This is a genomic window from Promicromonospora sp. NPDC059942, from assembly GCF_042731755.1.
GTDB lineage: Bacteria > Actinomycetota > Actinomycetes > Actinomycetales > Cellulomonadaceae > Promicromonospora.
This window is the reverse complement of the sequence record NZ_JBHWLR010000032.1, coordinates 1-43,008: the sequence shown is the minus strand read 5'-3', so window position 1 is coordinate 43,008 and position 43,008 is coordinate 1. Positions and strand designations below refer to the sequence as shown.

The 43,008-nt window shown below is 34.7% G+C and carries 63 protein-coding genes; 4 read left to right on the top strand and 59 right to left on the bottom strand.

The features are described 5' to 3' along the window. Positions 1-359 precede the first annotated feature (359 nt). The 58 genes from ACFV9Q_RS27925 to ACFV9Q_RS27640 all read right to left on the bottom strand — a co-directional run bounded on the left by ACFV9Q_RS27925 (position 360) and on the right by ACFV9Q_RS27640 (position 39,335). Positions 360-2,084: an N-acetylmuramoyl-L-alanine amidase gene (locus tag ACFV9Q_RS27925; RefSeq protein WP_377237104.1), complete on the bottom strand. Its 1,725-nt coding sequence runs from the start codon at positions 2,082-2,084 to the stop codon at positions 360-362. A gap of 12 nt (positions 2,085-2,096) precedes the next feature. After that, complete coding sequence (locus tag ACFV9Q_RS27920; RefSeq protein WP_064582294.1) at positions 2,097-2,384, bottom strand: phage holin; 288 nt, start codon at positions 2,382-2,384, stop codon at positions 2,097-2,099. A gap of 60 nt (positions 2,385-2,444) precedes the next feature. Further along, complete coding sequence (locus tag ACFV9Q_RS27915) at positions 2,445-2,591, bottom strand: XkdX family protein (RefSeq protein WP_070500386.1); 147 nt, start codon at positions 2,589-2,591, stop codon at positions 2,445-2,447. Continuing rightward, positions 2,584-2,937: a hypothetical protein gene (locus tag ACFV9Q_RS27910; protein WP_070500384.1), complete on the bottom strand. Its 354-nt coding sequence runs from the start codon at positions 2,935-2,937 to the stop codon at positions 2,584-2,586. Before ACFV9Q_RS27910 ends, ACFV9Q_RS27915 begins: the two co-directional genes overlap by 8 nt. 11 nt (positions 2,938-2,948) lie before the next feature. Then, a complete protein-coding gene (locus ACFV9Q_RS27905) occupies positions 2,949-3,848 on the bottom strand; it encodes a BppU family phage baseplate upper protein (protein ID WP_377237103.1) in 900 nt (299 codons plus the stop codon). Positions 3,849-3,900: 52 nt separating this feature from the next. Further along, a complete protein-coding gene (locus ACFV9Q_RS27900) occupies positions 3,901-5,811 on the bottom strand; it encodes a glucosaminidase domain-containing protein (protein ID WP_377237102.1) in 1,911 nt (636 codons plus the stop codon). Positions 5,812-5,949: 138 nt separating this feature from the next. Continuing rightward, positions 5,950-6,249 carry a DUF2951 family protein gene (locus ACFV9Q_RS27895; RefSeq protein WP_001830303.1) on the bottom strand — a complete coding sequence of 100 codons (300 nt, stop codon included), beginning with the start codon at positions 6,247-6,249 and terminating at the stop codon, positions 5,950-5,952. A gap of 36 nt (positions 6,250-6,285) precedes the next feature. Beyond that, a complete protein-coding gene (locus ACFV9Q_RS27890; protein WP_001830255.1) occupies positions 6,286-6,426 on the bottom strand; it encodes an XkdX family protein in 141 nt (46 codons plus the stop codon). 1 nt (position 6,427) lies between these two features. Further along, the gene (locus ACFV9Q_RS27885) at positions 6,428-6,787 is read right to left on the bottom strand and encodes a hypothetical protein (protein ID WP_002439241.1); all 360 of its coding nucleotides are present in this window, start codon (positions 6,785-6,787) and stop codon (positions 6,428-6,430) included. Beyond that, entirely contained in the window at positions 6,771-8,303 is a 1,533-nt protein-coding gene (locus ACFV9Q_RS27880) for a BppU family phage baseplate upper protein (RefSeq protein WP_001830265.1), read from the bottom strand. Before ACFV9Q_RS27880 ends, ACFV9Q_RS27885 begins: the two co-directional genes overlap by 17 nt. Further along, entirely contained in the window at positions 8,303-10,969 is a 2,667-nt protein-coding gene (locus tag ACFV9Q_RS27875) for a peptidase G2 autoproteolytic cleavage domain-containing protein (protein WP_001830294.1), read from the bottom strand. Before ACFV9Q_RS27875 ends, ACFV9Q_RS27880 begins: the two co-directional genes overlap by 1 nt. Before the next feature lie 14 nt (positions 10,970-10,983). Beyond that, the gene (locus ACFV9Q_RS27870) at positions 10,984-12,840 is read right to left on the bottom strand and encodes an SGNH/GDSL hydrolase family protein (RefSeq protein WP_001830292.1); all 1,857 of its coding nucleotides are present in this window, start codon (positions 12,838-12,840) and stop codon (positions 10,984-10,986) included. Between the two features lie 13 nt (positions 12,841-12,853). Continuing rightward, positions 12,854-13,792, bottom strand: a complete 939-nt coding sequence (locus ACFV9Q_RS27865) for a phage tail domain-containing protein (protein WP_237629880.1) — start codon at positions 13,790-13,792, stop codon at positions 12,854-12,856. Positions 13,793-13,807: 15 nt separating this feature from the next. Beyond that, on the bottom strand, positions 13,808-16,912 hold the full coding sequence (locus tag ACFV9Q_RS27860) for a terminase (RefSeq protein ID WP_099840929.1): 3,105 nt from the start codon (positions 16,910-16,912) through the stop codon (positions 13,808-13,810). 2 nt (positions 16,913-16,914) lie between these two features. Beyond that, on the bottom strand, positions 16,915-17,217 hold the full coding sequence (locus ACFV9Q_RS27855) for a hypothetical protein (RefSeq protein ID WP_001830305.1): 303 nt from the start codon (positions 17,215-17,217) through the stop codon (positions 16,915-16,917). A 62-nt stretch (positions 17,218-17,279) separates the two neighbouring features. Then, entirely contained in the window at positions 17,280-17,774 is a 495-nt protein-coding gene (locus tag ACFV9Q_RS27850; RefSeq protein ID WP_002470856.1) for a tail assembly chaperone, read from the bottom strand. Positions 17,775-17,836: 62 nt separating this feature from the next. Next, entirely contained in the window at positions 17,837-18,376 is a 540-nt protein-coding gene (locus tag ACFV9Q_RS27845) for a tail protein (RefSeq protein WP_002456898.1), read from the bottom strand. Further along, positions 18,363-18,800, bottom strand: coding sequence for a DUF3168 domain-containing protein (locus ACFV9Q_RS27840; protein ID WP_377237101.1), 438 nt, complete (start codon positions 18,798-18,800; stop codon positions 18,363-18,365). The genes ACFV9Q_RS27845 and ACFV9Q_RS27840 overlap by 14 nt, the downstream gene beginning before the upstream one ends. 12 nt (positions 18,801-18,812) lie before the next feature. Beyond that, the gene (locus tag ACFV9Q_RS27835; RefSeq protein ID WP_001830232.1) at positions 18,813-19,226 is read right to left on the bottom strand and encodes an HK97-gp10 family putative phage morphogenesis protein; all 414 of its coding nucleotides are present in this window, start codon (positions 19,224-19,226) and stop codon (positions 18,813-18,815) included. Further along, complete coding sequence (locus tag ACFV9Q_RS27830) at positions 19,219-19,548, bottom strand: phage head closure protein (protein WP_377237100.1); 330 nt, start codon at positions 19,546-19,548, stop codon at positions 19,219-19,221. Before ACFV9Q_RS27830 ends, ACFV9Q_RS27835 begins: the two co-directional genes overlap by 8 nt. After that, the gene (locus ACFV9Q_RS27825; protein WP_001830262.1) at positions 19,541-19,855 is read right to left on the bottom strand and encodes a phage head-tail connector protein; all 315 of its coding nucleotides are present in this window, start codon (positions 19,853-19,855) and stop codon (positions 19,541-19,543) included. The genes ACFV9Q_RS27830 and ACFV9Q_RS27825 overlap by 8 nt, the downstream gene beginning before the upstream one ends. Continuing rightward, positions 19,855-20,145: a Rho termination factor N-terminal domain-containing protein gene (locus tag ACFV9Q_RS27820; protein ID WP_002456895.1), complete on the bottom strand. Its 291-nt coding sequence runs from the start codon at positions 20,143-20,145 to the stop codon at positions 19,855-19,857. The genes ACFV9Q_RS27825 and ACFV9Q_RS27820 overlap by 1 nt, the downstream gene beginning before the upstream one ends. Positions 20,146-20,161: 16 nt before the next feature. After that, positions 20,162-20,992, bottom strand: a complete 831-nt coding sequence (locus ACFV9Q_RS27815; RefSeq protein ID WP_002456894.1) for a N4-gp56 family major capsid protein — start codon at positions 20,990-20,992, stop codon at positions 20,162-20,164. Positions 20,993-21,009: 17 nt separating this feature from the next. Further along, positions 21,010-21,606 carry a phage scaffolding protein gene (locus tag ACFV9Q_RS27810; protein WP_103433368.1) on the bottom strand — a complete coding sequence of 199 codons (597 nt, stop codon included), beginning with the start codon at positions 21,604-21,606 and terminating at the stop codon, positions 21,010-21,012. A gap of 114 nt (positions 21,607-21,720) precedes the next feature. After that, a complete protein-coding gene (locus tag ACFV9Q_RS27805) occupies positions 21,721-21,915 on the bottom strand; it encodes a hypothetical protein (RefSeq protein ID WP_365161642.1) in 195 nt (64 codons plus the stop codon). Between the two features lie 14 nt (positions 21,916-21,929). Then, entirely contained in the window at positions 21,930-22,883 is a 954-nt protein-coding gene (locus ACFV9Q_RS27800; RefSeq protein WP_377237099.1) for a phage head morphogenesis protein, read from the bottom strand. Beyond that, positions 22,840-24,276, bottom strand: a complete 1,437-nt coding sequence (locus ACFV9Q_RS27795) for a phage portal protein (RefSeq protein WP_316584432.1) — start codon at positions 24,274-24,276, stop codon at positions 22,840-22,842. Before ACFV9Q_RS27795 ends, ACFV9Q_RS27800 begins: the two co-directional genes overlap by 44 nt. 5 nt (positions 24,277-24,281) lie before the next feature. Beyond that, complete coding sequence (locus ACFV9Q_RS27790) at positions 24,282-25,547, bottom strand: PBSX family phage terminase large subunit (protein ID WP_099837160.1); 1,266 nt, start codon at positions 25,545-25,547, stop codon at positions 24,282-24,284. Further along, a complete protein-coding gene (locus tag ACFV9Q_RS27785) occupies positions 25,531-25,965 on the bottom strand; it encodes a terminase small subunit (RefSeq protein ID WP_237615256.1) in 435 nt (144 codons plus the stop codon). The genes ACFV9Q_RS27790 and ACFV9Q_RS27785 overlap by 17 nt, the downstream gene beginning before the upstream one ends. Positions 25,966-26,419: 454 nt before the next feature. After that, on the bottom strand, positions 26,420-26,836 hold the full coding sequence (locus ACFV9Q_RS27780; protein ID WP_001830279.1) for a hypothetical protein: 417 nt from the start codon (positions 26,834-26,836) through the stop codon (positions 26,420-26,422). Between the two features lie 17 nt (positions 26,837-26,853). After that, positions 26,854-27,015, bottom strand: coding sequence for a hypothetical protein (locus ACFV9Q_RS27775; RefSeq protein WP_230372884.1), 162 nt, complete (start codon positions 27,013-27,015; stop codon positions 26,854-26,856). Between the two features lie 181 nt (positions 27,016-27,196). Further along, on the bottom strand, positions 27,197-27,619 hold the full coding sequence (locus tag ACFV9Q_RS27770) for a hypothetical protein (RefSeq protein ID WP_239682476.1): 423 nt from the start codon (positions 27,617-27,619) through the stop codon (positions 27,197-27,199). Then, entirely contained in the window at positions 27,597-27,767 is a 171-nt protein-coding gene (gene rinB, locus ACFV9Q_RS27765; RefSeq protein ID WP_049391351.1) for a transcriptional activator RinB, read from the bottom strand. Before rinB ends, ACFV9Q_RS27770 begins: the two co-directional genes overlap by 23 nt. Continuing rightward, positions 27,760-28,089, bottom strand: coding sequence for a hypothetical protein (locus ACFV9Q_RS27760; protein WP_377237098.1), 330 nt, complete (start codon positions 28,087-28,089; stop codon positions 27,760-27,762). The genes rinB and ACFV9Q_RS27760 overlap by 8 nt, the downstream gene beginning before the upstream one ends. 6 nt (positions 28,090-28,095) lie before the next feature. Next, complete coding sequence (locus ACFV9Q_RS27755) at positions 28,096-28,305, bottom strand: DUF1381 domain-containing protein (protein WP_237619498.1); 210 nt, start codon at positions 28,303-28,305, stop codon at positions 28,096-28,098. 36 nt (positions 28,306-28,341) lie between these two features. Continuing rightward, complete coding sequence (locus tag ACFV9Q_RS27750) at positions 28,342-28,857, bottom strand: dUTP pyrophosphatase (protein WP_049391354.1); 516 nt, start codon at positions 28,855-28,857, stop codon at positions 28,342-28,344. Then, positions 28,835-29,029 (bottom strand): DUF1024 family protein, encoded by a 195-nt coding sequence (locus ACFV9Q_RS27745; protein WP_049391355.1) that lies wholly within the window; start codon positions 29,027-29,029, stop codon positions 28,835-28,837. Before ACFV9Q_RS27745 ends, ACFV9Q_RS27750 begins: the two co-directional genes overlap by 23 nt. After that, the gene (locus tag ACFV9Q_RS27740; RefSeq protein WP_049391356.1) at positions 29,019-29,267 is read right to left on the bottom strand and encodes a hypothetical protein; all 249 of its coding nucleotides are present in this window, start codon (positions 29,265-29,267) and stop codon (positions 29,019-29,021) included. The genes ACFV9Q_RS27745 and ACFV9Q_RS27740 overlap by 11 nt, the downstream gene beginning before the upstream one ends. Then, the gene (locus ACFV9Q_RS27735) at positions 29,257-29,505 is read right to left on the bottom strand and encodes a hypothetical protein (protein ID WP_049391357.1); all 249 of its coding nucleotides are present in this window, start codon (positions 29,503-29,505) and stop codon (positions 29,257-29,259) included. Before ACFV9Q_RS27735 ends, ACFV9Q_RS27740 begins: the two co-directional genes overlap by 11 nt. Further along, positions 29,506-29,862 (bottom strand): thermonuclease family protein, encoded by a 357-nt coding sequence (locus ACFV9Q_RS27730; RefSeq protein ID WP_377237097.1) that lies wholly within the window; start codon positions 29,860-29,862, stop codon positions 29,506-29,508. It abuts the gene before it with no gap. Positions 29,863-29,892: 30 nt separating this feature from the next. Beyond that, entirely contained in the window at positions 29,893-30,156 is a 264-nt protein-coding gene (locus tag ACFV9Q_RS27725; RefSeq protein ID WP_195212703.1) for a hypothetical protein, read from the bottom strand. 170 nt (positions 30,157-30,326) lie between these two features. Continuing rightward, a complete protein-coding gene (locus ACFV9Q_RS27720) occupies positions 30,327-30,941 on the bottom strand; it encodes an HNH endonuclease signature motif containing protein (RefSeq protein WP_049391359.1) in 615 nt (204 codons plus the stop codon). 5 nt (positions 30,942-30,946) lie between these two features. After that, positions 30,947-31,177, bottom strand: coding sequence for a hypothetical protein (locus ACFV9Q_RS27715; RefSeq protein WP_049371709.1), 231 nt, complete (start codon positions 31,175-31,177; stop codon positions 30,947-30,949). A 4-nt stretch (positions 31,178-31,181) separates the two neighbouring features. After that, positions 31,182-31,625 (bottom strand): DUF3310 domain-containing protein, encoded by a 444-nt coding sequence (locus tag ACFV9Q_RS27710; RefSeq protein ID WP_049391360.1) that lies wholly within the window; start codon positions 31,623-31,625, stop codon positions 31,182-31,184. Continuing rightward, complete coding sequence (locus tag ACFV9Q_RS27705; protein ID WP_049391361.1) at positions 31,622-32,035, bottom strand: SA1788 family PVL leukocidin-associated protein; 414 nt, start codon at positions 32,033-32,035, stop codon at positions 31,622-31,624. The genes ACFV9Q_RS27710 and ACFV9Q_RS27705 overlap by 4 nt, the downstream gene beginning before the upstream one ends. Continuing rightward, a complete protein-coding gene (locus ACFV9Q_RS27700; RefSeq protein ID WP_049391362.1) occupies positions 32,036-32,227 on the bottom strand; it encodes a hypothetical protein in 192 nt (63 codons plus the stop codon). Beyond that, positions 32,228-32,635: a RusA family crossover junction endodeoxyribonuclease gene (locus tag ACFV9Q_RS27695; protein ID WP_049391363.1), complete on the bottom strand. Its 408-nt coding sequence runs from the start codon at positions 32,633-32,635 to the stop codon at positions 32,228-32,230. Positions 32,636-32,644: 9 nt separating this feature from the next. Further along, positions 32,645-32,890, bottom strand: coding sequence for a hypothetical protein (locus ACFV9Q_RS27690; RefSeq protein WP_325973237.1), 246 nt, complete (start codon positions 32,888-32,890; stop codon positions 32,645-32,647). A gap of 154 nt (positions 32,891-33,044) precedes the next feature. Continuing rightward, positions 33,045-33,815 (bottom strand): ATP-binding protein, encoded by a 771-nt coding sequence (locus tag ACFV9Q_RS27685; RefSeq protein WP_377237096.1) that lies wholly within the window; start codon positions 33,813-33,815, stop codon positions 33,045-33,047. Between the two features lie 12 nt (positions 33,816-33,827). Continuing rightward, positions 33,828-34,619 carry a conserved phage C-terminal domain-containing protein gene (locus ACFV9Q_RS27680; RefSeq protein ID WP_377237095.1) on the bottom strand — a complete coding sequence of 264 codons (792 nt, stop codon included), beginning with the start codon at positions 34,617-34,619 and terminating at the stop codon, positions 33,828-33,830. Continuing rightward, positions 34,612-35,391: a hypothetical protein gene (locus ACFV9Q_RS27675; protein WP_377237094.1), complete on the bottom strand. Its 780-nt coding sequence runs from the start codon at positions 35,389-35,391 to the stop codon at positions 34,612-34,614. The genes ACFV9Q_RS27680 and ACFV9Q_RS27675 overlap by 8 nt, the downstream gene beginning before the upstream one ends. Continuing rightward, positions 35,388-35,597, bottom strand: coding sequence for a helix-turn-helix domain-containing protein (locus ACFV9Q_RS27670; protein ID WP_024937179.1), 210 nt, complete (start codon positions 35,595-35,597; stop codon positions 35,388-35,390). The genes ACFV9Q_RS27675 and ACFV9Q_RS27670 overlap by 4 nt, the downstream gene beginning before the upstream one ends. After that, entirely contained in the window at positions 35,594-36,265 is a 672-nt protein-coding gene (locus tag ACFV9Q_RS27665) for a putative HNHc nuclease (protein ID WP_237618544.1), read from the bottom strand. Before ACFV9Q_RS27665 ends, ACFV9Q_RS27670 begins: the two co-directional genes overlap by 4 nt. A 14-nt stretch (positions 36,266-36,279) precedes the next feature. Next, positions 36,280-36,804 carry a DUF669 domain-containing protein gene (locus tag ACFV9Q_RS27660; RefSeq protein WP_237618545.1) on the bottom strand — a complete coding sequence of 175 codons (525 nt, stop codon included), beginning with the start codon at positions 36,802-36,804 and terminating at the stop codon, positions 36,280-36,282. Positions 36,805-36,832: 28 nt separating this feature from the next. Then, positions 36,833-37,612 (bottom strand): ATP-binding protein, encoded by a 780-nt coding sequence (locus ACFV9Q_RS27655; RefSeq protein ID WP_162188960.1) that lies wholly within the window; start codon positions 37,610-37,612, stop codon positions 36,833-36,835. Then, a complete protein-coding gene (locus ACFV9Q_RS27650; protein WP_377237093.1) occupies positions 37,605-37,829 on the bottom strand; it encodes a DUF2483 family protein in 225 nt (74 codons plus the stop codon). The genes ACFV9Q_RS27655 and ACFV9Q_RS27650 overlap by 8 nt, the downstream gene beginning before the upstream one ends. A gap of 543 nt (positions 37,830-38,372) precedes the next feature. Next, complete coding sequence (locus ACFV9Q_RS27645; RefSeq protein WP_001830281.1) at positions 38,373-38,582, bottom strand: hypothetical protein; 210 nt, start codon at positions 38,580-38,582, stop codon at positions 38,373-38,375. A 12-nt stretch (positions 38,583-38,594) separates the two neighbouring features. Further along, positions 38,595-39,335: a BRO family protein gene (locus ACFV9Q_RS27640; protein WP_064582244.1), complete on the bottom strand. Its 741-nt coding sequence runs from the start codon at positions 39,333-39,335 to the stop codon at positions 38,595-38,597. A 49-nt stretch (positions 39,336-39,384) separates the two neighbouring features. On the opposite strand from ACFV9Q_RS27640, the gene ACFV9Q_RS27635 reads away from it, so the two are divergent. Next, a complete protein-coding gene (locus tag ACFV9Q_RS27635) occupies positions 39,385-39,681 on the top strand; it encodes a hypothetical protein (protein ID WP_064582242.1) in 297 nt (98 codons plus the stop codon). 149 nt (positions 39,682-39,830) lie between these two features. Here the strand turns inward: ACFV9Q_RS27635 and ACFV9Q_RS27630 are convergent, their stop codons facing one another. Next, positions 39,831-40,046 (bottom strand): transcriptional regulator, encoded by a 216-nt coding sequence (locus ACFV9Q_RS27630; RefSeq protein ID WP_064582240.1) that lies wholly within the window; start codon positions 40,044-40,046, stop codon positions 39,831-39,833. A 196-nt stretch (positions 40,047-40,242) separates the two neighbouring features. Here ACFV9Q_RS27630 and ACFV9Q_RS27625 point away from each other — a divergent pair, with 196 nt between their 5' ends. The 3 genes from ACFV9Q_RS27625 to ACFV9Q_RS27615 are packed head-to-tail and all read left to right on the top strand — an operon-like array spanning position 40,243 to position 42,941. Beyond that, positions 40,243-40,854: a LexA family transcriptional regulator gene (locus ACFV9Q_RS27625; RefSeq protein ID WP_002468741.1), complete on the top strand. Its 612-nt coding sequence runs from the start codon at positions 40,243-40,245 to the stop codon at positions 40,852-40,854. Positions 40,855-40,909: 55 nt separating this feature from the next. After that, positions 40,910-41,833: a DUF5067 domain-containing protein gene (locus ACFV9Q_RS27620; protein ID WP_064582238.1), complete on the top strand. Its 924-nt coding sequence runs from the start codon at positions 40,910-40,912 to the stop codon at positions 41,831-41,833. 58 nt (positions 41,834-41,891) lie between these two features. Beyond that, complete coding sequence (locus tag ACFV9Q_RS27615; RefSeq protein WP_064582236.1) at positions 41,892-42,941, top strand: site-specific integrase; 1,050 nt, start codon at positions 41,892-41,894, stop codon at positions 42,939-42,941. The last annotated feature ends 67 nt before the right edge of the window (positions 42,942-43,008 follow it).

The following is a 43,008-nucleotide window of genomic DNA, read 5'->3' as shown; positions in this document are numbered from 1 at the left end:
CCAACGTGTCAGAGAAATATTCTCTTGACACTTATTTGACACTTACTCTCTCGAAAGCCCGTCATATCAACGGTATAGTACGGAAACGGAGGGATAAAAATAAATTTCTAAATAAAACTAAATAGCCATAAATACAGTGTTTTCAAAGATTTATTTTCTAAATAGAACTAAAAAATTATAACTATTTTGACACGTATTTGACACGTGTACACAAAAAACAACCACGCTCATAAAGAACGTGGTTTAGAATATAGTATTCGTTTGAAATCAGGAACAAAGATTATTATACAATAAAAAAGAGGGTAGCCATAGTGACTACCCTTGTATAATGACGTGGTACCAGTATTATACCACGTAATTTAATATACTTTTGTAATTCTTAGTCTTTCGTGCCAAACCCAATAATTATCACTAGGACCGTGTACACGACACCAACCGTCGATAATCTCGTAAACATAGAATAATTGACCTTTACTATATGTTGTATTAGTCATATTCCACGAATAATTACCTTTACCGCCATGTCTATTAAGTATCGTTGCACCAAGGCTATCTGCACGTGCTGCAAAGTACTTTTTGCGTTGCCAAACTAATTTTTCAGGTGGTATTTGACCTATAGCAAGCTTATTTTTAGATTTATTTGCTATTTTTTTCATTTCTTTTGTTTGCTTACTTGCTTTTTTACCATCTCTTGTTTCGTTGTGCTTATATTCTTTAGTGATGATTAAACTCTCATGCCATACCCAGTAATTGCTACTTTCTGAATAAACACGTGCCCAACCTTCACGCACTTCATATACGTAAAATGGACTATAACCTGCTTTGTATACTAGATTAGTTTTCTTCATATATCCATTTTTAACATCTTTGCAGATAGTTACACCTGAACTGTCTGCTTTTGCAATATAATGAGGTGTTTTACTCCATACTAGGTTTTTAGGTACTCGTTTACCATTATATTTATTTGTAGCCTTGCGAGTTGTAACTGTTTTGATTTTGTTTACATCATAATCTTCATCAACAAATGATGGCACAATGTAATGCGTTGTTCCATAAAAATTATCAACACGTAGTTTTGCAGGTGTATCTGCGTTACCATCAAAGTTTTGTTCTAATACAGTTTGTGTGTTAGTTCCTCCACTATTATCCCAAACTAAATAGATGTGACCGTATCTTTGGTATATACCATACGTACATACACCAATTGCTCCAACTGGTGGTACATAATCCGGTGTATTTTTGACAATCTTCCAACCTTTAGGGTATATGTTGAGGATACTATCTTTCGCATTACCCCACATTCTAACTTTACCATTAGTTATGTGATATACGTAATCAACTGCTAAGTCCATACATTGATATGCCCAACGATTATCAAAGTCAACAAACTTACCTTTCAAGCTATACATATAGTTGATTGCACTTTGGTAATCTTTTGTTGATGGCTTAGACTTAGGTTTTTCTTTATTTTTACCTTTGTTTCCGGCTTTCTTCTTGCTAACTTTAGGAACTTTAACTCCATCAATATGTTTAGCTACGTAACCGTCAAAAACACTTGTATTACGACCTAAACCACAAGCTTCTAGTAAGTTACCTGGATCTTGTTTATCATACTGTATGTCTTGATGGCCTGGCATTTCATTTTTATAGTTAATTTTCCAAAATTTAGTGAGATAAGCCATGATACGTGCTGCATTATCTAACGACTTTAAGCTGCGTTTCTTATCTGAGAAGTAACATGCTTCTACACCAAATGCTGCATAGTCAGCATCAGCATTATACCACTGATTATCTATAGTGGTATTCAACATGACGTGCCATGCTACCTCTGTAACTGGAATACATATAATTGCTTCTTGATCATCAACAAAAATATGTGCACTTGCTACCATGCTCCAAGCAATATTATACGTATTTTTATAATAATTCACATTATCTTGTGCAGTAGTATTTGGATTCCCAGTATCATGAATAACTGCAAAACTAGGCTTTCCATTTTTAGTGTGTAATGCTTCTCCGTTCCGACGTGTTCCGATAGGCAACAAATCATAACGCACTGGTACTCCATTCCATGTTTCTGCCATTCTATAGGCCTCCTATTCTTTATTAGGTTTCTTATATTCTTGAGCCATTAAACTATCGGATAAACCAGCACTTGTACCGTCTACTGCCGACATATATAGACTTACTAGCACACCAATTACAGCAATTGGATTACTAATAAATTTTAATAAAGCTTCTCCAACAGAACCCCAAGTAGTTAATGAATGCCAATCAATTCCTAAATAAACAAGAATAGGCATAAATGCACCTACAATTAATTGAATAATAGCTATAGGATTATTAAATCTTACATGCCAATTTATTCCTAAGAAATTTCTCATACATATGTCTCCTTTTAGATAAATTAAAAAGCCAACGCAAAACGTCGGCTGTCAATTATTCTATACATTCACTTTTTCTGGATCATATTCAACACCCGTTAATTCTAAATATTCTTCGGGAGTTACAAATCCTCTTTTTACAAATAAAGCAAATTGTTCATTTGTATAAAAACCCATTTTGTAATATTTAACTCCGATATCATGCATTAGCATTTCCTCCTAACAATTGCATAGTTAAATCAGATATATCTTTTCTTACATCGCTTAATTCTTCTTGTGTTCTGATTAATTCAAGAGATAATTCTGCTATAATATCATCTTTTTCATCGTATTTATTTGTTAAACCTTCACTTTCGTTTTTCGGTTGTGAGTTTTCCCAATTTTCTTTAGTATTACCAATCCATTGTTTACCATCAAAATGACAAGGAGTATATATTCCTTCTGGAGGTTCTATATCAGTCCATTGTCCTTTAGGATATTCCATTTCTCCATTGTGATTTTCAATAACTAAATATGGTGTGCCATCATAAAAATAAATTTGCTTTGTCTTCATATTCCCGCCTCCTATAAAACGACTATTCCTTCGATGTAATAAGCGCCATAAGGCATTGCTTCACTTTTAGGGTCAAATGTTATTTCTAAATCTCCACTTTGAGTTATAGTCACGTTGTAGATGATTAATTGAGATGAATTAACGCCCGCTTTTGTATATTGTTTATAATCTTTCACCTTATCCGAGATGTTTTTCGGGAGTTTCGCAAAAATCATTTCTTTACTGTTAATGGAACTTACTGCACCTTTTATAAATAGCATTTCTGTATCATTAATAGAGATTAATTTATACATTGGCTTGTTAAGTGTCCCAGCTTGTGTAATTCCGTTCACAAGAGGAAGTTTTTGCCAGCCTGTGTCAGTACCTTTAGCCTTTAATTTGAATGTATCAGCATTTTCTTCCATATATACTTTCAAATCGTTCTCTAACTTATCTTTGAAATCATCATCTAATAATCCTATAGCATTCTCTTTCATAACGTTTCTAACTAAATCTTGTAATGAATCTACATGTATTTCTTTTCCAATCGGTCCAGTCATTCCACTATCTGTGATAGTGAAATAAAAGTTAGCGACGTGAACACTATCCTTTTCATTAGCTAAGAATAATTTCGCGTCTACTTTCCCTGCGTGTTTAATGACATTGTCAGACACCTTATATTGAATGACGCCGTATTCAGGTAAAATGATCTCTAACGGTTCATTAGTGAATATAGAACCGTCTGAACTAAACAAATCTAAACGAGGAGTCATATCAGTTTTGTTAAAATCTAACACTTCGTTGTTATCTCTGATAGTGATTCTTATATAAGCTGATCCGTCATCTTCTGTATAAAAATTAGCGCCAATAAAACCGTTCTCAGCTGTACTAACATTTATATTAGTAGCAACATCTGTAAGTTTTTGTAACATATACACACCTCTTTCAATTATTAAAGGCTACCCACCGTCAGTGAGTAGCCTTTTATCTATATTTATCTCTGATATAATACATACCTTTTAATCCTACTTTTTTGTATAAACTGTTTATTGTTGTTGCTTGGAAATTACACCACTCAATCGCAGTAGCATATTGCATACGACCGGGGTTTTTAGGGTTCCAACGCATTCGGTACAAAGTGTTCTTACCTTGATTAAAGAATTGTTTTCTAACGAACTTAGCCCCACCTATAATACCATTACGTGGACTCGTCCAACCTTGTCTTCTAGCGTAAGCTATGGAAGCATTAGGGTTATTGTCATATGCTGCAATACCAAAGTAATTGTAAATACCATAACGTCCACTGGCAAAGTTACTACGGCCATATCCACTTTCTAAGAATGCGTGAGCAATTAAGTATATTTCATTTACGTTGTATTTCTTACAACCGTCTGCGAAAGCTTTACCTTGACCGGATAAAGTACCTTTACCTTTAAGTATCTTATTCAACTTACTTACTGGTATACCTTGATACTTACCTAAATCCAACATCTGATACCTTTGTACTGAACTATTCCATATAGTGTTAGGGTTCATATACTTACTTGTTTGTGACCTAGAAGCATTTCCCCAACCCCAACTATAAGATTTTTGAGGCTTGCCATGAGCCATTTGTGCATTAAGTGCTTGTTGGAAAGTATATTTACTTTTCTCTACAACTACACGAGGTTTATTTGAAGTTCTGTTTGTCGTTTTACCATTTTTGTCTGTAGGCTTATCGTTCTGTGTAGGGTTATCGACTGAAGTTTTAGGTTTAATTTTTATTTTTGTTTTAGTCGTTGTTGTAGTAATTGTTTCTGTAAGTAATTTATCTCTCTTAAGATACAAACCTATTATTTTCTTTTCAACTTCTTTATATTTACTTTCATCAGGAATACCGTTTTTGATTAAGTCGTAATTAATTAAATCTTTCATAGAACGCCATATATTAGGGTCTGCTTTGATTGATGATTCAGATAGTTTTACCTTACTCCAACTTAGCAACCAAACGCCGTAGATTAACGCTCTGATTTGATTGAGCATGAATTGGCGTTTGCTATCCGTTTGTCCTCCGCAAACTTCCATAACAAGCCAACCTGGATGTTCTGGTGCTTCTTCTGAATCAGGTCTAGGTGTCCATACACGCTCACGGTCAATATATACATGAGGGTATTCATCTTCGTTAACATATTTATTACGTTGTAAATACAATTCTTCAACAGAACGCATATGTGTACTCTCTTTGATATATATACCTTTTACCTTCCCTATCAACTTTTGCCCTTCAACCATGTAATGATAAATATATTCCAAATCATCGTCTAAATCGTATGCGAATGATGTATAGGAAACTTTGGTAATCTCTTTAGTTATAGGTTTTGTTTGTTCTTTTGTGTTTTTAGGAGTGTTGTCATTAGAAGGTTTGGACGGTGTACTACTTGGTTTCGATGGTTTCTTAGTTTCTGCGTGGTAGGGAGGTCTGACGAACCCACTTATACCGTTATAACTATGTTTAATTTTCGCACCAGGTGAGCCTGTATAACTATTTGCACCAATCCAATTTTGATCCACACTAGTAAAGTAACTTTTGGTAGATGGACCTATGACAACAGCAGTATGCCCAACACCGTTATTAAAGGAGCCCTTTCCCCAAACTGCCATGTCACCAGGTTTCGGAACAAAGTTTCTAGTGTTCCTATAGAATTTGAAGCCTTTAGGATATCTATACCATGCCATAGCAATCGCATTTCCTGTTGTTTTAAAATGCCAATATCTATTGAAAATGTAGTTTGGTAAATCCCAACACTGGGCGCCATAATAACCGTCTACATCAACTCTTCTGCCAATCATCCTTTTTGCCCATGCTGCAACTTCCGAAGCAGTAGGTTTTCTTCTTTTAGGACTAGGTAATCCCATATATCCACCTCATTTCCGGCATAATAAAAAGCCGACTAAAAAGCCGGCTTTGTTTCTCAATTATTTACATTTACCAAACCAGAAACATTCCCAAAAACTTGCACCTAAAAATAATCCGAACATGGTAACTCACCTCCTTTAAACACCGAAAAACATTCTTAATACTGCTACGATTAAAGAACCAGCTATAGTGCCAACCAATCCTAAAACCCACATTTTAATGTCTTTGATGTTTTTTTGATTTTCTTTTTTGTTTTGAGATTCTAATTCTCTCTCTCTGTTGATAGAGTCCAAAGTGAAATTCATTTTTTGATTAATCAAATTTTGATTGTGTTGTCCATCTTTTATCTGTTCCAAAGAGTTGAATATTTTTTCGTCGTTATCTTCCAATCTTTTTATACGTCTTTCGTAATCTCCTCTTTGGCTACTTTCTGTCATATAAACACCTACTTCACTTAAAATAAAAACCACAAGCTATTTAACTTGTGGTTCGTAATCTTTACCTGTAGTTTCTTTAAATTGTTCCGGAGTAATCCAACCAACTCTAACAAACTTTTTGAAAGTTTCGTCAGTGTATAATTTTTTCTTATATAAATCGATTACTACTTTATCCATATTACGCTTCCCCCAATTTTTGATTTGCTTGTTCTTCAGTTATTAGTGCGATGTTCTGCTTCAAACTCATAACTTCTTCTTGTAAATCGACAACTAAGCTAGTTAATTTAGCTATAGCAATATCTTTGTCATCAACAGGAATTTCTACTTCAGGCAACATCTTTTCTAGCTCATCTTGGGTTTGTCCAACCCATTGTTTACCGTCATAATAGCAAGGTAAGATAATACCTTGAGGAGGTTGGTTCTCTGTCCATTTTTCATCAGGATAAACATATTCATCTTCTTCGTTTTTGTGAACAATAATTGCTTGTCCATTTTTCCATAAATAAACTACTTTCATTTCATCACTCCGTCCATTCATATTGACCGTAAATATAATCTGTATCAGTCCACGCTGATGGATCTACAGTAGCGTCAAAATTCACTGTTCCTGATGTGTTCAACGAAATACGTCCGCTGTTTTTGTTTCTAGGTGCACTTATTGAGAAAAACATTAAGTTTTTGACGAATTCTTTAGGTAAAAGTGCAATAGTCTGTCCATGTTTGATAGTTGTAGCATTAATGCGTAACATTTTCTTAGTAACTCCATTCTGTGTGATTGTTCTGTACGCACTAGTAAATCCACCTTTGGAAACTAAGTCGTTATGAGGCGACGCACTGTTCACTAGTTGTAAATCAATCCAACCAGTATCTACAACATCTGAACCAACACGTTCCCATTTGCTCCAACTCTTATAAAATCTTTTTTGGTAGATTACAGTTGAATTGTAAGGTTGGTATTGTATTAGAACAGCATCTCCATTTCTTTTGTACTTTGTTAACCACCCATTATTATTTGTTCCAGCTGGATTGTTCAAAGTAAGAACAACATATCTAGTTCCTATCGGTAAAGACATTAATTGTTCGTTATTGTCGAAATCTATTTGTAGGTTGGCATCATAAAAATTAGTACCATCATCATTTGTTAATTTAAATTTTTGCCAATCCTTTTCTGTAAACTTACTTTCTACATATTCAGGAGTAGTAAAGCCATCTCTTTCAAGGGTTTCATTAAATATTTGTAGCTTTTCATCAATTGTTGTGTTAGCTTGATTAACATTTGAATTAAAAGCGTCCACATTGCTATCATAAGTTTTTTGGAATGTATCTGAAGCTAAATCATAATCCGTTTTGATAGCGTCACGTTTAGCATCAATTTGTCTTAAAGCTTCTTCTCTCTCTAGGTCAATGCTTTGGTTAGACGATATTAACGCGTCTGTAATTGAAACAATAGCGTCTGCTTGAGCCTTGTTTATTTTAATGAGGTATTCTTCAGCTGTTTGCTTAATAGATTCAATCAACGTTTGTGTATCGCCTATATCTTGCTTAAGTTGTTGCACTTTCTTTTCTAATTCCGAACGCAATTCATCAAACATTCGAATATAAGATACTTTGATATCACTTTCGATTTGATTGATAAGACTGTCGCGTACCGTGAATTTAAAAGTGCCTAACACAACAGTGTCGTCTTTTCCTACGTTGTTTACATCGTTGAGTGATAAGTAAATTTCACCCAACACTTCAGAATCGACAACGTTTTTCAGAAACCATTGAGGTACCGTAACACCTATTAATCCTTTCATTGGATCAATGAATTCTACGTCTAATACACCTGATGTACTAGGTCGTTTTTCTTCTGTTCCGTTCGCAGCTTTAAAGAAAGCATAACCTTTAACATTCTTATCGCTGATTAACAAAGGTTTGTTGTCTTTTTGTACTACAAATTGAAATTTAGCAGTGTTTTTATCGAGATTATAAAAACCGATACCTCTATTAGATATCGGTTGTAAATATGGTTCTTCGTTTAAATCAAGTTTACCTACTTTTTCTAATTCCATTATTTAGCACCCCACAATACTAATGCTATTGCACATCCACGTTCTTCAGTGTATTCAGAAGTTATTTTCATGACACGACCTTTACCATTCACATTATCTTTATATCCTACACCTGCTCTACCGTTGATATAGTCGCCTGGTATAACGTCTTTTTCAATGTTCGTGTAGATTTGACCTAATAATCCGACTACATTCCATTCAGGTCGTTCTGAACGTGATTGATAATCGATTTTGTCGTTATATTCAGGGTTTTCTACTGGTATGTCACGCCATTCGAAAGAAACATTTCCTTCATCGTCTACAAATTCAACTTGTTTTCTGTTTGTAATCGTTACTCCATACTCATTTTTTAAAAATCTATCTTTATGGTGGAATGTTTTTTCGTTCGCTACCAACGCGGCAGTTCCAGATATAACGCCAATTGGTGTGTCATTAGGTTGCGCTTTTCTTATCTTATCGCCGTCTAATGTAACGATAGTTCCTAAATCGATTGCTAATCCATTTTGTGACTCAAATAACTCTGCGATATCGGCACTATCTTGTTTAAGTTGACCGGCTAAAGTTAAGTTTCCTGAATAAGTGCTTAAATCAAATTTAATGTTAGATGTAGAAGCATTACCACTAGAACCATATCCAGCGACAACATGATAGTTACCAGGTGACTTAACACGATTACTATTCATAATCAGTTGTGTATGGCCTTTTTTATCAGTTTCAGAATTAAGTGAATTGATAATACCGCTACGTGAACCATAAGATTTGGAGTTAGCACCAGAACCTAATACAAAGCTACGATTACTGTATGCTTTCGAACCACCTGTAGATGCAATAACTGCACTAGCGTTTGCTACACCAGCACTTCCTGTAGACGCTATACTAGCGCCGCCTTTTCCTACTGTAGGTGGTGTGTCGTACTTTTCTCCTGCTATCCATGCAGAAGTTGAATAATTATCAGCTGTGACGCCGCTAATCATAGCGTGGTTATTTGTCAAACGTAATCCTATACCTGAACCATTGCCGTGTAAGTTACAATTAGTTATTTTAGTGTCGTATATTTTACTTCCAACACCGATACCGATATTGTTAGATGAATTCCAAATATTTATGTTATTTAGTGATACTCTAGACGGTCTATTATCTCCGCCAAATAATCTAATATCTACTTCTGCATTTTTAAAGTTACGCACATTAATATTATTAAGCGAGATGTTTTCGGACATGAATTGGATGGCTATTGCTGGTTGTTTTTTATCTAGTTTTCCACCTTCTAATTTTCCGAAATCACTATCACCTATAGCTGTAAAGTTATTTACAGAAACATTTCTATAAGCACTGATTAATAATGCTCTAGGTGTTGAGCCTGGATACACACCATTGTATTTAGGGTTTAAAGCTAAGCAATTATTTAGCACCACGTCATAAGCAGTCAAACTTTTATTGTCCGTTTTAGCTCTATGATGACCGATGTGTCGAATGTTGTAAGCTCTTGTATCTTCGATTGATACGTGACCGTTAACGAATACGCCACTTGCAGCACTTGTGTTACTGTGTGCTTTGATTTCTAAACCACCGAAGTTACCTTTGGTTCTGTTGTTTGATAAGAACACATATTGTGAGCCATCGTCAATTTCTATACCATTGTTATTACTTCCACCTGTTGGTGTATGTGCATAACAATTAGAAATTGTAATGTAACGAGAGTGATGGGTAGTGATACCATCATCTCCGCAACCATATGCCTCACAATTATCAATATGAATATGCTTACTTTCTAATGCGTAAGGCACTCTGTTTCCATCGCCTTCGTAGTAATAATTGTCATTTGCATATGTTACATCGATACAGTGTAGTAAAGCGTCATATGATTTAACGTTATAGATATATCCATTAGTTACACCCGCAAATCTAATGTTAGATGAACGAGAGCCACCGGTAGCTTTAAGTGTTTTATTTTGTCTAAACTTATTCCCATTGAACGAAAAACTTTCTAAAGAAATGTTTTCAGCTCCGCCACTCATTTTTAAGTTAGTGATACCTATGTTCTCTGCTGGTGTTTTATCCATTAGCTTAATAGTAGTAATGTCTTTACCTTGTCCTACCAAACGAGAGTTGTTAGGCATTTTAATACCTGTTGTAAGGTAAGTACCGCCACTCATAGTTACCTGTACATTGCCGTTACCTAATGCGTCTTGGAAAGCTTTCGTACTGTCCTTTTGACCTGTAGGATCTCCGCCAAAGTCATCAACGTTAACAATACGTTGTATTTTCTTAGTTAAGTCGGCTCTTAGTTCTTCTCTAGCGTTACTTTCTCTTAAAAAGTCGTGATATAGACGTTGGTGTAAAGAATCGAAACTTTGAGCGTCCATTGATGTGTGACTAGCTTTTAATTCGTTATTGCCATCACCGTTATGACCTAACACAAGATGTTCAATAAGTTCATCTTGATAATTTTCATGATTAGATAATACGACATCTTTACCTTTTGTAGTTTTGTGTTTGATTTGATCAGTTGTATGCGCATTTTTTTGAGTGGTTAAATGCTCGTTAAAGCTATCATCACTTTTATTAGTCCAGTATTTTATTTGTTCGAAGTTATTCTCAAGTTGACTTACAAACTTTTGACTAAAGTACGAGTGAAGTTTCGTAATTAAGTTATCTAATTTCAAATTTTTTGACCTCCTTAGCCATAAAAACCATAAAAGTTTTTAATCAATTCGTACATAATGACCTCGTGCCCTTTTTCATTAGGGTGTACCCCGTCAGGCATACTCGATTTTCTGTACGAAGGTATATTGGGTTTGAATTGTGTTGAATGATAAGCGTCATAAACAGGTATATCCAGTTCGTTACAAGCGTCTATTTGAACATCTACATAATCAGCTAAAGTGTGACCTAAATCGTTCTTAGTAGTGTCTTTTCTTACGGTTTTGCCGTCTTTTATATAACATTGTTTAGTAGGTGTCATAACAATTATTTTAGAGTTAGGGTTATTACTCTTGATTTTAGTGATAGCACTATAAAAGGCACCGTAAAACGTTTTAGTATCCGTTTTATCAGTGCCTATATTAATATCATTAGTCCAATCATCATCTGTACCTTGCACAATGATTAAATCAGATTTAATTTTGGTCGCTTGTTCATAAATGCTATTATCTTTGTTTGTGCTCATTGTCGCACCACTAACAGCTAAGTTTGTTGATTTAGCCTTTATCTTCTTAGCTAACATTTGAGTAAAGTTAGTTTTAGCACCAGTACCTTTAGCGACAGAATCTCCAATAGTACCTATTGTTTTAACTTTCCTAATCTTAGACTTAGGTGTAAAGTCGTGAACAATAGTACCGTTTGCAGTTGTAACACTCTTAGCATGCGCGCTTTCTAATCTTCTTTTTATTTCATCGGTTTTCTTCTGCAAATCTTGTGCAGTCTTAGTATTTGCGTTGTTTTGAGCTTGAATCATCCTTAAGTCTTTAGCTGGATCAGATTTGTTAGACTTAATAGCTTTAACATAATTTGCAGCAGTGTTTACTGCTTTCATGTATCTATCTTGTAATCTAAATTCCCCAAGCACTACGTCTTGTTTGATAATCTTGTTGTTAATATCTCGTTGCGTAGTGATTTCGATAATTCTAACAAACTCATTTAAACCTATTAAATCATCAATCACATTCACAATATCCCCAACTCTAGGTACTGCTTCTTTAAAATGTTTTTGCAAAGAAATAAAATCTAGTGTTACAGACGTTTTTAAACTTTCTTGTATAACTAACTCCATAGCTTTTTTGAGTGTATCCCCTTTAGTTATGCGTCCATCTACAACAGGTGGTGCATGGCGTTTGCCTATTAAGTCAGCTAAGGGGTGTGTATACTCATATTGCAAGCTGGCTTCGTTGAAAGTTTGTTGCTCATCAAAGCCACCATAACCTCTGATGTATGTGTAACACTTAGAAGCATCTTCTTGGACTTTTACATTATTAGCATTGACACCTGCTTTAATGTAATAGTTAGCTTTTCTTTGAACAATATCATATAAATGAAATGTCTTTGTTTTGGCGTTATATTCATATTCTAAGTTATATCTTTCCAAACCTTTTTTGAATAATTCTAAATTGGTATCGTGGTTACCTAGATTTTCAAATTTGGAAGATGAAACCTTAGCGTGTAATTCATACTTATAACCGGTATCTTTAAAAACTAAATCGAAGTAGCTTTTTCCTGTAAAACTACCGTTATATACTTCGTATACTCTTAAATTGTTTAGATCATCTAATTCGACAGGACGCGCTTTGATTGTTAACTTTTCCTTTTGACCTACAGTTGTTTTGTCTAACATAACGATACGGTATTCGTTTAGGTCATCAGCACCACCAACACCTGTAATCGTCCACATTTTAGTAATAGCCCCTATAGCGTCAAATGTAGCTTTGTTTTCTACCATTTCTATTTCTAAGGAGCCATCTTCATTTAATTTCTCATTTAATTTTGTTTCTACAGGTAGGGATTGCCCAATGCCCTGTAACGTTTTTAATAAAATTGGCAATTAAGCAACCTCCTTACAAGTAATATCTTTTGTGTTTAAACGTGATTTTTTGAAGTTTCTTAGTAGTATGGAAAGTATTCCAACCAGGCATTAACACAGGTTGTTGTTTCGTCTTGTTGTAATCATCAATGCGTAAGTTATTACGATATACATGGATGCCGTCAAATTTTATAACATCTCCTGCTTTCAACTCTAAACCGCTTATTTTCATAATGTCGCTATGTGTCATATAGAAGTTAAAACCGTCGCTATCTTTTTTGCTGATGTTTTCTCCTAGAACCATTTCTACAACACTGTCTTGGTTAAATTGGTTTATTTCAGCTGTACCACCATAATATACATCGCCCACTTTAGTGTCATAAAATGTGTATCTACGTTCTTTATGAGATGTGTTGAACGGATTTTTGTCTGGAATACCCCATTTATTCAAATTACCACTCTCTTTTTCTAAATCTGTACTATACCCAATACTCTCAAAGTATGGTAATTCAATCGTTTCGAAATCTAGTGTGAATTCACCTGACGTTTTAGTAGTATCGAATGACACTTCGTTAACTAAGCCAACAAGTATCTGCCTGCCGTCAACATATTCTAGTTCAAAAGATTGTTCCTTAGGTTCGAATATATTCTCGAATTTAACTTCACTTTCGGACGTTGCTAATTCTCTAAGATAAAAATGACCTCTTAGCATAGCTTGTATGTTCGCTTTTAAATGAGAAGCGTAAGCTATCTTTTCTACATCGTACCTAACCGTCATAGATATACTTTTCTTTTCTTCTTTAGTAGCATTATGAAATCTACCGTTAACACGATCAATTTCATCAAACTTTCGGTCATAGCCTGCACCTTTAACATCGTAAGAAACAACTCTCAACGCAGTACCAGTAAAGCGATTGTTACTAATACGCAAACGTTCTTTATTTTTGTATACCTCAACATCATGTAATATCAATTAACAATCACTCCTTTAAAATAATCCGAAACTTGCGTCTTTTGAGTTGGAATCTTCAATGTAAGATTTAATGGCCGGTATATCTGACTCATTACGAACAGTCACGTTAACGATAGGTTTATTGTTCTCTTGCATGCTATGACGTACGTCTTTACTCATATGTGCGTTCACATCGCTATTTAATCCACCTGTTAAGTCTGATGTTAAATCAGTGTTTAAATCAGGACTAAATGCGTTAGTTACATCTTTCGCTAAACGACGACTGGCATTAATAGCACTATTGCTTTGTTCCATAATACCAATACCTAAACCTTGAGAAATGTATCCACCTATGCCTCTGAATACACGTGAAGGTGAGTGAATACCTAGTACGTTTTTAGCTGCACTAACTGCTTTTTTAGCAATGTTTGCGGCAGCATTTATAACTCTACTTGCGCCATTCGCAATACCTCGTGCAATACCTGAAGCAATATGCAATCCTGCAGATACCATTTTTCCGAAGAAACTTCTGACTTTGGAAACAGCTCTACCCATACCAGAAGCCACTTGTGATACAACTCTAACAAAACCACTAACCACACCTTGAACAAATCTACTCATCGCAGAAATGATACTTGAAACCCAACGAGCACCACCAGAAATGATGCGACTTAATGCTTGCATCATTTTTTGAGCAACAGTTGAAACTACACGTGAAAACCAACTTGATACTGTATTCCATATTCTAGTAACTGCACCTGAAATCGCAGACCAAATTTGGTTCCAACTTGTAATATTAGTACCAAGTATTCTGTTCAAAACATTGAATATGAAGTTAGAAATTTGGCCCCAAATTGACAATATGGTATTCCAAATCGTAGTCATTACATTAGAAATCGTAGTTTGTAAAGTTTGCCAAGCGCCAGAAAAATCTCCGGTAAGGAGCTGTATTAATGCAGTAAACAAACCGAAAATCAATTGCGTAGCAGCTTGTAGTATTCCACCTATCGCAGTGAATACTACTGAAATCACAGTCCAAAGAGATTGGAAAGCAGTTACTAAACCATTGATGAGGCTGATGAATAAGAAGCCGAGAACTTGGTTTGCAACTTGTCCTAACATTTGTAAGATAGGCATAATTGGTTGGAGCGTTTGTTCGATAGACGCTCTGAACTGATTAAACCAGTTAATCACTGTTTTTACAGCGTTCATTATCGTATCTTTAATTGTGTTCCAAGCTTCAACACAAGTTTTTCTGAAATTCTCGTTCGTTTTCCATAACCAAACAATAATACCTATTAAAGCAACGATAACGCCTATGATAGCCAATACAGGCCATGAAATCGCGCCTATAGCTACACCCAATGCTTGGAAAGCGCCACTTAACATAGGTAAGATACGCATAATTGTACTAATAGGGCTCATGAGAAGTCTAAATGCGATTTTCACTAGGTTTAACGCACTTCTAAGTATTTGAGTGTTTCTAGCAAAAGCTAACATTTTACCGATAGCTTGGATTAAACCTACACCGAACACATTAGATAGCAATGTACTTACTGCAATGATTGGTGCTAGTAAAGCCCACAACATACCACCGAGTATCATACCTATACCAACCATTCGAGCTATAGCAGGGTGTGTTTCAAACAACTTAGCTATGAAACCAGCTAATGCCGTTACTACTTTTAATATAACACTTGCTATTGGCGCCATTGCAGTGCCGAATGCAACCAAAACTCTTACGATATTACCGATTAGATCCATAATGACTGGACCATTCTCTTGCACATACTGAACAAATTTTTTAAACCCTTCAGATTTACCGACTTGTTCAGACCATTCTCTAAACTTAGCAGTCATTTTAACTAGCCAATCAAAGATATTAGAGCTGTTTTGAGCAAATGCTTTCATCAAGTTACCAATACCCATGAATACATTGCCAAATATTTGACCTATTTTAGGTAAATTAGTTTTAGTGTATTCAATAAAAGATTTAATAGCATTTTGACCTGCTACACTGTTAGCCCAGTTTTGGAACTTTTTACCTAGATTATCTAAGCCTTTAGCAGTCCATAAAAATAGTGGACCTAATTGAGTGAATACATTAATAAGTCCGTCACCAAAGCGTCCTGCAGCACTTAATAATGTGTTGAATGTCTTAACACCTGTTGTATTCATCATGTTAAAGAATTTGCTAGCAGTTTGACTGTTTTGAGCCCATTTTAAGACACTCTGTGACGCTTGTTCCATTCCTTTAGAGATACCTGCTAAGAATGGTTTCATACGCCCTAAAGCTACGTTAACTGTATCTAAAGCATTAGATAGTGTGTTGAAAATCTGTGCTTGATTTTGCTTGATAATGCCTTCCCAAGTTGACTTAACTTGTTCTAAAGACGCTTGATATCTTCTTGTTTGTGCAGTGACTTGTAATGTTCCGTCATTCAACATTTTAATTGCACTTACTGCCATAGCACCAAATGCAAACGCACCACTTGCAGCAATACCAAATGCACCAGCTACACCTAATGCACCACCAGCAACTACGCCTAATGCGTTAGCTACTGCCATGATGGCGGGTACTAAACCAGCTATAATAGGAATAAGACCTTGAAAACTAGCGATTAGCACACCTTTGATTTGTTGTCCAAACACAGTACCAAATGTACGAATACGAGTAGCTAATCTATCCATTTTGTCGCCGTATTCATCTAAAGACTGACTTAAAGCTCTAGTTAATACTTGAGCTCTTGTCATTCCCCTTGTATCAAAGTTAACTTTTACCGTTTTATCATGTAAGGTTGCCAACATAGCCTTAGCACCTAATACTGAACGTTTTAAGGGGTTGTTGTTACCTTTTATGTCTACTTCTTTATCTCTTAATTGCTGTAATTTCTCTTTAACTACTGCAATTGCTCGTTTGATAGGGTTGTTGTTACCGTCTATATCAACGGTATGTTCTCGCCAACGTTGAGCCATTGCTTTTGCAGTGTTTAAGGCTCGTTTAAACTTACTGATATTCGCATCGACTTGTGTTTCAATCTCGTCAGGTATTTCAGTTTTAGCCATACGTTGAGCTTTTCTGATATTCCGTTGGAAATCTGTAATGATCGCCGATATACGAGCCATAAAGTTTTTATTCATGGCTAACCTCCTTTTTGACTAGTATTGCGTAATGAATTCATAAAGCGTCGTGTACCTTGTTTCTGAACATTTCTAATGCGTTTGTTATGTGCTAACTTACGCTCTTTCATACGTTCGTATTCTTCTGACTGTCCACGTACTTCGTATCTTGCACGCTCTAACTGCTTCTGTAATCGTTTAAGTGATTTACCAGCTTGCACAAGACCGTTAGCTTGAGCACCAAATAATAAAGTTTCTTGTTCATCAAGTAACGCCAATCTACGACCTACAACCCAGTCTTTCCATTCATTAGGCGTCAAACTCATTAATTCATCATAAGGAAGATAGCCTATGTATTGACTGGTTATCTGCCGTATTTCTGAATAATCTAGTAAGGTAGCTCGCCCATGATTTCTTTGTAATTGTTCTTCATGAACTCGATACCGTTCTTCGTAGACTCTTTCTCTTCTTCTTTGACCATAGATGGCGCTGAATTCATTTGTGTCCAGAATAGACGTGATTTCTGCTTGAAAAAACCACTATGATTTAAAACTTGCAATGCACCTTGTAATAATTCGATAGAGTCTTGTTTTTCATCAATAATTTCCATTAGTGTTTGTTCGATATCTTCACGTTTAGGTGCATTTTTACCTAAATAAGCCGTTGCACATTCCCAAAAGTCTGCAATTGCGATTGGATCACGTTCTAAAATGCCGTTATAGATAGCATTGAAGCCAGACACTTTAGTTGTTTTACCATTTTCGTCTTGCTCATCTTTAGCAAATTTCTTAGCCGCTTTATCGAATAAGAAAGTCGCTTTAGCTTCGACTTCTTCTCCGTTGATTTCTAATTCAGTAATAGGATTGAATGTATTTTCAGTCATTTTTTTAACCTCTTTCTGTTATTTTGTACAAAAAAATAGAGGGCTTAATGCCCTCGTAAAACTTATGCACCAGCACTAGGTGTACGGTTTTCGTATGAGTCTGTATAAGCTCCCATATCTTCCCATTCAACTGTAGGAGCGGCAGCACTAGGATTGAGCCATTCTGGTGGCAATGAATCAACAGAACCGTCTGCACTGTTAAATTTAACTTTTGCAGTGATTTCGATTTTGTCATCCTCATCATCAAATGACCATTCGTGCTCTTCTACAATTACATAAGCGAAAGTACCGTGATGTTTACCATCACGTTTTTTAACTTCCCAAATCCATAAACGTAACTGTTTGAAGTTTTTAACTGACTCTTTTAAAGCTTCTTGACCTTTGTCGCCAGGAACACGGTCAACAGTTAACTTGATTTCTTCTTCTACAGAGTTACGACCGTAGTCTTTTTTGCCACCTGTAATCATTTCAGCTAAGTCATTACTGATTGTGTGTCCACCCTCAGCTAAACTAGCTAACAGAATAGCATCTTCTTCTTTTAGCTTGCTCGCTAAATCTTTGTCAGCGATTTGTAACGCTGCAATATATTTATTCTGCGCCATTCGTTACACTCCTTTGTAAAGTATTGTGTCTGTATTTAAAAATAAGCCGAATGATACCGTGCTTCGTGTACTGATCAATGTCGGTTATCACTTCTTGTGTATCAATTCGACTTTTTATAAATGAATAGTTATTTATTTCTATTTCAGAGTTAAGTACAAAACCTAAGTATTGGATGATTTGTGAGGCTTCATCTCTATTTCTAGCTTGGCTATAAACATGCAATGTAACGCCTACATCTTCAAACATACTTGTCGTTGTCTCTTTGTTAGTGACGTTTGTTTCACCCACAACGATATATGGGTAAACAGCGTCTTTTTGAACGCAATCAAAAACCCTAACACCAAGCTGTTTTTTGATGATAGGGTTGCTTTTTAATTTGTTATATATCTTGTTAAACAGATACCGTTCTACTGATACCCACATATCTTAACCACCTTATGAAAAATACTTATTGAAAAACGCTCTACCTTCATCGATTGCAGGTTCCCAAAAAGGCTGTGCATGTTGCCCTTTAGTTGTGTGCCAATGTCCGTCTGCGTCTTTGTAACGCCACGGGATATTCTTTGCACGACTACCACCCGGACCGACTGCGTATATCCCTGTACCGTAGTTGACGTAAACTGCGTACTCACTGCCGATATTAATAACGCCTGTTAATCCGCCCTTCTTAAAGTCCATAGAAACACTTTCTCTAAGATAACCGGTATCAACAGGCATGTTACTAACTATTGAATTGTGAATAATTGTTGTTGTCTTGGCTATACCTTTTTTAGCCCATCTAATCGTTTCTTTTTCAAACTCCTCAAGTTCCTTAACTAAATCCCAATTTCCGTATTTAACCTTAGCCAATAGGACATTCTCTCAATCTTGTTAAGTTGATTTCTTGTTGCCCGCCTTGGTCGACAGGTTCTCCTACTACTTCGTAAGTTTTACCGTTGTGTTTAAATAAGTTTGTGTTAGTTATTGGCAGGCTGTACGGCGTATATAGGTTTCTGTCGTATGATTGGTTCATTTGATGAAACTTGAGTTGTTCAGATGAAGTAGGCGTATCCATAAATCCTTGTATTGTTTTTTCGCTCTTAAAGCGCTCTTGTTCACGTGGATACTCTCCTACAACTTCTCTTGAACCTAATTCGATTGTATGAGGAAACTCATTTAATGGATTAAACATGATAACCAGTCCAACGTAAGCGTCTAAATGGTTTAAGGTAACCGTATGTTTCCTTAGGTAGATCAGTAACGAAAGTGTAGCTCACAGTACCCATAGTACGTGAAGAAATATTGCTAGTCGTACCTTGTTTAATACAGTTAGCAATGAATTTCTCTACATTACTAGGTAATGACTTCCTATTGAATGTTTGATTACAATATTCTTCAGCTACATTCAGATACTTTTCAATAAGTAATTCGATTGTTTCGTCATTTGAAGTATCATCGAGTGAGAGATTGTTTAATAATTTAACGTCTTGTGCGTTCATTACTCAACACTTCCTAATGCTTCAATGAGTTCATCTTTTTTCATACTAGAAAAGCCCTCTATTTCACGTTCTTTAGCGAGTTCTCTTAATTCTGATACTTTCATACCTTTTAAGTCTTTGTCGCTCTCTACACGCTCAATAAGGGGCTTGTTTTGACGGTTCTCTTTTGTGGATAGTTCAGTTAATCGTTCATTACTTACATTTAAACCTTTACGAGGGAACGTATCTCCAACGTTATATTCGTAGTTGTTATCTTGTAAGTCTGTGAAGTATTCGATTACTTTATACATACGTCACTACCTCCTTTTATGCGCCTGAGTCTGTAGTTCCTGCGCCTTTAGTAACCTTAACTGCTTTAGATTCGTCATATAAGTACGCTACATAGTGTTTATCACTGTATAAAGCAGTTGTTTTAGTTGAAGGATCACGGTCAGTTTCTAAGAAGAAATCACGTTTAGTGATTAATTTAACTGCACCACGTTTAGCTAAAATAGCTTCGCCCTCATCTAATTTCTTAGAACGTACAATTACTGCACCTAAAGCTTCACCAAATGCACCTTTAACGATAATGTTATCGCCTAGTTCAGTCGCACGAGTGAAGTTTGCAGAAGCACTAGAACGTAACTTGCCAGCGTCTTTAGGGTTAATGAATAATACCATTGGTTCTAAATCTTCATCGTCAAATGTATCAATAGCAGCTTCTAAACCTGCTAATGTACCAATATCTCCACTAACTGTTAATTTCGTGCCTCGTAAAGCTTCTAATACGTCGTTATCTACTTTGTTAGCAATGGCTAAGCCATGTTGACGTACTGCTTCACCTTGAGGATCACCATAACCAGATAATAAAGCTTCATCAGTAATATCAGTACCTTTACCGATTTTATGAATTTTAGCTTCACGTCTGTTAGTTTCAATTTTGTCTACAGGAATTTTTTGTCCTTCAGGTACTACTGTAGCGTCACCACTGTAAACAAATGCAGGGAAAGTTAAAGTGTCGCCTGGTTGTCCTACTAATGTACTGTCAATGTCTGCAAATTGTGCAAATCTCAATTTCTTATCTAATTCTGCTTGCATCATAGGTTTTAATACTTCTGGAACGATTTGTGTACTTTTAGTTGTTGTTCCTTGTGCCATATGTTATAACCTCTTTTCTAATTGTTTATTAGAGCGTCGTATGTTTTTCTATCATTCATAAATAGATCAGTTCTTTCTTCTACGCTCATATTGTTGAACTGTTCTTGTGTTATTCCGCCAGCAACGCTTTTTCCGTCATTCGGCGTACGTCCGCTTGGTTTAGATTGTTCAAACAAATGCTCATTCTCTTTTTTGAACTCACTCATGTAATCGTCTAATCCTTTGACATTTCCATTGTCATCAACTTCTAAATTATCTTTATCGATTAGTTTGATTACTTGTTCAGGTTTAATTGCTTTTTCTTTAGCTAAAGATACTTCGATAGCTTTATTTAACTGAACGTCTTTGAGTTTTTGATCGTAGTTGGCGTTTTGCTCTTTATATTTTTCTAACTCTTGTTTAAGTTCATCGTTATCACCAACATTATTTTTGAGTTCTTCAATTTGATTATCACGATTTCTAATTTCTTCGTTAGCAGTGTCTAATTGTTCTTTTAGTGAATCAACTTTCTCTGCCTTCTCTTTATATGATTGCAAACCTTCATGATGTTCGTCGATAATCTTTTGAATAGCATCTTCTTCGACACCTAAACCACGTAAAAATTCTCTTTTCATTATTACTACTCCTCACATTTTTTATTACGGTGGTCTTTTCCACCATGAGTTTGCACCTTTTAACGCCTTGAGCATGATTTGGGCATAAAAATTGCCAACACATTTAAGTGTTAGCTAGAATAAGTTAAAGTTTGCATTTTCAGCATTTTTCTCATTAATATAACTTCTAATTATTTCTGTATCAGCTTCGTTGCTTATTCCTACCTTTACAACAGGTCTATCGTTCTTTAATTGATTAATTTCTTCGTATAGTTTTTTGATACGTTCTAATTTCTCAATTGCTTCATCAGCATCAACATTAACCTTCACATTAAACTCCATAATCAAGCACCACCTTTCCGTTTCTCTTTCTCCCACTCTCTATAGTTAGTGAAAGGTATTACGCCATCTTCTTTAGTTCTCATAGTTGTAGGTAATTCATCTTCATCTATGTAATAAAGCAACTTACAACGACAGTTAATGTTCTCTTTTGCACTAGCTACACCTACAAACAACTTAGGTGCAGGACCTACACAACCACTAGAATGAAAGTTATCTTCGATATCGACTGAAGTGCCGTCTAAGTGTCTGTGTGTATCACGTGTGCGTGTATCTTTAGTAGAATACCAACGTTTCTTCATATCGAGTCCATTGTCTTTAGCTACCATTGCACTATCTAACCCTGCTTGTGACAATGCACGTCCTGTTTCTGTACGTGCTACTCTTACTGATTGCGCCTTTGCCATCCCTAAGTCATCTCTTAACGCTTTAGCTATCTTAGAGTAGCCCTCCCCACTCATAATACCTTGTGTGATATGCATACGAATACGCTTTAATGTATCATCACGATGTTTCTGTAATGTAGGTACCAGCTTAATAAACTCGATAGGTTGTTCTATAGCTTTCTGTATCGTTTGTGTGGTTGGTATATCAAAACTCATAGACGTTTGACTTGCTACTTCATACAAAAATAGGCTCATCATGTACTTTTCGATATAGACGTTCTGTTGCGACTGTTTGATAGCCTTAGCGACCTCTCTATAGTCTTGTGACAACATCTGTCCTATACGGTTAAGTTCCTTATTGAGCCTGTTATATTTATTAAATTCAGTCCACGTTACATATACATCATCAGATTGATATTTAGAAAACATATCTGCTATTTCTTGTTTGATTTCTTTCAAACGTTTAGCAAATAGTATTTCGATTTCTTTCTCTGCTTGATTAACCAGTTTGTCGATGTAGTTATCTATGTCATTCTGATTGGTTATCTTCGGATTGTCTTTGTTGTTCGTCATTCAATCCCTCCTCAATGTCAGGGAGTTGTTGATTGAGTTCTATGTTTTCTTGCTCTATTCTTTCCATTTCAGCTACAGGATCTTGTACCCACGAATGATTACCAAGAATAGTTTCTTTAGATAATAACCCTGTAGAATTCATAGCGATTTGAGAGTTTTCTAACTCATTAACCATTACATTGAAGTTGAATGTAATCTCGATGTCTTGCACTTTCACATCTAATCTGTAGAAGTCGATAATGTACTGCAACAACTCTTGTAATGCAGTAAGTGTTTTGTTCTTCAATTTATTAGCTTTTAAGTCTAAGTTACTGTACATAAATTTAAGTGCAATACCACTTGGACTATTGCCAAATTTATCTTGTTGGAAGTCTACACCTTGTCCAAACTCTATAATGTAATCACGTAACATCTTCGTGTATTCCTTAACAGAGTCGATAGGTACTTCTACTTTGATAGTGTCTACACCCGAACCACTTTCGCCTGCAACACTAATTGCTTTGTAGTATTTCAGGTTATGCATGAAGTCTTTCATATCTTCACCTTCATAACCTTTTAAGATATAGATTAACTCTACTGATTCGTCAAAAGTGTTTTGTGTGTCTGATAATCGCTTATCTAACGCGTCTATGATTGTCTTGTACATGAATAAGTCAGATACTTCTTGTGGGTTGTTCTTGAACGGAATAAAAGGAACACGTCCCCAACTCATCAATTTATTACCTTGATAATAATGAGGTTGTATATGATCTTCACTACGATAGAAATCAGGAATAAGTTGTCCTTCTTTCAACTCATAGAATGTCACATCATCTTTAGTCCAATACTCAACACGTTCTGCTCCGTCTAATTCATATACACGGATAAACGCTTGCAGTTCATCTCTTTCTTTATTAGTCCAAATAGGTACAGCTTGTTCTGCAGGTACACGAAAGGTTTTAAATTCTCCCTCTTCATCTACATAAGGTTGAACCCATTCGATACCTTTATTACTTGCAGCAGTTAATATATCTACTAATTTGTCATCCCACTTGTGATTAAGTGTGTGTTGTATTTGTTTTAATGCTTTGTCATTATCTACACCAAATGTCACAGGATTAGCAACTGCGTATGCTACTTTCTGGTCTACTAAGTTTTGATGGTAGTTAGTATACATGCGCCAGTCTGGTTTAGTTTCGTCATAGTCGCCGTTCACATCTCTTTTGAAAGGAGCGTCTAATATATCTGGGTGATGATTATAATATCTTTCACCCATTGTGATATTGTCTATATTCTCTTTATGCTCTCTAACTAAGCGCAATATCATTTCTTCTTGCGTTTCATACTTCGGTTTGATTTGTTCTACCACTTGTTCGTGATATGGTTTATCCCACGGCCAGTTAATGCTAATCACCTCGTTTACGTAAGTATGCTAAGTTTATTCTGCCTCATGTCACGCTCTAGGGCGTATCTAGTGGCGTCAATTGTATGGTCGTTTTTATCTTCTAATTTAGGAATAATATCTCCATCTTTATCAGTTTGATAATCTATGTTTTCAAATTCTCTTGCTATATTCGGTGTACGTTTTGGATCTATTATGATAGCTTCTAAATCAGATAACCATTGTTCACCATATTCTCTACTATCAGGCCCTTTTTTAACCGGTCTTACTTTTTTCATGCCGTGTTCTCGCTTTAATTCAGCTATTGATTTAGGTTCGGCATGGTCAGCGTAAATGTCGTCTGACTGATATTTTCTTTTCCACATTTCGTTTGCATATTGCCTATTACTAATCTGAACACCGTAATATTCATCGATAGCGTAAATAACCCGTTTCTTTTTATCATAATGCCAACGGACAAACGCTAACGGATCGTCAGCATATCCAAAGTCAAGGCCATTCCTTATGTTGTCAAAACCGTCAATCATTTCTTGGGGTATCGTTTCTATTTGTAAGTTATTAAACGGTACAACGCCACTACCAATGGCTTCACCCATATATTCCCAACGATAACGTAGTTCGTTGCGTTCTTTAGCACTCTCTGCCTCTTGTATAAACTGTTTAGAAATAAAAGGGTTATCTAAGTACGTTGAATGATGTACGAATGTGTTATCTGGTTGGAATGAGGTTTCGTATTTTTTATTAACCCACGATTGTTTTCTCTTAGGTGGGTTATAACTAAAGAAAAACTTGTAAAATAACCCGTCGTCTAGTTCTCCACGTAACATAGAGTTAGTAATTGTTGTGACTTCATCTTCTGTCTTAAATTCTGCCAACTCCTCTATCCACATGATAGAAAAAGGGAACCGACTATCTTTTAACGACTTTAATCGCTCAGGGTTCTGCGCCCCTCTAAAGATAATCCGATTCCCTCTAGGAACATACGTGATTTCCATTGGCGACACTTTAACTTTGAACAGGTGCGACACCTTTTGTTCTTCTATCGCCCACTTAATTTGCTCAAATACTGATGTAGCTAATGTATTGTCTGTCTTACGTACTACAACTGCATTCATAGGATAACGCATGATTAACTGTGTAATGATAATAGATATATCAGAGGACTTACCACTACCACGTCCACCTTTAGCTACTATGTTAAGTTTTTCTTTGTCCTTAGTAGCTTTCCACAGTCCATGAAAGTGTTTAGGTAGCAGTTCAGATAGATTAATCGATATCGTCATTGAACTGTACCGTCGCAGTCGTTTCGATTTGTTGTTTGTCTGTCCACATCATATATCGCTTACCTAATAACTCTGCAGCTTTAGTTCTAGCATTTGTGTCTGACCTTTTTTCTAGTTCTTCTACTTCCATTTCGCCTCTGCCAACCTGAATAGGTATCAACTCTTGGTCTGTTACCTCTCCGCGTAATACAGAAGTAAGATATTGAAGTATTTCGTCTTGATCTGCTATCGTGTCTTTTTTCAGTTTTTCCATTCGTTTGTCTATTTCTGCTTTTATTCCCACATTTTCCAACAATTTATGACTACTTGATTTTGCGTATTTCTCACTATAACCAGCCTTGATTGCCGATTGATAAGCAGTGCCTGTCTTAATGTACTCATCAACAAATGTTTGTTGTTTAAGATTCAGTTTCGTCATCGTATATTACCACCTACTCTCACGGTTAAACACCTTTGTTTGACGTATAAAAAAAGACACTGCGTAAACAGTGCCTAATGATTATGTTTTGTTATTTATTTGAGTTTATGTACTCATGTCACATCTCTATGTCACATCAATACATAAAAATAAGTTACCCGTGTGTTCTCACGGATAACTAATTAAGGTAGGAGAAAAATTACATGTCAAGTATTCATATCATCGTATCGGAAGCCATGTTGTAAGATTCAATAAAACTACCCGCCACTCTGACGGATAGTTAAGCAATCGGATGCGCAACGTCTAATCAAAGACGATAAACACTTGTCCAATCACTTCGATATTGAATACCCCACCATAGTGCGAAAGGATAAACACTATGTCTTGTGAGGTAATTCTTACAATATCATAATACACCGATTATAAACGGACTTACACACTTCAAAAGTCCACCTTACACGTAACCTATAAATTCTGCCAATCTATTTATCATTGCGTCACGTCGTCTTAATATACTTGTCTTACTTGTACCAAAGTATTCAGCTATATCTTCCCACTCGCTACAACCTATCGGACATTCCCAGTATCTCAAGCGCATTAAGTCTTGTGTGTCTTCATCAGATTCATAAATGAGCTTATCTACGCCTTTTACAATATTACGTAAGTTGTTGTAACGATTGTCGCTTAATTTCTTAATTGATTCTCTCTCAATAGGATTGCCTGGTATATTACTCTTACCTGCGCCTACATTCTCGGGTTCGTGGTTTTCTAGTAGTTCATACTCTCTTACTTTTAACTCTCGTCTGTAGCGTTCTATGTTCTTGATATAATCTTCTAACTTCTTTATATCATGTCGTTCAATCGTTATCATACTTACCCTCCATTCCTTTAGTTTCCTTTTTTATTAATTCGCTTTTTGTATTCTTCGTACTTTAAATTTTGAAAATCATTACCGCCGTCATATTCATCCATTTTACTTAATATACTTTCTAAAGCTACAATTTCACCGATTTTAACATGGGTACTACGGTCTTTATCGTTTTGCATCATCAAAATTAAACTAAGAACTAGAGTCTTTAATCTAATCCACTTAGATTTATAAAACATCACTTACCCTCCAACTTATCTTTCAAGGTCTTAATTTCATAATCTTTCACTTCTAACTGATGTTTTAGATCATTCTGTTCAAGTATAGAGCCAAATAGTAGTAAAACTAATATAATGATTGCTATTACGCCCCACATTGTTTGACCACCTCTAAATTAGGTTTGTGTTCTAGTACACGTCCGTTAAAACTACATGCATCTTCTTTAGCTGAATATAAATCGTCATAAGATAAAGCTTCAAATACATTGTCAGTGATTATGCATGTGTTTCCATAACTACCTATATATTTTTTCACTAAATATACTCCTTTTTTTAACTCAACCACGTATTTGCCTATGTTGTTTTTATTATCCTTATTTTTCAACCAAGATACCTCTCTTTCTAAATGTAACTTATCTAATTGCAATCCATGTTTATCTTCCTGTAACTCATTAACTCTTTTCTCTGCTTTAATCCACTTATATATAGCAAAAATACACAGTACTAACACAATTATTACCGATGAAAAACTTATCCAAATCACATTAATAACCTCCGTATATGCCATTTAAATGAGCATGGTCATTCTCGTTAAAGTCCTTAGGTACTTCCACATCATCATTAGCTGTTAAATAGAAATACAACTCTTTACCTAAAAATTTTCCGATTTCATACATCATAATAATGAACCAAATTTTTAATATACGTTTAAACATCAGTTTCTCCCTCCACTAATTCTATTTTGTTAATAAACGCAAATTCTCTATCATCAAAAGAGTAAGTTGGCGTTTTTTTAAATCTTTTGAAAGGTTCTTTGTAAAAAACAAATGGTAAAATTTCACTGTTTATTTCAATATCTGGAAAACCCATAAGTTCAATCTCATCGCTTTTATCTTCTTGTATAACATATCCCAGTTCTTTTATCTCTTGTATAGCGTCTTCTAAAGATGTATATGCTTTATCACTTATACCATGTGAATTGTCGCAAGTTTCTTCTCCGTTATTATAATGCGGTAAATAAACTATCATTCCGTTCACTCCTAATCATTTTCTAAAAAATCTACCAACAATACCTTTTAATCTATCTTTTAACGTTATATCAGGTAATTTTATAGCTTGTATTCGTTTTATATTTGCCTCTTCTTTGCTATCTGCTTCTACTACACGCATGTATTCATTCTCTTTAACTTTAGTAACGTGTCTGTGAATATATCCTGTACTATCTTTTATCTCAGTGATTAAGTATTGTGTCACTTCCCCAGCACCTCTTTTACTCTTTCGTATATGTCTTTAGTATCCTGTTGATCCAAAGCCTTTCTCTCCTCTTTCCGACTCACTGCTAAACTCCTCTACTTCTTTTAACTCTGGTGTCCAAATAGGCACGATAACGAGCTGTGCGAGTTTGTCGCCTTTGTTGATTTTGTAAGTGCCAAGTTTATATGTTTCTTTTTCATTTGTTTCAATATAGCGGTTCTCTAAATTCTTATACTTAGCCTGACGTAAATTAGGTATTCTCGGTAAATCATCATTCTTAATATTAATCCCAAGATTACCCTGATAGCCTGCATCTATTTTGCCTGTTTCAATCACTAAATATGTCTTGCTACTTACACCACTTCTTGAAGTTAATAGCCCTACATACCCTTCAGGAATGTTTACTGCTACGTCTGTTTTAATTACTGCTTTCTCCTGTGGCTCAAGTATTACTGTTTCTGCTGAATAGATATCGTACCCAGCATCTAATCTATCTCTTTTCGGCATAGTCGCGTTTTCTGATAATAATTTAATTTCTAATGTATTTGTCATTTATTGTTCCTCCATTTTCTACTAAAATCTTTGAATTACTTTCCACTATCTTGTCGTACAACTCTGCTTTGCGATATACTTCGTTAAGCTCTTTGATTAGTAAACACCCGTCGTGCCCTGTAAAAGCTGTAGATGATACTATGCAGCGTTGGATAAACTCTCTATTGTCCATTGCAAGCCTCCAAATCACTTAATAATTTTTGAAACTCATGTGTCCCGTCTAGTTGGTCCATATATTTTAAATCTCGAGATAATTCATTTTTACTTACCATTGCATTAGCTATCTGAAATAACTGGTATTGATTGTTTGGTGTTATTATTTGATTTACTGAGCGATGTACTTCCACATATTCTTTTAATTTCTTTTCTTTCAACTCTAGCCAAGCGCGTTTATAATCTTTATCTCTCATTGTTTGCCTCCAAGTCATCTAATATTTGCTCTAATAAGAATAAGCATTGATTTAACTCTTTATTTTTTAAAGCTTGTTTAATTTCAGTTGTGTAAGAGTTACTAATTAAATCAAACGCCTCTGCTTTCTTTTTCGCATCTTGCCATTTTTCAAAGTAAACATCTGCTTGCGCTCTCAGTGTTGTTATATCTGCTAACAACTCATCATAACTTTCTTGCGATAACTTGACTTCCGCCATTTACTCGTCCTCATTCCATTTCGAGTTTTCTTTCAATAGCCCTGCATTTCTTAACTCATCATTCAAACTACGTTTCCCGTCCTCGTACCATACATTAGCTAGGTATCTACCGAACACATCGCTCTTGTAAGTCTGAACGTATATATCTTTGTTTTCTACACATGATCTAGTTAATGCTGTTGCCTCTTTATAATTCTCTTGTCCTCTCTCTGGCGTATCGACACCTAGCAAACGTACACGACGTTTAGCATAGGTATCAAAGCCACAGTCTAGTAAGATATCTATCGTGTCCCCGTCTACTACATTGGTGCATGTCGCTTTGTAGGTGTATAAGTTGTTAATGTCTATAATAAACACTCCCTGTTTATTGATTTGGTAGTTTTGCGCTTAACTTTTTAACTCATCTATATGTTTTTTTACATCTTGAGGAGATAACCCATCTTTTTCAGGTATCCATGCAAGTGTTCCATGTCCTCCAAAATGCGCTACTGTCTTTTTGTTTCCAATAAACCATTCAGCAGCCGCTTTCATAACATCATCTGTAGCAATACGTCTATTTCTTAGGTTCATAGTCCCATCATCATTTATACGTGCCATATAAATATCTCCACTCATTAATGCATATACTAATTTGATTTTTTCATAAGCCATTATTCATACACTCCCTATTCTTTCTTATATTCTCTTTTTCAACTTTCATCGTCACTCTGCTTCCCGCTACTTTAACCACAAAGCCTTTAACACCTATCTGTCGTAACTCCTGTTGTATTTCTGTAGGCGTCTTACCTTGTGTGTTGTATCTGTATCGTTGGGATACCGTATCACTTAGTAGCATTTATTTTGTCCTTAACTTCTTTTTGTTTGTGTAATAATTTAACAAAGTTGATTCCTGCTTTAGTTAAGTTACGATCAGTTGAAGTTAAATTAAGTTTGTTAATACGTACTAATTCTTTACGACTTACCAATGCTATATTTTCTTCGCTACAGTCTGACCTGTTTTGATTCAAATGTATTAAACAATATCCTTTGGGCACAGGTCCGTGCTTTTGTTCCCACAAATAATGTGTGTATTGTTTCCAACATTCGTTTTTAGAACCTCGTTTTTTGATTTTTATAAACTTATAACCGTCAGTAGTGGTTTTTATCGTTCCTAAAGGAAATGTGTTATCAGGTTTTTGACCTTTTTTGAATTGAGTTTCAGAGCTTCTGCCTCTAGACGGAAAGCTTTTTCCTTTGTTCCAAGAAGGCACACCTTTTTTAAATTTACAATCAACGCCACTTCTTATCCTTTTTCTCGAACAAAAACCTTTCATTTTCTCTATAGTGACATCAGCACCAAATTCTTTGTTAAACATTTCTGTCATTTCTTTTTTAGTTTTACCTTTGATGTTATCTCGGATAAATTTTTCGTGTTCACCAGTCCATACATGCCTCATAAAGACTACTCTCCTAACAACTTAGGGATTTCTGATTCTGCATCTAATTTTTCATCTTTAAACTTTTGTGCTTGCAGGACCAAACTGCCATTATTAATGATATTTTGAGCTACTTTAGAAACTGCATTAGATCTTTGTAACTCCTCTTTTAATTCTTCGCCTTTTAAATCTTCATCACTTAGTCTTTCTAATTGTGCAAATAAATGATTGTTTAAATCTGTCAATGTGTTTCTCATTTTATTAACCCTCCCACTTCTCAAATGCTCTATTCAGGTACCAACGTGCCTTGTCTAAATCTTCTTTACCGTTCTTACGATTAGCACGACTTATATATTTAATTGCATTACCAATCGCAAATGCTAACTCTGGTTTGTAATCTTTAGTGACCTGCTCTATGAAATCTATAATTTCTATATCTCCATACGTATAATGTGAAGGGCGGTTAACCTTGTCATCTAACGTCATTTCCACAGGTTCATTTTCATTAGCCAATGAGTAAAAATCGTAACTATCATCAATAGTCCAAGTTCTACCGTCAATTGCTTCTACATCAGCAACCCATTTATCCATATCAAGTTTTGACTGAACTAAACGATATACACTTTTTATTAGCACTGTAATTTCAACACCGTTAACTTCTTGCATTCTGATTCTATCGCCTCTATTCAAATCTTTAACACTCATGATCTAACCACCTTTCTAGGGAAGATGTCATTCTCCATAAGGTACGTACACCATTCGCTACGAGAATGTTTTTGAGGTACGTTGAATAAGTGTGGTTTCTTACGTCTTAGGTCTAACTCTTTTTGTCGTTCTAGTCTTACTAACCTCATTCTGTCCTCATGTTCTAATTGAGATAGTCGTTTTCTCTCTTTCATTTCTGTGTCTTTTTCGTTATAATCTTCGAATAAAGCTTCTTCAGGACTATAGCCAGAATACTTAATACGTCTTACAATGAGTTTCCAGGGTGTGCCTGTGTATTCAGCTTCGTGTACATCCTCTACTGGCAATAAGTGTTTTTGCTCTTTAGTTCTGACAACGTAATATAATTTATTGTTTTTAAATTCAACTGTTCTATTTCTTGCTAATTCCATTTACTCCACCTCTACCAATTCAATTAATTTAAAATCTTCGCTCATCAACTCTTTGTCAGGGTTCTTACTGATTAAATCTAAAATGCGCTCTTTTTCTTCTTCTTTCGTAATACGATTGTTTATCCATACCGGATATTTACATCTCACTTTGAGTGTTGCTTCAACTTCAATTGTTTCTTCTCTGTCTACCATTCACTCCACTTCCTCTACATTCATGATTATTTTTGGCTCTTCTGCATATTGCTTAAAACTTTCAATGTGTGCAATTTGGTTATCATCTTTCCATAAGTGATCGTTAGCAGCGTCTAGAACTGTTTTGATTAAATTGTCTATATCTGGTTTCGTACGTTTGTATTGACCTATCGATATTAACTTTTGATTCTTACTCCAACTCTTAGGTGGAGTAAAGTAAAAATATATTGATACTTTCAATCTACTATTCAACATTTTTTTAGGTAACTGACTCTGTATGAACGCCTTATGCTTTGTATAAGACGTTGGCATGTATGTTTGAACAAATTTACCTGCATTCCTAAAACGTGGACGAGGAGAGCCGATAGGTTCCTTATACGTATCATTAAAATTAATCTCTATTTCCATAACTCCACCTCAAAATAATAATTCGTTAATTGTCATTTGCTGTTGTAGTTCTTCTTTTCTGAACAACTTGTGTTTGCGTTTCAGTTTTTCCAGCTCATCTTTCGTTACTGTTCCTGAAAATACGTTTCTAAAGTGCATGCCTGCATAGTTACCTAGTTTGAACGTATCTTCTCCTAACGGCGTTACACTGCACATCTCCCAACCATCAATTTGATATAACGTGTATTGCTTTTTAAGTCCGTCGATAAGTCCCATTAGGACACCTCCGTTATTGCCTGTCTATTGCCTTTTTCTTCTAATTTGTCATTGATTAACTTAATGAGTACATCTTGATTACCGTTCGTCCAATCAATCATTTTTTGAGCATACACATCGGAACACTCAAGTATTTGCATAACATTCTCTTTCGTTACCATGCGTCACGCTCCCTGTAGTCATCGCCTAGTACCTTTACGGTTCTAGCGTTATGTTTCATTCTTGAATTGATCCGTTGCCAATTCATGTTTTGATTAAGTTCTTTATCACTAAAGTTGGTAGTGAAGATATTGTTCTTTCCAACTCTGTTATCTACGATTGAAAACAGTTTATTTAATGTGTGTTCAGTATTTTCTACACCTATATCATCAAGCACTAGTAAATCTATGTTACTTAGTAGTTGCACAAGTTCATCTGTTGTTTCTGCAGCATTCTTGTTATATGTCGCTTTAATACGCTCCATTAACATTGGAATGTGCATAAAAGCCACTGAATACCCTTCGTTTTTAATTGCTTTAGCAATGGCATACGCTATATGGCTTTTTCCGGTACCATATGAGCCTTGTAAGATTAATGACTTAGGTTTATCTACCGAGAATGTTTTGACGTACTCTATGGCTGTTTTTTTGGCTTGTACTTGATGTTCGTTTTGTGGTTGGTAACTGTTAACTGTTGCATCACGTAAAGACGCATTCACATTAGATTGGTTAAAGATACGATTGAGATACTTCTCTTTTCTTGCTGCTCTTTCTTTTTTTCCTATTTCAATCAATTCACAGTCACAACCATGTCTAAATTCATGCCCGTTACTAAATTTGTAATAGTCGTATGTGTTTCCACACTTATTACATTTAAGGTTGTGTTGTTCTTCTACGATGTTTTTACTAGGTTTGATATTTCTAGCTAAACTTTCCATTGATTGCATTTATAATCACTCCTAGTCCCAATAACTCTCGTCATACTTCATTCTTTCTAGTTGATCCATGCCACTCGGTTGTAATTCTTGATTAAGGTAACCCTCAAACTTAGTTCCAAATAATGTTTCAGGTCTTAGGTACTTCTCCATGTTTGTGCCTTTCCACTCAGTTACCTTGTTATCAATCACTTTTTTGAAATCGTCTTCGGTAAATCCTTCATTCCATCTAGCTTTAATTACAATCTGTGTTTTATTAGTAGTGTGTTTATAGTGCTTACCGGTTTTTTCATTAAGATAGTTAATGATTGTTTGGTAATGTGGTTGATGCGTAGTCGGGTTGCCCGACAATGTATTTATTCTATTTATATTATTATTACTTGTATTATTAATACTTGTATTATTCTCTTTGACATTTGCGTCAATAGGGGTATTGACGGAATTATCAATAGGGGTATTGATTTTTACGTCAATAGGGGTATTGACGGAATTATCAATAGGGGTATTGATTTTTACGTCAATAGGTATTGACGATTGCGTCAATGGGTACATCTTCCTTTGTTTGACTTCGTTACCATTTTTTATTATTTCTATTTTTAGATAACCGTATTTGTTAAGGTTTGATATTCTTCTCGAGATAGTCTCTTTCACTACTTCATATAACTTTGCGAAGTAGCTGTTCGTTGCTGTACAATAACCAAACTTATTACTTAAAGATGTGATTTCTGCAAACAATAATTTTTCACTATCAGTTAACCGATTATCATATCTTACGTTTGCTGTGATAATTGAGTAGTAACTAGGTTGTTCATTCATTCTTAGCACCTTCTTTCAGTGCTTTGATTCTGTCTGGTATCTCCCAGTTAGATATGAATTCTTTGAGTTCATCTGTCATAGAAACGTTGTTTAGTTTAGTATCTTTACCGAATAAAAATAAAGAACACTTGTTGAAAGCCAACGCAGCTTGTTTTTCATCGTTAAAATTACCTATAAAAAATTCATTTGTATGATAAATTATCCTTGCGCCTATTTTATTTTTGTTAGTGTACGTACCGTAATACCCAGTAGTTTTATTTCTTCTTTTTTGTCGATTTTTATAAGTGGTATAACCTCTGAATTTTCTATCATCTTCTCCAATTTTGTTTAGATAACCATTGCCACCCCAATACTCCATAACAGCATTGTTATATGCGATAGCTGCTTCATCTTCAGACTTATAACTACCTAAATACTTTGATTTCTCATCTACTTTTATAAAAGCAACCCATTTTTTTCGATTTTTTCTCCAAGTAACACCCTTATATTTAGAAATACTTTTATAACTTGGTCTTGACCATCTAGAATGATTTCCTTTATTTGACAAGTTATCTTTTGTGAAATTATTATTTTTTTCTTTTTGGAACGATTTTTCTTTTATAAAGTTTGTCAAACTTACCCTTTTTCTATCTGGTAAAATAGTTCCAATCATCCTTGTATTATCACTATAATCTTTAAACCAAGTATGTTGATTCACTCTTTCGTAATCTTCATCATCTACGAATATTTCTTCTCCATCTTGTAAAAAAATTGACTTAACCATGTTTCTCACTCCCCGTACAATAGATATCCTTCGCTATATTTTAGATGTTTAGCTATTTTAGGGATTGTTTCTTTTTTAGGTAAATGCATACCAGACTCCCATTTTTGAACTGTTGATTTTGTTGTATCAGTTTTAATAGCTAATTCTTTTTGTGTCATTCCTAATCGTGTTCTTCGTTCATTTATACGTTCTCCTACATCAAATCTATCTATCATTTTTTAACTCCCTTCAACATTTTGTTTAATCGTCCATCAACTTTTATCCAGCTATTTTGTAATTGGTAATATTTGTTAAAACTTTCTATCCCCATCTGATGTTGAATTGTATGGTGCTTGCGACATAACGCTAAAACATGCTTATCGTAGTGGTCTATCTTGTTCCTGTTCATTCCTCTACCTACTGCTTCTAGGTGTGCTAGGTCTGAATTAGGTTGACCACATATTACACAATGTCTTGTAACAGTTGCCCAATAGAGATAATTTTTATCTTCTTTCATCATTTCGCTTGTTTTGTAATTAAGTGGTATTCCATTAGTGAATATCCATTCGAACATCACATCTATAATTTGTTTAGCAATAGTTCTTGTACAATCAGATAATGAAATTCGCTGTTCATATCCATATAAGAACTTCACATAGTCTTGGAACATTTGTCTCATATAATCTCTAGGTTGCCCTGTATGCGCTTCTATATCGTTACATAATGCGAATATCAGCCTTCGTTGTTTGCCAGTGATAGAATTTGGATCTATCACTGAACAATCAACATCAACAGGCTGGCCTATATTTAACAAATCAATAGCTTGTTCTGGCACTTCTATACCAGTAATTACAACATCATACAAACCATCTTCTCTTTTGTTATATTTGATAATCTTCGACACTTATATCAACCCAATCAGAACGGGAGATCTGAATCTTGTATATCAATAGGTCCATTAGCATTACCAAAAGGATTGCTATTGTCATTAACACTTGGTTTGCCTGATTGCTCATTACCTTCGTTTTTCTCATTCTCTTTAATCCCAACTTTTTCATATACTGGATTTCCATCAAATTTCCAAAAACGTTTTAAAACTGTGTTCCATTTTTCTGTGTAGTCATTATATTTACGTTCAAGTTCAATATTGATTGGTTTTCCAATTACATCCCTTTCAGTAAAGCTGAATTGTCCGTTATTATCTTGGATTCCTATTGATTTTAAGAATGTGTATAACCAGTTTTTAGCGAAATCATTAGAAGTATCGCCATTAGCGTAGTGAGTGAATTCTCCTTCTTCTTTATGTGCGAATGTGATTGCTAATTGCGGGTGTCCATTCTTACTCTCTTTTCTTTCGAAGTTTTTAACTTTCACACTGTATTGTCCGGGTTGCATGTAGTTACCTAATTCTTGTGCCCCTTGTAAATTTAAATTAAAGTTCATAATTAATTACCGTCCTTATTAGTTATTTTTAATTTCCATTTCTGATTGCTTGTACTACGTCCGTAATGCTAGGGTTTACAAATTTCTTATTGTTAATTGTTATATTGCTTGCATGTCTGATTTTTGTTTCAAACAAGTTAGAGGGTTCAGCGTTAAGTACATATTCATATGACTTTTGTCCGTTCTCCTCATGTTCTTCAATTGTCATTCTTGCAAGTACATCCGATTGACTTACAACTGCTTTTTTAATTTGATCCTGTGCTTCAATTGTGATTGTAGGATTAATTGTGCTGCCTTCATCGTCTTTATCTTTGTTAATGCCTTCATGACCACTTATCGCTAAATGGAATTGATATTGTTCTTGTAACTTAGAAACATATCTATACATATGAACAATACGTGTAGCACACTCTCCCCAATCATTGAATGTAGGCTTTTTTGTCTTGCCATTCATGATGTCGTCAATAGTGATATCGCGTAGTTTCTGTATTGTTTCAATCACTACTACATCTATTTGCTTTCCGTTTTCTCTTAGTTTCTCAATTACTTGAGGCAACATTTTTATTACATAAGCAAAATGTTTGTAGTTTTTGATTTGTACTACTGCACCATCTTCTGTAACTGTTGTTCCGTCTTCATTAATGTCGAGCACAAGTGCGTTATTGTCTTTAGTTAAAAAAGTTGTTTTACCTGTACCGAATTTTCCGTATATGGCAAATTTGTAAAATTTATTAGCATTTTGCTTGCTGATGTCTTTTACACCAAGTTGGGTTAGGATATCCTGTTCTTGTTTTGATTCCTCAGTCATACTCAACCTCCTCGTATTCAGTTGTTTCAGTTACTTTCTTTTTAATCGCTGTATGTTTTGTCATGTCGATACTCACATCTTCTAGTCCTGCAAATTCTCTTGCTCTCCTTCTATCTCTTGAATAAGAAGTGTCTTCTTCGTTGTTAGGTTTATTAGTGATGTACAGGTCAAAAGGAGCACCTTTCAGTTTAATTAGATATGTCACTGTTTCTTTCAATCCCAATCACTCCTTTATGCAGCATGTCGATTGTTCTTTCCATGACTTTGATTGTTTCGCTTTGTGTTTTGCATGATTCTATAGATTTCCTGAAATCTTTTCTAAGTTCAAAATATCTATCGCACAAATCTTCGTAACGTTTATTTAAAAAGTCGTAATCACTTCGCAAGAAATCTAAATCTATTTGGCTTTTAATTAGTTGAGAGTATTCTTTTCTAGTCAACTTGACTGTAATTAACTCTTGCATTTTCTCTCCTCCACTTGTATATTTAAGTTGTATATTTTGATTAGAGTTCGACTGTTACTTGTTGGCGCAAGTTTCAGTCTTTTTTGTTATCTCAAGCCACTTTTCCCAGAAGAATGTGCTAAAGATAAGGGTTAACATTGAAAATGCTATTACCGTAAAAAAACCACCTCCTAAAAGTAATGTGATGATCATTGCGATGAACATCGACATGTAGCTTAATAGATATTTCATTTATCTTTCTCTCCTTTCATTTCTAAAAGTTTTTCGATATATCCTCTTTCTTCGGTAAACCTCCTCTAAAGTGCCGTTTCTGACACCATTAAATTTTGTTCTATAAAGTCAATTGCCGGTCTAATCTTGATGTAGCGTTTATGATTCTTGCCAAATCTGTACATACATTTCTCTTGGAACTCTTTATTGCTATAAACGTGCTTTTCTAAATCGTTTTTAGAAATTCCACTTATTTTCACAAACTCGATAGCGTCCGCAAATCCAATGTATTCCATTGCTATCACTCCTTATACTTCGTTTTCAAAGTCCATTTCTAATTGTTTGATGACATACATTGTTGATTGAGATGGAAACCAATTTGTGATCATATTCATTACGTCATCGAAATGTTTTTGTTTTAATTGTGTTCTTGTTTTAATACCAGCCATCGTATTTACATTACTGTTAATATCTCTATATAAAGGTTTGTTAACTTCTTTATTATTAGGTAGTCCGTGAATTTGTCTGATATAAGCAACGCGTTGATGAACTGTTTTTGTTATCAATCCGTATTCTCCTGCATCTAGCTTTTGATTTTCTTTGATATCAATAACATCTGCTTTAACAGTCGCTATTTCTTCTTTAGTTTGTTTTTGTGCGTCGAACATAAGTTTCAATGCGTCCATTGGATTATCAGGAACTTGATAAGTACCTGTTTTACGAATGGAAGGTAAAACATCTTCGGTTACCCAACGTTTAAAACGTTTAGCTTTCTTTCTAATACTTTCGTTTTTACTTTGTTTAGCAGCGTCAAAGATTAAGCTGTATAAACCAGATTCGTTGATAATTACCATGTTTCGTTTTTGACCTGATGCACTAACTTGGTGCGTCAGCTTATCTTCATCATCAACATGATTTCTAATTGCATTATCAGATCTTGTGTAACCTAATATTTCTGCCACGTCTTTACCTAAAAAATATGGTTCTCCATCTACTTCTATTTTTCTTACTGGTAATTCTTCAAAATTAAATACTTGTAAATCTTGCATATTGTTTATGCTCCTTTCTGCTATACTCCTTATAAAAGGAGGTGAAAATATGGATAAGAATTCAAATGTTGAAAAGTTTCCGTTCGAATACATCATTGAACCAACTTCACAAAACCCCGATATAAATCTAAATATTGAAATTCCATGGTGGGATGATGAAAAACATTTTCTAGATCAAATGAAAAGGGATATGATTTACCAAGATGAAGAATATGAAATATTTGATCAGTTGTACGAAAATGGTTTTCACGCACTATTCATAAAAACTCCAAACAAGTTAATTCTTAAAACTAATTGGGAGCTAGATGAAATGGATAATGGCTGGTTTTTACCTAGAATTCAATAGAAAGTTTAAGCTTTTAATCCATGAGCAATGACATGACAACCACTTTCATTGCACTTGATTGTAATAAGTTTTGAATTGTAACTCTCATTCTGCTCACTGCCATGAGTAGTTTGAGAGTTTTTGTTTTGTTCATTCATTTAAATTCCTCCTTAAGTTGTTTGGTGTTCTTTTTCTTTTTCAAAAAGATATTCAATGTCATACTCTGGAAAATATTCATTTTTAATAAGTAATGCCTCTCCAAATTTAAAATCAGAAACGCCATTTATCTTATCTGCTACCGTTTGGTATCTGACTTCTAATAAGTCTGCTAAATCAACCAGAGATACTTTTTTCTCTTTTCTAATATCGTTGAAATTCTTCAACATAGTACCCCTCCTAATACGAATTTTCGTATTTCAAATTATAATATTTAGCAACCTTTCCGATTGCTTAACTAAAGTGTATACGAATTTTCGTACTTAGTCAACACTAAAATTCGCATTTTTTATTTTTATTTTTACTTGATATACGATTTTTCGCATGGTATTATATAGGTACAAATTAGAAATGAGGTAAACGAAAATGACTAAAGAAAAAGATTTAAAACGACTTATGGAATTGAAATCTGGGAGTATAAAAGCTTTTTCAAAAGAAATTGGTTTAGCTTATACAACTGTTAGATCTATTTTAGAAAGAGGAGTATTTAATGCTAAGGTAGAAAATGTCATCAAAATTTGTAAAGGGTTAAATATTAAACCAGAGGAAATTATGGATATCGAACAACCTCAACTAGAAACCCTACCAGTCAAAAAGATACCAGTTGTTTCAAAAATATCTGCAGGATTACCTATCTATAGTGAAGAAAATTTAGTTGATTACATATACTTCGCTACTAAAAATCTTAATTCTGACAAAGAAGAATTTGGTTTGAGAGTGTCTGGCGATAGCATGGATAAAATTTTCCAAGAAAACGATGTAGTTGTAGTCGAAAAAGATTCTATAGTAGAAAATGGTCAGTTGGGCGTCGTTATGGTTAATGGTTATAACGCTACTGTTAAACGAGTTAGATATAACAAGAATCAAATTATCTTAATTCCAGAATCAAACAACCCAGAACATTTACCTCAAGTTTACGGAGAAGATGACGAAGTTAAAATAATTGGTAGAGTTGTAGCAAGTCAAAAACTGTTTTAATAAGCGTCCTTTGTGGCGCTTTAATATAAATATTTATTCAGAGGAGAAATGTAAAATGAAAAAAGTCTTATTTATTTTATTATCTTGTTTCTTAGTTTTAGCGGCATGTAGTAACAACAATAACGATTCAAAAAAGTCGACGTCCGTTGATGAAAACAAAGTACAATTCACTAATGATACTTTAGTCCTAGATCAAGCTGTCTTAAAAATAAAAGATACATTTTTAGTTAATGATAAGGATTTGGATAATGGTAAGAAACTATTAGCTTTTAAATACGAAGTTAAAAGCAAAGACGGGGACGAACAAATCACACCAATGAATGTTTGGATAGCATCGATGGAGACTACACAAGATAGTGAAAATACCGAAAGTAAACTTGAAGTTGGTCCAACGCCTAATACTGGTAAATTCGAAGAATGGGACAAACACAACAATGATGTAATTAAGAAAGGTAAAACTGCTAAAGGTATTATTACTTATGAATTAGAAAATGATAAGCAAGTGACACTTAAAGCTACTAAAGGCACAGAGGGTAAAAAACTGGGTACCAAGAAAATAAATATTAGTAAACTAAAGACCGTAGATTATTCTGCAGCAGATGATATTACAAACGATTCTGCTAGTAGTTCAAAAGAAGGTAATAAAGATGTTGCGAATAACGAATCAGAAAGCACATCTAAAAATGATAATGGCAAATCACAAGACAATAATGGTAATAATGAACGTACGCAAGGTAAGCAAGTGCAAACAGCACAAAGTAATAACCAGCAATCCGAACAACAAGACCCAAACTCTCCTAGTTACCAAGAATATTTAAATGCTAAAAAACTTACAGAAAACATTCAAAATAATCCGGATAAATATCAACATATAGGTGGTGGGCCTGGTATGGCATTATCTAGTCCTAACCAATCGTATGATAGTTTCAAACAAGACGTAACTAAAGCAAGAAATGAGTCACAAGCATTACAACAATAATTTATGGGTACCTAGTACCCTTATTATTTTTTTACTTTTTTAGGGAGGAACACGGAAAATGGCAACATTTACAGTAACAAAACGCAAAAATAAGACAAGCTCATCATGGCAATACGATGTTAAACACCCTAGTTTGAAATCTGGTAAAAAACGTAAATCTGGATTTAAAACAAAAGCTGAGGCTACAAATGCAGCACAACAATTAATTAGAGATTTAGAAGATGGCAACAACATTGAAGATAATAAAAAATTTGTTGACTACTACGATGACTGGATAAAAATTAAGAACAAGAAACAGTTGTCTAGCAAACAATTCTACTGGTATGAAAGATCGATTAAATTATTCAGTGATTATTTCGGAGAAAATATGTTAGTTAAAAATATCACACGTAGTGAGTATCAAAAGTTTTTAAATCAATACGCACAAGGTCACACTGATGAAACAGTAAGAAAAGTTCACGGTTGTCTTGCTAGATGTATTAGAGACGCGTTATACGATGGCTATTTGAAGAAAGACCCTACTTATAATGTAAATATCAAAGGGACTGAAAAAGCTAAAGATGAGAAATTTAAGTTTATTACGATAAAAGACTATTTAAACTTGCTAGATTATTTTAAGAAAAGAGATGAAGAAAGTTATGTTTTGCTATATCTATTAGGCATTACTGGCGCAAGATATAGCGATGTCATCAATATGACTTACAAAGATCTAAACAAAGCGAATGGCATAATTCATTTGCCTGGAACGAAAACAAAGAATTCAAAACGTGATGTAGAAGTTAATTCAAAAGATATCATGCACATAAATTCAAAATTAGCTAAAATGCCGCGTAGAATTGATGGCAAGTTATTCTCGGTTAGTCATACATCAGTAAGTAAAGCATTTAGAAAAGCAAAAGAGGTGATAGGATTAAACGATAATAATATAACTCCCTATTCACTCAGACATACGCACACATCTTACTTACTATCTAAAGGCATACCAATCGAGTATATAAGTAAACGTTTAGGTCACGCTACTATATCACAAACGTTAGACACGTATTCACATTTATTAGAAGAACATAAAAAAGAGCAAGGCCAACGTGTCAGAGAAATATTCTCTTGACACTTATTTGACACTTACTCTCTCGAAAGCCCGTCATATCAACGGTATAGTACGGAAACGGAGGGAT

Bases quoted from the DNA above. Each gene is read 5' to 3' on its own strand.
- ACFV9Q_RS27925 (WP_377237104.1), bottom strand. From the start codon at position 2,084: ATGGCAGAAACATGGAATGGAGTACCAGTGCGTTATGATTTGTTGCCT.
- ACFV9Q_RS27920 (WP_064582294.1), bottom strand. From the start codon at position 2,384: ATGAGAAATTTCTTAGGAATAAATTGGCATGTAAGATTTAATAATCCT.
- ACFV9Q_RS27915 (WP_070500386.1), bottom strand. From the start codon at position 2,591: ATGCATGATATCGGAGTTAAATATTACAAAATGGGTTTTTATACAAAT.
- ACFV9Q_RS27910 (WP_070500384.1), bottom strand. From the start codon at position 2,937: ATGAAGACAAAGCAAATTTATTTTTATGATGGCACACCATATTTAGTT.
- ACFV9Q_RS27905 (WP_377237103.1), bottom strand. From the start codon at position 3,848: ATGTTACAAAAACTTACAGATGTTGCTACTAATATAAATGTTAGTACA.
- ACFV9Q_RS27900 (WP_377237102.1), bottom strand. From the start codon at position 5,811: ATGGGATTACCTAGTCCTAAAAGAAGAAAACCTACTGCTTCGGAAGTT.
- ACFV9Q_RS27895 (WP_001830303.1), bottom strand. From the start codon at position 6,249: ATGACAGAAAGTAGCCAAAGAGGAGATTACGAAAGACGTATAAAAAGA.
- ACFV9Q_RS27890 (WP_001830255.1), bottom strand. From the start codon at position 6,426: ATGGATAAAGTAGTAATCGATTTATATAAGAAAAAATTATACACTGAC.
- ACFV9Q_RS27885 (WP_002439241.1), bottom strand. From the start codon at position 6,787: ATGAATGGACGGAGTGATGAAATGAAAGTAGTTTATTTATGGAAAAAT.
- ACFV9Q_RS27880 (WP_001830265.1), bottom strand. From the start codon at position 8,303: ATGGAATTAGAAAAAGTAGGTAAACTTGATTTAAACGAAGAACCATAT.
- ACFV9Q_RS27860 (WP_099840929.1), bottom strand. From the start codon at position 16,912: ATGAATAAAAACTTTATGGCTCGTATATCGGCGATCATTACAGATTTC.
- ACFV9Q_RS27855 (WP_001830305.1), bottom strand. From the start codon at position 17,217: ATGAGTTTGACGCCTAATGAATGGAAAGACTGGGTTGTAGGTCGTAGA.
- ACFV9Q_RS27850 (WP_002470856.1), bottom strand. From the start codon at position 17,774: ATGACTGAAAATACATTCAATCCTATTACTGAATTAGAAATCAACGGA.
- ACFV9Q_RS27845 (WP_002456898.1), bottom strand. From the start codon at position 18,376: ATGGCGCAGAATAAATATATTGCAGCGTTACAAATCGCTGACAAAGAT.
- ACFV9Q_RS27840 (WP_377237101.1), bottom strand. From the start codon at position 18,800: ATGTGGGTATCAGTAGAACGGTATCTGTTTAACAAGATATATAACAAA.
- ACFV9Q_RS27830 (WP_377237100.1), bottom strand. From the start codon at position 19,548: ATGTTTAATCCATTAAATGAGTTTCCTCATACAATCGAATTAGGTTCA.
- ACFV9Q_RS27825 (WP_001830262.1), bottom strand. From the start codon at position 19,855: ATGAACGCACAAGACGTTAAATTATTAAACAATCTCTCACTCGATGAT.
- ACFV9Q_RS27820 (WP_002456895.1), bottom strand. From the start codon at position 20,145: ATGTATAAAGTAATCGAATACTTCACAGACTTACAAGATAACAACTAC.
- ACFV9Q_RS27815 (WP_002456894.1), bottom strand. From the start codon at position 20,992: ATGGCACAAGGAACAACAACTAAAAGTACACAAATCGTTCCAGAAGTA.
- ACFV9Q_RS27810 (WP_103433368.1), bottom strand. From the start codon at position 21,606: ATGAAAAGAGAATTTTTACGTGGTTTAGGTGTCGAAGAAGATGCTATT.
- ACFV9Q_RS27800 (WP_377237099.1), bottom strand. From the start codon at position 22,883: ATGACGAACAACAAAGACAATCCGAAGATAACCAATCAGAATGACATA.
- ACFV9Q_RS27790 (WP_099837160.1), bottom strand. From the start codon at position 25,547: ATGACGATATCGATTAATCTATCTGAACTGCTACCTAAACACTTTCAT.
- ACFV9Q_RS27785 (WP_237615256.1), bottom strand. From the start codon at position 25,965: ATGACGAAACTGAATCTTAAACAACAAACATTTGTTGATGAGTACATT.
- ACFV9Q_RS27780 (WP_001830279.1), bottom strand. From the start codon at position 26,836: ATGATAACGATTGAACGACATGATATAAAGAAGTTAGAAGATTATATC.
- ACFV9Q_RS27775 (WP_230372884.1), bottom strand. From the start codon at position 27,015: ATGATGCAAAACGATAAAGACCGTAGTACCCATGTTAAAATCGGTGAA.
- ACFV9Q_RS27770 (WP_239682476.1), bottom strand. From the start codon at position 27,619: ATGGCATATACGGAGGTTATTAATGTGATTTGGATAAGTTTTTCATCG.
- rinB (WP_049391351.1), bottom strand. From the start codon at position 27,767: ATGTTTAAACGTATATTAAAAATTTGGTTCATTATTATGATGTATGAA.
- ACFV9Q_RS27750 (WP_049391354.1), bottom strand. From the start codon at position 28,857: ATGACAAATACATTAGAAATTAAATTATTATCAGAAAACGCGACTATG.
- ACFV9Q_RS27745 (WP_049391355.1), bottom strand. From the start codon at position 29,029: ATGGACAATAGAGAGTTTATCCAACGCTGCATAGTATCATCTACAGCT.
- ACFV9Q_RS27740 (WP_049391356.1), bottom strand. From the start codon at position 29,267: ATGAGAGATAAAGATTATAAACGCGCTTGGCTAGAGTTGAAAGAAAAG.
- ACFV9Q_RS27735 (WP_049391357.1), bottom strand. From the start codon at position 29,505: ATGGCGGAAGTCAAGTTATCGCAAGAAAGTTATGATGAGTTGTTAGCA.
- ACFV9Q_RS27725 (WP_195212703.1), bottom strand. From the start codon at position 30,156: ATGGCTTATGAAAAAATCAAATTAGTATATGCATTAATGAGTGGAGAT.
- ACFV9Q_RS27720 (WP_049391359.1), bottom strand. From the start codon at position 30,941: ATGAGGCATGTATGGACTGGTGAACACGAAAAATTTATCCGAGATAAC.
- ACFV9Q_RS27715 (WP_049371709.1), bottom strand. From the start codon at position 31,177: ATGAGAAACACATTGACAGATTTAAACAATCATTTATTTGCACAATTA.
- ACFV9Q_RS27710 (WP_049391360.1), bottom strand. From the start codon at position 31,625: ATGAGTGTTAAAGATTTGAATAGAGGCGATAGAATCAGAATGCAAGAA.
- ACFV9Q_RS27705 (WP_049391361.1), bottom strand. From the start codon at position 32,035: ATGGAATTAGCAAGAAATAGAACAGTTGAATTTAAAAACAATAAATTA.
- ACFV9Q_RS27700 (WP_049391362.1), bottom strand. From the start codon at position 32,227: ATGGTAGACAGAGAAGAAACAATTGAAGTTGAAGCAACACTCAAAGTG.
- ACFV9Q_RS27695 (WP_049391363.1), bottom strand. From the start codon at position 32,635: ATGGAAATAGAGATTAATTTTAATGATACGTATAAGGAACCTATCGGC.
- ACFV9Q_RS27690 (WP_325973237.1), bottom strand. From the start codon at position 32,890: ATGGGACTTATCGACGGACTTAAAAAGCAATACACGTTATATCAAATT.
- ACFV9Q_RS27685 (WP_377237096.1), bottom strand. From the start codon at position 33,815: ATGCAATCAATGGAAAGTTTAGCTAGAAATATCAAACCTAGTAAAAAC.
- ACFV9Q_RS27680 (WP_377237095.1), bottom strand. From the start codon at position 34,619: ATGAATGAACAACCTAGTTACTACTCAATTATCACAGCAAACGTAAGA.
- ACFV9Q_RS27670 (WP_024937179.1), bottom strand. From the start codon at position 35,597: ATGATAGATAGATTTGATGTAGGAGAACGTATAAATGAACGAAGAACA.
- ACFV9Q_RS27660 (WP_237618545.1), bottom strand. From the start codon at position 36,804: ATGAACTTTAATTTAAATTTACAAGGGGCACAAGAATTAGGTAACTAC.
- ACFV9Q_RS27655 (WP_162188960.1), bottom strand. From the start codon at position 37,612: ATGACTGAGGAATCAAAACAAGAACAGGATATCCTAACCCAACTTGGT.
- ACFV9Q_RS27645 (WP_001830281.1), bottom strand. From the start codon at position 38,582: ATGGAATACATTGGATTTGCGGACGCTATCGAGTTTGTGAAAATAAGT.
- ACFV9Q_RS27640 (WP_064582244.1), bottom strand. From the start codon at position 39,335: ATGCAAGATTTACAAGTATTTAATTTTGAAGAATTACCAGTAAGAAAA.
- ACFV9Q_RS27635 (WP_064582242.1), top strand. From the start codon at position 39,385: ATGGATAAGAATTCAAATGTTGAAAAGTTTCCGTTCGAATACATCATT.
- ACFV9Q_RS27630 (WP_064582240.1), bottom strand. From the start codon at position 40,046: ATGTTGAAGAATTTCAACGATATTAGAAAAGAGAAAAAAGTATCTCTG.
- ACFV9Q_RS27625 (WP_002468741.1), top strand. From the start codon at position 40,243: ATGACTAAAGAAAAAGATTTAAAACGACTTATGGAATTGAAATCTGGG.
- ACFV9Q_RS27620 (WP_064582238.1), top strand. From the start codon at position 40,910: ATGAAAAAAGTCTTATTTATTTTATTATCTTGTTTCTTAGTTTTAGCG.
- ACFV9Q_RS27615 (WP_064582236.1), top strand. From the start codon at position 41,892: ATGGCAACATTTACAGTAACAAAACGCAAAAATAAGACAAGCTCATCA.